The organism is Actinoplanes nipponensis (genome assembly GCF_016862275.1).
In the GTDB taxonomy this organism is placed as follows: domain Bacteria; phylum Actinomycetota; class Actinomycetes; order Mycobacteriales; family Micromonosporaceae; genus Actinoplanes; species Actinoplanes nipponensis.
Window position 1 is genome coordinate 1 of record NZ_BOMQ01000060.1, and the last position, 57,671, is coordinate 57,671.

The 57,671-nt window shown below is 67.8% G+C and carries 53 protein-coding genes (1 of these 53 running past the window's edge); 32 read left to right on the top strand and 21 right to left on the bottom strand.

Features of this window, described 5'->3' with window-relative positions; all coding sequences use genetic code 11:
* Positions 1–58: 58 nt before the first annotated feature.
* From Ani05nite_RS25035 to Ani05nite_RS25090, 13 genes are all read right to left on the bottom strand, one after another.
* Positions 59–637, bottom strand: a complete 579-nt coding sequence (locus tag Ani05nite_RS25035; protein ID WP_203772085.1) for a hypothetical protein — start codon at positions 635–637, stop codon at positions 59–61.
* Positions 634–1,755: a hypothetical protein gene (locus tag Ani05nite_RS25040; RefSeq protein WP_203772087.1), complete on the bottom strand. Its 1,122-nt coding sequence runs from the start codon at positions 1,753–1,755 to the stop codon at positions 634–636. The genes Ani05nite_RS25035 and Ani05nite_RS25040 overlap by 4 nt, the downstream gene beginning before the upstream one ends.
* A 99-nt stretch (positions 1,756–1,854) precedes the next feature.
* The gene (locus Ani05nite_RS25045; RefSeq protein ID WP_203772089.1) at positions 1,855–3,609 is read right to left on the bottom strand and encodes a hypothetical protein; all 1,755 of its coding nucleotides are present in this window, start codon (positions 3,607–3,609) and stop codon (positions 1,855–1,857) included.
* Positions 3,610–3,614: 5 nt separating this feature from the next.
* A complete protein-coding gene (locus Ani05nite_RS25050; RefSeq protein WP_203772091.1) occupies positions 3,615–4,430 on the bottom strand; it encodes an SAM-dependent methyltransferase in 816 nt (271 codons plus the stop codon).
* Positions 4,431–4,481: 51 nt separating this feature from the next.
* Positions 4,482–5,279 (bottom strand): hypothetical protein, encoded by a 798-nt coding sequence (locus tag Ani05nite_RS25055; RefSeq protein WP_203772093.1) that lies wholly within the window; start codon positions 5,277–5,279, stop codon positions 4,482–4,484.
* Positions 5,276–6,058: a hypothetical protein gene (locus Ani05nite_RS25060; protein ID WP_203772095.1), complete on the bottom strand. Its 783-nt coding sequence runs from the start codon at positions 6,056–6,058 to the stop codon at positions 5,276–5,278. Before Ani05nite_RS25060 ends, Ani05nite_RS25055 begins: the two co-directional genes overlap by 4 nt.
* The gene (locus Ani05nite_RS25065; protein ID WP_203772097.1) at positions 6,055–6,366 is read right to left on the bottom strand and encodes a hypothetical protein; all 312 of its coding nucleotides are present in this window, start codon (positions 6,364–6,366) and stop codon (positions 6,055–6,057) included. The genes Ani05nite_RS25060 and Ani05nite_RS25065 overlap by 4 nt, the downstream gene beginning before the upstream one ends.
* On the bottom strand, positions 6,363–7,850 hold the full coding sequence (locus tag Ani05nite_RS25070) for an ATP-binding cassette domain-containing protein (RefSeq protein ID WP_203772099.1): 1,488 nt from the start codon (positions 7,848–7,850) through the stop codon (positions 6,363–6,365). Before Ani05nite_RS25070 ends, Ani05nite_RS25065 begins: the two co-directional genes overlap by 4 nt.
* The gene (locus Ani05nite_RS25075) at positions 7,847–9,721 is read right to left on the bottom strand and encodes an ABC transporter permease (protein ID WP_203772101.1); all 1,875 of its coding nucleotides are present in this window, start codon (positions 9,719–9,721) and stop codon (positions 7,847–7,849) included. Before Ani05nite_RS25075 ends, Ani05nite_RS25070 begins: the two co-directional genes overlap by 4 nt.
* A gap of 34 nt (positions 9,722–9,755) precedes the next feature.
* Entirely contained in the window at positions 9,756–10,571 is an 816-nt protein-coding gene (locus Ani05nite_RS25080) for a class I SAM-dependent methyltransferase (RefSeq protein ID WP_203772103.1), read from the bottom strand.
* Positions 10,572–10,585: 14 nt separating this feature from the next.
* The gene (locus Ani05nite_RS25085) at positions 10,586–11,803 is read right to left on the bottom strand and encodes an ABC transporter substrate-binding protein (protein WP_307836717.1); all 1,218 of its coding nucleotides are present in this window, start codon (positions 11,801–11,803) and stop codon (positions 10,586–10,588) included.
* Positions 11,804–11,921: 118 nt separating this feature from the next.
* On the bottom strand, positions 11,922–12,353 hold the full coding sequence (locus tag Ani05nite_RS41385) for a roadblock/LC7 domain-containing protein (protein WP_239130599.1): 432 nt from the start codon (positions 12,351–12,353) through the stop codon (positions 11,922–11,924).
* Positions 12,350–14,914 (bottom strand): sensor histidine kinase, encoded by a 2,565-nt coding sequence (locus Ani05nite_RS25090; protein ID WP_203772107.1) that lies wholly within the window; start codon positions 14,912–14,914, stop codon positions 12,350–12,352. Before Ani05nite_RS25090 ends, Ani05nite_RS41385 begins: the two co-directional genes overlap by 4 nt.
* A gap of 1,167 nt (positions 14,915–16,081) precedes the next feature.
* Between Ani05nite_RS25090 and Ani05nite_RS41390 the strand changes: the two genes are divergently transcribed.
* The 3 genes from Ani05nite_RS41390 to Ani05nite_RS25110 are packed head-to-tail and all read left to right on the top strand — an operon-like array spanning position 16,082 to position 18,611.
* Positions 16,082–17,191, top strand: a complete 1,110-nt coding sequence (locus Ani05nite_RS41390) for a radical SAM protein (RefSeq protein WP_239130600.1) — start codon at positions 16,082–16,084, stop codon at positions 17,189–17,191.
* On the top strand, positions 17,188–17,787 hold the full coding sequence (gene tmk, locus Ani05nite_RS25105; RefSeq protein ID WP_203772109.1) for a dTMP kinase: 600 nt from the start codon (positions 17,188–17,190) through the stop codon (positions 17,785–17,787). The genes Ani05nite_RS41390 and tmk overlap by 4 nt, the downstream gene beginning before the upstream one ends.
* 20 nt (positions 17,788–17,807) lie before the next feature.
* Positions 17,808–18,611, top strand: a complete 804-nt coding sequence (locus Ani05nite_RS25110) for an endonuclease/exonuclease/phosphatase family protein (protein ID WP_203772111.1) — start codon at positions 17,808–17,810, stop codon at positions 18,609–18,611.
* On the opposite strand, the gene Ani05nite_RS25115 is transcribed toward Ani05nite_RS25110, so the two are convergent.
* Complete coding sequence (locus Ani05nite_RS25115) at positions 18,608–19,177, bottom strand: class IV adenylate cyclase (RefSeq protein ID WP_203772113.1); 570 nt, start codon at positions 19,175–19,177, stop codon at positions 18,608–18,610. The two genes, Ani05nite_RS25110 and Ani05nite_RS25115, sit on opposite strands and share 4 nt — an antisense overlap.
* 211 nt (positions 19,178–19,388) lie before the next feature.
* Between Ani05nite_RS25115 and Ani05nite_RS25120 the strand changes: the two genes are divergently transcribed.
* Together Ani05nite_RS25120 and Ani05nite_RS25125 are read left to right on the top strand one after the other, a co-directional pair.
* Entirely contained in the window at positions 19,389–20,729 is a 1,341-nt protein-coding gene (locus tag Ani05nite_RS25120; RefSeq protein ID WP_203772115.1) for a helix-turn-helix domain-containing protein, read from the top strand.
* Positions 20,730–20,828: 99 nt separating this feature from the next.
* Positions 20,829–21,608 (top strand): phosphotransferase enzyme family protein, encoded by a 780-nt coding sequence (locus Ani05nite_RS25125; protein WP_239130612.1) that lies wholly within the window; start codon positions 20,829–20,831, stop codon positions 21,606–21,608.
* A gap of 14 nt (positions 21,609–21,622) precedes the next feature.
* Here the strand turns inward: Ani05nite_RS25125 and Ani05nite_RS25130 are convergent, their stop codons facing one another.
* Positions 21,623–22,348 carry an HAD family hydrolase gene (locus tag Ani05nite_RS25130; protein WP_203772119.1) on the bottom strand — a complete coding sequence of 242 codons (726 nt, stop codon included), beginning with the start codon at positions 22,346–22,348 and terminating at the stop codon, positions 21,623–21,625.
* A 352-nt stretch (positions 22,349–22,700) separates the two neighbouring features.
* On the opposite strand from Ani05nite_RS25130, the gene Ani05nite_RS25135 reads away from it, so the two are divergent.
* Positions 22,701–24,236, top strand: coding sequence for a helix-turn-helix domain-containing protein (locus Ani05nite_RS25135; RefSeq protein WP_203772121.1), 1,536 nt, complete (start codon positions 22,701–22,703; stop codon positions 24,234–24,236).
* A 38-nt stretch (positions 24,237–24,274) separates the two neighbouring features.
* Here the strand turns inward: Ani05nite_RS25135 and Ani05nite_RS25140 are convergent, their stop codons facing one another.
* Both Ani05nite_RS25140 and Ani05nite_RS25145 read right to left on the bottom strand, forming a co-directional pair.
* The gene (locus tag Ani05nite_RS25140; protein ID WP_239130601.1) at positions 24,275–25,306 is read right to left on the bottom strand and encodes an NAD-dependent epimerase/dehydratase family protein; all 1,032 of its coding nucleotides are present in this window, start codon (positions 25,304–25,306) and stop codon (positions 24,275–24,277) included.
* 168 nt (positions 25,307–25,474) lie between these two features.
* Positions 25,475–25,966: a GNAT family N-acetyltransferase gene (locus Ani05nite_RS25145; protein ID WP_203772125.1), complete on the bottom strand. Its 492-nt coding sequence runs from the start codon at positions 25,964–25,966 to the stop codon at positions 25,475–25,477.
* A 129-nt stretch (positions 25,967–26,095) separates the two neighbouring features.
* On the opposite strand from Ani05nite_RS25145, the gene Ani05nite_RS25150 reads away from it, so the two are divergent.
* Complete coding sequence (locus Ani05nite_RS25150; RefSeq protein ID WP_275410629.1) at positions 26,096–27,196, top strand: asparaginase; 1,101 nt, start codon at positions 26,096–26,098, stop codon at positions 27,194–27,196.
* An 85-nt stretch (positions 27,197–27,281) separates the two neighbouring features.
* Entirely contained in the window at positions 27,282–28,103 is an 822-nt protein-coding gene (locus Ani05nite_RS25155) for an alpha/beta hydrolase (RefSeq protein ID WP_203772127.1), read from the top strand.
* On the opposite strand, the gene Ani05nite_RS25160 is transcribed toward Ani05nite_RS25155, so the two are convergent.
* The gene (locus Ani05nite_RS25160; RefSeq protein WP_203772129.1) at positions 28,030–29,424 is read right to left on the bottom strand and encodes a helix-turn-helix domain-containing protein; all 1,395 of its coding nucleotides are present in this window, start codon (positions 29,422–29,424) and stop codon (positions 28,030–28,032) included. The two genes, Ani05nite_RS25155 and Ani05nite_RS25160, sit on opposite strands and share 74 nt — an antisense overlap.
* A gap of 375 nt (positions 29,425–29,799) precedes the next feature.
* On the opposite strand from Ani05nite_RS25160, the gene Ani05nite_RS25165 reads away from it, so the two are divergent.
* From Ani05nite_RS25165 to Ani05nite_RS25260, 20 genes are all read left to right on the top strand, one after another.
* Positions 29,800–31,269 carry a helix-turn-helix domain-containing protein gene (locus tag Ani05nite_RS25165; RefSeq protein ID WP_203772131.1) on the top strand — a complete coding sequence of 490 codons (1,470 nt, stop codon included), beginning with the start codon at positions 29,800–29,802 and terminating at the stop codon, positions 31,267–31,269.
* A 53-nt stretch (positions 31,270–31,322) separates the two neighbouring features.
* Entirely contained in the window at positions 31,323–31,952 is a 630-nt protein-coding gene (locus Ani05nite_RS25170; protein ID WP_203772133.1) for a 2'-5' RNA ligase family protein, read from the top strand.
* 631 nt (positions 31,953–32,583) lie between these two features.
* Positions 32,584–33,822: a methyltransferase, FxLD system gene (gene fxlM / locus Ani05nite_RS25175; RefSeq protein ID WP_203772135.1), complete on the top strand. Its 1,239-nt coding sequence runs from the start codon at positions 32,584–32,586 to the stop codon at positions 33,820–33,822.
* Positions 33,823–33,835: 13 nt separating this feature from the next.
* Complete coding sequence (locus Ani05nite_RS25180; protein ID WP_377882801.1) at positions 33,836–33,991, top strand: FxLD family lanthipeptide; 156 nt, start codon at positions 33,836–33,838, stop codon at positions 33,989–33,991.
* 87 nt (positions 33,992–34,078) lie between these two features.
* A complete protein-coding gene (locus Ani05nite_RS25185; protein WP_203772300.1) occupies positions 34,079–36,814 on the top strand; it encodes a lantibiotic dehydratase in 2,736 nt (911 codons plus the stop codon).
* The gene (locus Ani05nite_RS25190) at positions 36,811–37,884 is read left to right on the top strand and encodes a lanthionine synthetase C family protein (RefSeq protein WP_203772137.1); all 1,074 of its coding nucleotides are present in this window, start codon (positions 36,811–36,813) and stop codon (positions 37,882–37,884) included. The genes Ani05nite_RS25185 and Ani05nite_RS25190 overlap by 4 nt, the downstream gene beginning before the upstream one ends.
* 14 nt (positions 37,885–37,898) lie before the next feature.
* Positions 37,899–38,690: a thiopeptide-type bacteriocin biosynthesis protein gene (locus tag Ani05nite_RS25195; protein WP_203772139.1), complete on the top strand. Its 792-nt coding sequence runs from the start codon at positions 37,899–37,901 to the stop codon at positions 38,688–38,690.
* Positions 38,691–38,909: 219 nt separating this feature from the next.
* Complete coding sequence (locus Ani05nite_RS25200; protein WP_203772141.1) at positions 38,910–40,862, top strand: ABC transporter ATP-binding protein; 1,953 nt, start codon at positions 38,910–38,912, stop codon at positions 40,860–40,862.
* Positions 40,859–41,083: a hypothetical protein gene (locus Ani05nite_RS25205; RefSeq protein WP_203772143.1), complete on the top strand. Its 225-nt coding sequence runs from the start codon at positions 40,859–40,861 to the stop codon at positions 41,081–41,083. The genes Ani05nite_RS25200 and Ani05nite_RS25205 overlap by 4 nt, the downstream gene beginning before the upstream one ends.
* The gene (locus Ani05nite_RS25210; RefSeq protein ID WP_203772145.1) at positions 41,080–42,426 is read left to right on the top strand and encodes an MFS transporter; all 1,347 of its coding nucleotides are present in this window, start codon (positions 41,080–41,082) and stop codon (positions 42,424–42,426) included. Before Ani05nite_RS25205 ends, Ani05nite_RS25210 begins: the two co-directional genes overlap by 4 nt.
* Positions 42,423–43,493 (top strand): protein-L-isoaspartate O-methyltransferase family protein, encoded by a 1,071-nt coding sequence (locus Ani05nite_RS25215; RefSeq protein ID WP_203772147.1) that lies wholly within the window; start codon positions 42,423–42,425, stop codon positions 43,491–43,493. The genes Ani05nite_RS25210 and Ani05nite_RS25215 overlap by 4 nt, the downstream gene beginning before the upstream one ends.
* A gap of 51 nt (positions 43,494–43,544) precedes the next feature.
* Positions 43,545–44,795: a methyltransferase, FxLD system gene (gene fxlM, locus Ani05nite_RS25220; RefSeq protein WP_203772149.1), complete on the top strand. Its 1,251-nt coding sequence runs from the start codon at positions 43,545–43,547 to the stop codon at positions 44,793–44,795.
* A gap of 48 nt (positions 44,796–44,843) precedes the next feature.
* The gene (locus Ani05nite_RS25225; RefSeq protein ID WP_307836718.1) at positions 44,844–45,308 is read left to right on the top strand and encodes an NUDIX domain-containing protein; all 465 of its coding nucleotides are present in this window, start codon (positions 44,844–44,846) and stop codon (positions 45,306–45,308) included.
* A gap of 34 nt (positions 45,309–45,342) precedes the next feature.
* Positions 45,343–45,915, top strand: coding sequence for a nucleotidyltransferase family protein (locus tag Ani05nite_RS25230; protein ID WP_239130603.1), 573 nt, complete (start codon positions 45,343–45,345; stop codon positions 45,913–45,915).
* Positions 45,916–45,961: 46 nt separating this feature from the next.
* A complete protein-coding gene (locus Ani05nite_RS25235) occupies positions 45,962–46,900 on the top strand; it encodes a phosphotransferase family protein (protein WP_203772153.1) in 939 nt (312 codons plus the stop codon).
* A 75-nt stretch (positions 46,901–46,975) separates the two neighbouring features.
* Positions 46,976–47,497, top strand: coding sequence for a P-loop NTPase family protein (locus Ani05nite_RS25240; RefSeq protein WP_203772155.1), 522 nt, complete (start codon positions 46,976–46,978; stop codon positions 47,495–47,497).
* A complete protein-coding gene (locus Ani05nite_RS25245) occupies positions 47,494–48,156 on the top strand; it encodes a 3'-5' exonuclease (protein WP_203772157.1) in 663 nt (220 codons plus the stop codon). Before Ani05nite_RS25240 ends, Ani05nite_RS25245 begins: the two co-directional genes overlap by 4 nt.
* A gap of 187 nt (positions 48,157–48,343) precedes the next feature.
* Positions 48,344–48,940: a YdcF family protein gene (locus tag Ani05nite_RS25250; RefSeq protein ID WP_239130615.1), complete on the top strand. Its 597-nt coding sequence runs from the start codon at positions 48,344–48,346 to the stop codon at positions 48,938–48,940.
* Between the two features lie 195 nt (positions 48,941–49,135).
* Positions 49,136–49,669, top strand: a complete 534-nt coding sequence (locus Ani05nite_RS25255; RefSeq protein ID WP_203772161.1) for a GNAT family N-acetyltransferase — start codon at positions 49,136–49,138, stop codon at positions 49,667–49,669.
* 329 nt (positions 49,670–49,998) lie between these two features.
* The gene (locus Ani05nite_RS25260) at positions 49,999–50,331 is read left to right on the top strand and encodes a hypothetical protein (RefSeq protein WP_344936393.1); all 333 of its coding nucleotides are present in this window, start codon (positions 49,999–50,001) and stop codon (positions 50,329–50,331) included.
* A gap of 125 nt (positions 50,332–50,456) precedes the next feature.
* Here Ani05nite_RS25260 and Ani05nite_RS25265 read toward each other — a convergent pair whose 3' ends face one another.
* Together Ani05nite_RS25265 and Ani05nite_RS25270 are read right to left on the bottom strand one after the other, a co-directional pair.
* Positions 50,457–51,434 carry a phosphotransferase enzyme family protein gene (locus Ani05nite_RS25265; protein ID WP_203772163.1) on the bottom strand — a complete coding sequence of 326 codons (978 nt, stop codon included), beginning with the start codon at positions 51,432–51,434 and terminating at the stop codon, positions 50,457–50,459.
* The gene (locus Ani05nite_RS25270) at positions 51,434–52,795 is read right to left on the bottom strand and encodes an NsdA family TPR-like regulatory protein (protein ID WP_203772165.1); all 1,362 of its coding nucleotides are present in this window, start codon (positions 52,793–52,795) and stop codon (positions 51,434–51,436) included. Before Ani05nite_RS25270 ends, Ani05nite_RS25265 begins: the two co-directional genes overlap by 1 nt.
* 295 nt (positions 52,796–53,090) lie before the next feature.
* Here Ani05nite_RS25270 and Ani05nite_RS25275 point away from each other — a divergent pair, with 295 nt between their 5' ends.
* From Ani05nite_RS25275 to Ani05nite_RS25290, 4 genes are all read left to right on the top strand, one after another.
* A complete protein-coding gene (locus Ani05nite_RS25275; RefSeq protein ID WP_203772167.1) occupies positions 53,091–53,264 on the top strand; it encodes a hypothetical protein in 174 nt (57 codons plus the stop codon).
* Between the two features lie 101 nt (positions 53,265–53,365).
* On the top strand, positions 53,366–54,460 hold the full coding sequence (locus tag Ani05nite_RS25280; RefSeq protein WP_203772169.1) for an adenine nucleotide alpha hydrolase family protein: 1,095 nt from the start codon (positions 53,366–53,368) through the stop codon (positions 54,458–54,460).
* A complete protein-coding gene (locus Ani05nite_RS25285; protein ID WP_203772171.1) occupies positions 54,436–55,134 on the top strand; it encodes a 2OG-Fe(II) oxygenase in 699 nt (232 codons plus the stop codon). Before Ani05nite_RS25280 ends, Ani05nite_RS25285 begins: the two co-directional genes overlap by 25 nt.
* A 71-nt stretch (positions 55,135–55,205) precedes the next feature.
* Positions 55,206–57,020 (top strand): M28 family peptidase, encoded by a 1,815-nt coding sequence (locus Ani05nite_RS25290; RefSeq protein WP_203772173.1) that lies wholly within the window; start codon positions 55,206–55,208, stop codon positions 57,018–57,020.
* Here the strand turns inward: Ani05nite_RS25290 and Ani05nite_RS25295 are convergent.
* A protein-coding gene (locus Ani05nite_RS25295) for a CDP-alcohol phosphatidyltransferase family protein (protein ID WP_203772175.1) crosses the window boundary here: on the bottom strand, positions 56,944–57,671 show its 3' portion. Its footprint extends 1 nt past the window's final position; the window shows 728 of its 729 coding nt (coding positions 2–729); its start codon straddles the right edge of the window (only 2 of its three bases are visible, at positions 57,670–57,671); the stop codon is at positions 56,944–56,946. The two genes, Ani05nite_RS25290 and Ani05nite_RS25295, sit on opposite strands and share 77 nt — an antisense overlap.

The window sequence follows — 57,671 nt, forward strand, 5'->3', positions numbered from 1 at the left end:
CTAGGCGGCGGTGTTGACGGTGGCGGATCGCGTTCTGCGAGCTCGGTCGCCGACTAGGTCACAGGTCGGTCCGCAGTTGTTTGGGCGGCAGCCACGGAGCGTGTGGGCTGCCGGGCTGCGGCGGTTTGATCTCGTTGCGGATGGCTTCGATCCAGGAGCGCAAGTTGGCCGGCGGGTGCGTCATGCTGCGCACGAGCTGCACTGCCGCCTGGTCGGGGGTGTAGCCGGGCCCCGGTCCCATGTCGAGTAGGTAGTTGGTGTTGCCGAGCACCAGGGCCACGGCGAGGCGCAGCGCGAGCGGCCAGTCGCCGCGAGGATCATCGTCGTTGATGTCGGTCGCCCAACGGCAGCGGGCGACGACCTCACGGCCGAACTCGTCGAGTGGTAACGCCGGTGCCGTGCTCAGAACACCAGCTTGGTCAGGAGCGGGTTGCTCGACCGCCGGGGTGTCGGGGGTGGCGGCGGGGTGGTTGTTGAGGTGCTCGGTCAGGACGCGGACGAACCATGTGGCCGGCACCAGCCTGTCGTGGCCGTACGGGTAGGACTCCGTGAAGTCCGGGTGCAGGGCACACCGTGAGGTCACGGCGTGCTCACCGACGTGAAAGGAAATCTGGTCGGTGCCGAGCCGGGCACTCATCGACGAACTCCCGGATGTGAGGTGCCCTCGGCCAAGATTGAGAAGACGGTGTGTGCCGCTGCCCGGTTCGAGGTGGCCGTACTCGAGCTGCCTGCGGGCCGTAGGGCCTCGGTGTGCTCGGAGCAACGCGGCTGCGGAGTCGACCGGTCTTTGGTGTGGCGGCGGTTCAGGTACTGGGCGTAGGTGCGGAAGCCGGGGCGTTGCCAGGGTGCGACGGCCGGGTGGGCTACGCCGGCGTCCGGATCGGTGGAACTTGCGGCGAGCAGGTCCCCGGTGGCCGGGTCGAAGATCAGCGTGCGGCTGTACGAGGCGTATGGCGGCGGTGCCGGAGTCGTCACAGTGGTGGTGACTGTGATCCCCATGCGCCCGCTGGGGTCGAAGGCTCCTTCACGAACGACGGTATGGGGCTGGCCGGCGAGCATGCGCAGCACGCCGCGGCGGGTCGGCAACGGCACGACTCGGGCGGCGAACAGCTCCGAGATTTGGCCGAAAAGGTCGATGCCGGTGTTCGGGGGCGGGCCGAGTAGTTGTCGGCGTACGGCGTCGGGGTTGCTGGACAGGGGACCGTCCCAGGGTGCCGCCTCGGGCTGGGTCCACATTTCGTCGCGTTCGGGCGTGCAGCCGTGGGTTTCGTCGAGTGCATAGGACCGGCCGCTGCCCTGGTTGTCGGTCCAGGCGCCGAGGTGGCGTACCGATGTAGGCAGTCGGCTTGCTGGCGATGCACCGCCGGTGGTCGGCTCGGTCTCCCACCTGCGGACCTCGACGTAGTCGAAGCGGCCACGGCTTGCCTCGTAGGGCGCTGCGATGACGTGATCGGCGATCTGCAAGAGGCGTGCGGGCGACACGCTGCTGGACGCGGTACCGGTAGTGCCGTCGGCTGCCGGCACAGAAGGGGCGGTTGCAGCGTTGCTGGCCTGCCAGTGCAGGTTGGGCATGGTGTCGATGGCGCGCCTGGGCAGCTGAGTACCGGCCGCGGTGATGGTGCCGACGGCGATCAGCGCGCCGGTGACGATCCACCACCGGCTGCGTGAGCCACGGTCGTCGGCCGCTGCCGGGCCAGCATCTGCCGCAGGGGTGGCGGGGCGGGCATGCGCTGTGTGTGGATCAAGGTGCGTCATGGTTCCTCGGCTGGTGTGAAGCCCTACGGCGACCGTGCGGGTCGGTGGTGACAGGACGGTGGAACGGGAATGCTGGTGAAGTCACGCCGGCGTCCCTGGTCATGCCGGCGTCCCTGGGGACCTGCCGGGTGGTGGGTCGAGGGGGTCGGCGCCGCGGTAGTGCCGGAGGGTGGGGGCTTCGGGCCAGCCCTCGATGTACTGCCGGTGGGTGATGTCGCCGAGCAGTGGCGGGCGGAAATCATCGCCGGGCTCGATGGTGAAGTCCCACTCGCCGGAGTCGATGTATTGGTCCCATGGCCCGGCGTCGTTGAAGATGGCCAGGTCATGTCCGGTGTGCTCGGTGAGCATCCGGAAGACGGCGGTCGTGGCGATGGCCTGGTCGACGGCTGGCCGTGCGCCGATGGTGAGGGCGGCACCCGGTTGGCCGGTGCTGCGGCCCAGGGCTAGTTCGAGGCGGCAGGACAGGCAGATCAGGCTCACCTCACCGTTGACCGGTTCCTCCGGCAGAGCGGGGGTGGCACCGGTGAAGACCGTGGGCGTGGGTGGGCCGGGCCAGCCGGTGTTGTAGTCGCCGAGGGCGGTGTCCGGTCTCGGGTCGGTGCCGGGGGAGGCGATGATGTCAGTGGGGGTGGCCGCGTACTTGCGCCAGGCGGGTGACACGTCGGTCAGGACGCGCAGTTCATGGTTGGGGTGTTCGCTGAGCAGCCGCCACGTCGCCCGGCTGACGTCGGGGTGCTGCCAGGCGGGATTGCCGGCGGCAATGATCGGTACCGTCAGCGTGTCCGGGTGGGCGGAGTGCACGATGGAGCTGCCTAGGCGCAGCGCGAGCCGGCAGGTGTCACAGATCAGCCACACGTTGCTGGTGGTCGGCTTGGCGAGTAGCCGCCGGCGGGTGAGTAGGGCTTGGGTGTGGGCGCTGAGTCCGTACCAGACGCCGTCGAGGCTCACCTCGCAGCTCATCGCGGAGATGTTGGCGTCCGGGGGAGGCGGCGCTGTGTCGGCCGGTGCCGGACTGCGGTGGCGGGTGGGTGGTTCGCCGTACAGGAGGGCCGAGAAACGGTGCCGGTCCGGCGCCCGGCGCCCGGTCTGGGTGCACACGCTGCGGTGCGGCTCGTAGAGCTGGTCGGTCAGGGCCAGGGCGAGAGTGGCGAATAGGGCACGCCCGGCAGAGCCCGGGAGTTCCAACTGTGCGGTGTGTGCGTCGAGCATGAACCCGGCGAGGTCGTCGCGGGCGCAGGCGCCGGCCATCGCCACGGCGACAATCACCGTCGTGAGCAGAGCGGGACGCGGTCCGTCGTCACGCTCGGCGGGCACGGGGGTGTGCCGTAGCCCCTGATGGGCCAGTGGGCACAGCCCTTGGTTGTGCAGCGCGAGGTAGGCGTGGAGGTGATCAAGCATGCTCGAGGCGTCGGCGGGACTATCGCCCAGGTCGGTGATGCGCGACGCGATTGCCGATGCCGCTCTGTGGGCGCTGCCGAACAGCGGCAGGAGGCCGGTGCGCACCGCGGCGTCGGCGAGCACAGCGCGCTGCCGTTGGTGGTGCCCGCTCGGGTGCAGCCGGCCGCTGGCCTCGGCGGCGTACTGCGCCCACCTGGACAGCATCGGCCCGCGATGACAGGTGTAGGCGATCCACCGCAGGGTGATGTTGATGAGCCGCTCGTCGTCGGGCGTGGTCGCGGGATCGCGGCCTGCCAGCTCCCGCGGGATCGATGTCGGGCCGTCGTCGTCGTGCGTGCCGGCGGCCGGCGACTGCGCTTCTGCGGCCCGTTCGGTGCCCTGCGCGGTATCCGGGTCCGGTCCGGCAGCTGACGCCTCGGTACGCGGGCCGCTGGCGGGTTTCGAGGGTTCCTGCATGGCGCTCATCTGAGGTGCCGCGCGGTCGCGGAGCCGGGAACGCGGGCGACCGCCCCGTACACCGATGCTTGCTGTGGTGTCGGCAGGACTTCGCCGCTGCCAGGCCGCCACGACGTGATGGGGGTGATTCCTGGGTCGATGAGCTCGAGACCATCCAAGAACCCGGTGAACTGGTCGCGGTCGCGCAGGACGAAGTCGTATGCGGACAACTTCTGGCGGGTCGCTTCATCGAGGAAGTCTCCGGTGGCGTGAGAGGCAACCAGGTAGCTGCCCGGTGCCAGCTGCGCCAGCAACTCTGCGACGATGCTACGGGCCTGCTGGTAGTCAGCGACGAAGTGCAGCACCGCGACGAGCATCAACGCGACGGGCTGCTGCAGGTCCAGGGTTTTGCGCAGCCTCGGCTCGTCGAGGATGACGCGCGGGTCGTGCAGGTCCGCTTCGATGTATTCCGTGCGTCCCTCGGCACTGCTGGTCAACAGGGCCCGCGCGTGAGCCAGGACCAGCGGGTCGTTGTCGACGTAGACGATGCGGCTGTCCAGCGCGATCTGCTGGGCGACTTCGTGGGTGTTGTCGGCGGTGGGCAGGCCGGTGCCGATGTCAAGGAACTGCCGGATACCTGCCTCGGCTGTCAGGAAGCGCACGGCACGCTGAAGGAAGCGACGGTTTTGCACCGCGGCGGTGCGGATGTCGGGGTACTCGCGTTCGATCGCGTCGGCGGAGGCGCGGTCGGCAGCGAAGTTGTCCTTGCCGCCCAGCCAGTAGTTGTAGCGGCGTGCCGGATGTGCGGCGGAAGTGTCGATCCGCGTTGAATCCTGGGTCATGAGCGGCCTCGATGAAGTTGCAGGGCGGGAGCGGACTCTGAGATGCGCTGGTCATGACGACCCGGGTAAGGCCAGAAGCTGCTGCCACCAGTAGCTGCGGCGCTCAAGCCACGGCTGAGTAGCGGCGGTGGGCGAGGTGCGGGCGCTGAGCTCGGCCAGCGCTGGCGGGGGTTGCCCGCGCGCGCACGCGTTGTCGTGACCGGTGGCGACCCAGGTGAAGGTCCGAATGCCATAGACGGCGAACTCATAGCGTTCGTAGCTGCCCACGGTGGGCAAGAGCTGGCCATCGGCGAGGAGCAGAGTTTCGGCCTCGAGGTCACGGCGGCAAGCGCACAGCATGGCGGCTAACCAGAGCAGCAGAGTCGGACCTCCGCCGCTGTGGCGCTGCCTGCGCCACAGGTCTGCGGCGTGGGTGGCGGTACGGATGGCCTCACCGCAGTGGCCATGCCAGTGCAGGATCTGCGCCTGGTTCAGCAGCACCATCGGTAGCTCCGGCGCCGAACCCGCATCGTCGTGTGGCCCGTCTACGTCCGTCGGCCCGTTGGTCCGGCCGGGGCGGTGGCCGACAGTCTTGGACTCGGGACGCCGCTGCAAGGGCACGACCGGCCGTGGTGGGGGGAAGCGCAGGCGGGTGCGGACGGCGTAGCGCGTCCACTCTGGGTCGCCGGTGATGTCGCTGTAGAGGGCGGCTGCCTCCAGCAGGATCTGATCGCAGGGGGCGCTGTCAGGATCGAGGCTGCTCAGATGCTGGTTCAGCAGCGTCGCCGCGCCGGCGGGGTCTCCGTTGGTCAGCAGGAGACGGGCGAGGGGCACGGTCATCGGCAGCGTCTGCTGCTCCGAGGAGGTCATCGGCCGGCTCGGCTTCCCATGCGGGAGCGATAGGCGCATACGCGCCGGTGCTCAAGGACTCCAGTCAGCGGTGGGGTGTCGAGTAACGCGTTCGGCTGCAACGCCTGGTCAGGTGCAGTAGGCCGCGCGGGTGTGGTGTTCACGCCCGGATGGCAGGCGTCGAGCATCAGCCGGTACAGCCGCAGCACCGTGGCCGCCGCGGGTGACTGTTCGTCAACGGCCTCCCTGGCGGTCTGCCAGGCCAGGCTGATCTGATCGAGGGCCTCGACGCAGCGGCCCTGCCGATGAAGCCCGGCGGCGTACGCCAGCCGGGACTGCTGAGCCAGGCCCGGTAGTTGCGCCGTCTGGTACCGGGTGGCCAGTTGTTGCCATAGGTCAGCAGCCTGTTCATGATGGCCGGCGTCATCCAGGACAACGGCATAAGTGCGGATCGCCAGCAACGTGGCCGTTGCAGTCGGCGGACAGGTCTGCTGGGCGAGCTGGCATGCCCGTCGGGCGATCAGATTCCGCACGTGGTGCGGATAGTCGCGGTCCGCGGCAACCTCGGCGGCGACGCTGACCAGGTCCGCGGGGTCGATGCGGGCGTCGATCAGTTCCCGGACGAATCCGGCCCATTGCCCGACGGTCGGATCCTGGGCCTGTTCGGACGAGTCCCGGGCAGCCGGACGCGCCTGTTCGGCCGCGGTGGCCGACCAGCGGTTGTTACGCGCGGCATGGTCGCTCGTGACGTTCGCCGAGGTGTCCGGGCGCGACGAGTGGGCGCTGCGAGGACGACTCATGGCGCCACCACCCTCACCGTGGCCGGTACGGGCGCCGCGCAGCCGGTGGTAGAGCGAGCCTGAACGACGATGACGGCGACCGTGATAGCGATCATCGCGGCGGCCGTGACAGCTACGACGGTCCACGCCTTGCGCCGTAGCTGCTCGACGTGGTGCTGCCATTCCCGCCGCGTCTGATCAACGGTGGGACGAGCGGTGTCGGCGCTCGGCGCGGCGTAGCCGGTGGAGTTGAGCCACCGATCGGTGCGGGTGTCGTTGCGCCACGGCTCGAGACCACGGTGGGCCGGGCCCGGCTCGAGGGGGTTCATGCGGCGGTTCCTGCGGTGCTGACGCCGAGGAACTCGGCGATACGGGAATGGGTGACCGGCTCGTCGACGTCGGTGGTGGAGAAGGCGACCCGGCCGGCGTGCAGGACGCTGACGCGGTCGGCGACGGTCCGGGCGAAATGCTGGTTCTGCTCGGCCAGCAGCACGGCGACGCCGTCGTCAGCGATGCGGGTGATGACCTGGGCGAGCTGGTCGACGACCCGCGGTGCCAGGCCCTCGGTGGGTTCATCGAGCAACAGCAGCCGCGGCTGCAGCATCAGTGCCCGGGCCAGCGCGAGCATCTGCTGCTCTCCGCCGGACATCTGGGCCGGGTAGCGCTGGTGTTTGCCAGCCAGGGCAGGCAGCAGGTCCAGGACGTCGTCGTGGCTGAAGCGGCGGCCGAGGCCGGTGCGGCGCGCCCCGATGCCGGCGGCGATGTCCAGGTGTTCAGCCACGGTGAGGGTGGGCCACAACCGGCGTCCTTGCGGGACGAGCGTCACGGTGTCGCCAGCCTGCCGTCGCTGAGCTGGCACGGGTGAGATCGACGTGCCGGGCAAGGCCGGGTGCAGTCCGGCGAGCACGTTGAGCAGCGTGGTTTTTCCGGCACCGTTGCGGCCGAGCAGAACGTGCACCGTACCGGCGGCGACGTCGAAGCTGACGTCGGTGAGCACGGGGGCTCCGTGGTAGCCGGCGTGCAGCTTGTCGACTGTCAGCACGGCATCTCCGCCGGTGCGCGGCGTGCGGGGTGTGCTTGCTGCGGTGACGGCGAAGTAGGCGTCGGCGACGCGGGAGTCGGCGCGGATCTCGTCGGCGGGGCCGGTGACCACGTGTTCGCCGGCGGCCAGGACGGTGACGGTGGTGGCGACGTCGAATACAAGCGCCAGGTGATGGTCGACCAGGATGACGGTGATCTCTGGGGGAAGGTCTCGCAGGATCGTGGTGAGCTGCCGGATCTCGCCGGGGTCAAGACCGGCGGAGGGTTCGTCGAGCAGCAGCAGCCGGGGCTCAGTGGCAAGGGCCATCGCCAGTTCGAGGCGCCGCTGCTGCCCGTAGGACAACGAGCGTGCGGACGTGCTCGCGTGGGTGCCGAGGTGCACGCGGGAAAGGGCGTGTTCGACGCGGCGGCGCCGCTCGGCCGCGCGTGCTGCTGGGCGGCGAGGGGTATGGAGGCGCACGGCGAGGGCAATGTTGTCGGCCGCGGTGAGCTCGCCGATGACGGCAGGGTGCTGGAACGTACGGCCGATCCCGAGCCGGGCCCGCACGGCCGCGGCCGTCGTGGTGATCGGCCGGCCGGCGAAGGTGATAGCGCCGCTGCTGGGCCGTTGACTGCCGGCGATCAGGTTCAGCAGGGTGGACTTTCCGGCGCCGTTGGGTCCGATGATCGCGTGCCGGGCCCCGGCCGGTATGTCCAGGCTGGTCGGATGCAGAGCGGTCACGGCGCCGTAGCGGCGGCTGACCTGGTCGAGGTGCAGCAGCGCGGTGGTCATGCCGGGCTCCCTGCGGCGACTGCCGGCGACGGCGCGGTTCGACCAGCCATGTGGCGTCGGGCGGCACGGTAGGCCTGGGGCACGTAGACGGCAGCGAGGAACAGCAGTCCGAGCCAGAGCGGGCCGCCGCCGACGGTGTTGGCGGCCCAGTCGCGGCAGGCGATGACGGCGAACGCGCCGGCGATGGCGCCGGTGATGCTGGTGCCGCCGATGGCGGCGGCCAGGAACACGACGGTCGCGGTGTCGAACCCGACGTCGGCGGGCGACACGTAGGCGTTGAGGGCGGCGAGCAGGGCGCCGCCGATCCCGGCGACCGCCCCGGCGATGGTGTACCCGGCGGTGTGGGTCAGGGTGGAGCGGTGGCCCAGTGCTTGCATGCGGGGTTCGTGGCCGGCCAGCCCGCGCAGCAGCAGAGCGAGCCGGGATCGTGCTACCAGCAGCACCGCGCCGACGGTGAGGGCGGTGACGGCCAGGATGTACCAGTACAGGTACGCCGGTTGCGTCACCGGCTCGGCGCCCGGCCAGAGCCTGACCGCGGGCAGCTGGAGTCCTTCGTCGCCGCCGGTCAGCCCCCGCCATTGGGAGGCGAGCAGGGCGATGGTGCCGGCGAACATCAGGGTGACGAGCATGAACGCGGTGCCGCGGGCCTGCAGGAGTAACGGTGCCGTGAGCGCGGCCGCTGCGGCGGCGGTCAGGGCGGCGAAGGCCACCTGCAGCCCAGCGTTGGTGTGCCCGGCGAGGCTGAGCAGGGCGGCGGTGTAGGCGCCGACGCCGGCGTAGGCGACTTGCCCGAATGAGGGCAGCCCGGCGATGCCCACGAGCAGCTGGGTGCTGACGGCGAGGATCGCGTAGATCAGGGCGGTTGCGGCGAGAACGACCAGGTACCGGTCCGCCACCACGGGCCACGACACGGCGAGGATGAGCAGGCCGGCTGTGGCGGCGGCGCGCCCTGGTCGGGTCGACCAGGCTCGCGCGGGTGGCGGCAGCCGGTCCGCGACGGTGGCTGCCGGGGAGGCGAGCACGGCGCGACCGCGGCGGGCTTTGACGATGAGCAGGACCAGCACGGGCACGAACAGCGCGAACGAGGCGGTACCCGGGGCGAGCGCCACACCAACGGTCTGGACCTGGCCGACGAACAACGCGGCGGCCAAGGTGGAGCCGATGTTCCCGGCGCCGCCAAGCACGACAACGATCAGCGACAAGGTCAGCACGTGGATGTCGGTGCCAGGGGCCGGGCCGATGAGTGGGGCACCGAGGACACCGGCAACCACGGCAAGGGACCCGCCGACGGCGAGCGCGGCGATACGCACAACGCGGATCCGGATGCCGGTGACAGCGGCCATGGCCGGGTCGGCGACCACAGCGCGCAGCCGCGCGCCGGTCCGGGTGTGGCGTAGCAGCAGGTGCAGGCTGGCGGCGATCAGCGCGGCGACGGCGATGAACACCAGCCGGTAGACGGGATAGCCGTGCCCGAACAGCCCGACGCTACCGGCGAGAATTTCCGGAGGATTCGCCGGTAGCGGGCTGCCACCGAACGCCTGGTCGAAAGCGGAAACAGCGACGAACGCGACGCCGAGGGTGACCAGGGCCTGCCGTCGATGATCGTGCACCGGGCGCAGCAGCACATCCAGCAGCGCACCACCGCCGGCACCGACGACCAGGGCGGCACAGACAGCGGCAATGAGCCCCAGCAGGGTGCCGTCGGTGAGGGCGTAACCAAGGTAGGCGCCGAGCAGGTAGAGCGTGCCGTGGGCCAGGTTCATCACGCCCATGACGCCGAGGATCAGGGTCAGGCCGACGGCGACGGTGAACAGCAGCAGCCCGTAGGCCACGCCGTCGATGCTGGTCGCCGCGAGTTCTGCCGCTGTCACGGCACGCTCCTCTGCTTCTTCCGAAAGGGGTGGGTCAGTTCGCGGGGCGGACGCCGACGGCGGTGTGCATGGGCCAGTGCCAGGCCCACACCTGCGGGTCGGTCATCGCGGTGCGCAGCGTGTCGAGCTGCTCGAGCGTCATCCCGGCGGCGAGCAGTTCAGTCTGCTTCTGCCGGCTGTTGCAGTCGTGCAGCAGCATCCCGGCGCTGCCGCCGACCCACACCCGGTTGAACGTCTGCGCGGTAACACCGACCAGCCCGGCGTCGGTCATGGCGGCGGGGATGCGCCGGGCCCAACGTGAGTCCATGCCGCCGGTTTCGCCGAGGCCGATCAGGGCGCGCTGGAAGGCGAGGAACGCCGCGGCGACCTCGGCGGAGCCGCGGACGAACATCTCGTCGAGGTGCGTGGTCTCCCAGTCGGAGACGACCAGCACACCGCCGGGCTTGAGGGCGGCAGCGACTCGGGCCAGGACCTGGTCACGATCGGCGAGGTGCATCAGCAGCAGCCGGGCGTGGATCAGGTCGTAGGCCGCGGCGGTGAACTCGTGGGTGGTGACGTCGCCGGTGATCACGGTGGTCCGGTCATGGGTGGGGATGTGGCGGGGGTTGAGGTCGAGGATGTCGACGTGGCCGGCCGGGACGAGTTCGCCGGCCATCCAGGTGGAGATCGTGCCGGCTCCGGCGCCGAGGTCGAGGCACCGGCCGTCGTGCGGGACCTCGACGCTTTCCAGGACGCTGATGGTGTGGTCGTCGAGGACGTCGGCGAGGATCTGCACCTGGCGGGCGGCCTCGGTGGTGTCGTTGTCGAACATGTACGTGCTGGCCGGGGCGGTGGTGTCGCTGGAGGTCATGAAGGGGTGGCCTTTCAGCTGCCGAGGGTGGTCAGGGTTTGCTGGGTGACGTTGGCGCGGGTCCGGCCGTCGAAGGCGACCTTGCGCAGGTACCAGGCCTGCACCGGGCTGTGGCCGACGGTGCCGAGGCGGAAGCTGCCGCGGGGGCTGTCGAGCGCGCCGAGCTTGCTGACCGCAGTGTTGATCGATTCGCTGGTCGGATTGGTGCCGGCGGCAGCGATCGCTTGGTCGAGCAGCAGGGCGGCGTCCCAGGCGGTGACGGAGTAGATGCTCGGCGGCTGTTGGTACTTCTGCTGGTAGGCGGTGGAGAAGGTGCGGTTGGCGGGGTTGTCGAGGTCCGGCACGTAGTTCATGACCGTCTGTACGCCGTCGGCGGCGGCGCCTTCGGCGTTCAGGACGGCACCTTCGGTGAGGAACCCGGCCCCGTACAACGGCAAGGCGAGTCCGGACTGCTTGTACTGCTTGACGAAGTCGACAGCCATCGTGCCAGCGAAAAAGACGTAGACGGCCTTCGCCCCGGAGTCCTTGATCTTGTTCAGGTACGGCAGGAAGTTCACGCTGGCCGAACCCCACGGCGTCCAGGTCTCCTTGCCGTCGGGGTTGGCCAGGGTGCCGCCACTCTTCTTGAACGCCTCGACGAAACCGCCGAGCTGGTCCCAGCCGCCCTGGTAGTCCGGGGCCATCACGTAGACCGGGCCGTTGACGGCGGTGCGGACGTGTTCGGCGACCGCGGCGCCGGTCTCCCGGGACTGCCACGAGGTGTGCCACACGAAGCCCAGGTCGGCGGGCTTGAGGGAGCCGGGACGGCCGCCGGTGCCGATGAACGGCACCTTGCGCTGGTTGGCGATCGGGGCGATGGCCACGGTGGGATCGGCGCTGGCGGTGCCGACCAGGACGGTGGCGCGGTCGGCGTCGAGCAGCTTCTTCGCCGCGGTCAAGGCGGTGGCCTGGTTGACCCCCTCGTCGCCGGTTGCGGTGGCGATGGTGTGGCCGCCGAGTTTGCCGCCGTGGGAGTCGAGGTAGAGCTGCCAGCCGCGTTCCATGTCCACGCCGAGTGCCTGGTACGGGCCGGTCTTCGGCCAGATCAAGCCGATGCGAATGGTGCCGTCGGCCGACTGGTCGTTGTCGAGGCTGGAGCCGCTGCACCCACTGAGGGCGATCAGCGCAACGGTCAGCAGCCCGGCGAGGGCGTAGCGAGTACGGGAGCGTGGAGGGTGCAACCGGGGTTTCACGCAGACTCCTGGAGTCGGGGGGTGAGAGGTGGTGGGCAAGCCGGCCCGTGACGGCCGGCTGGTTCCGTCCGCCGTAGCGAGGTGCCACGACGAGGCGTTCTGAGGCGGCGGGATCGGCTCAGCTGAAGACCCGGGCACCCGGGTCGAGGATCTGGCCGGCGGACTCGCCCAGCCGTTCGAGCTCGAAGAACAGCTGGTCCATGTTGGTGGTATGGCTGGCCAGCACCAGCAGCAGCGCATGCTCGGTCGGCTTCTTGATGACGATGAAGCCCTCGTCGAGCTCCACCAGCACGTGGTGCGTTGCTCCGGCGTTGAGGTGGCCGGCAATGCCGCTGATCATGCCGACCATGCCCGAGGCAGCGGCCCCGAGCGGGTCACCGTTCTCCCGGCGCAGGTTGCTGGACGCAGCGCGGGTAATGCCGTCCGCGCTGGCCGCCACGACGAGCGCGACGCCCGGGACCAGCTGAAGCAGTTCGTCGAGCAGCGCGGTGAACTGGGCGACCGACGGAACGCTCGCGTGGTAGCTGGCGGGACTCACTGACATGGTCATGACGGGCCAATCTGTCCGGAGGGAGATTTAGCGGGCCGGCGCATGGCACTCGCGGCTGCGCTCAGCTGGGCACGAGAACGCTGGGGATCGCGCTGGCGAGGCACTGTCTGGGCGGGCGTGCGGGGAACCTCGTACTGGCGGGGCTGTCGTTTCGGCAGACCGCTGCGGGTCACGTGCTCTGCCATCGGGGCCGTGTCCGGCCCAGCGGCGTCGGCTGCATGGGCAGCCATCGCGCTGGCGCCCTGCTGCCATTCCGAACCCAGCGTGGGAGGTGGCTGGTCAGGCCGGTCCGCGTCGGTGAACCAACGGCTGGCCGAGGCGACCTGGTCGAAGATCACCGTGGGAACGGCTGGACCGTGGTGTTGCGGTGCGACAGACGACGGTGGACGCCCGGCGTACGGCAGCAGCTCCTGCGTCGCGGCCATGACGGCCACCGCCGGTGCCGCGTTCGCAGATGCGGAAAAAGCCTTGGTAGCTGCGGTGACGGCGTGCCCGTACGGCTCGTGCGGGGCTGGGCCGAAGGCTTGAGCCGGCGATTGCTGGATGGCGGGTGGGCCCGGCCGGGCCGGTGACGCGGCGGGCTCGGGTTCTGCGACGTGAAACACCTTGGCCGGCAGATTGAGGTCGACGCGGGTCCCTTGGTCCTTCGTCGAGCGCAGGTTGACCGTGATACCCAGGCGTTCAGCGATGCGTCCGACGACGGGCAGGCCCATGTGCCGCACGGTCTGCGCGTCCAGGCGGAAGTGCCGCAGCCTCTGCCGCTGTTCCTCGAGCTCGTCGAGGTTGATGCCGTAGCCCTCATCGGTGACTTGGATGTGCAGGGTGTCGCCGACCACTTGGGCCTGTACGTACACCAGCGTGTGGGGCGGGGAGAAGCGGGTGCCGTTGGCGAACAGCTCAGTCAGCAGGTGAAGCAGGTCCGCGACGGCGAATGCCTCGATCATGATGTGCCCACCCACCGTGTTCTCCACCCGGGTGTACTGGTCGATGCGGCCGTAGGCGCCGCGGACCACGTCGTACAGTGCGGTCGGTTCGTGGACATCCTCACCGGCGCGCCCACCGGCGATGACCAGTAGGTTGCCGATGGTGCGCCGCGCCAAGGTTGTGCGGTGATCCAACCCGTACAGCTGTTGCAGCCGGACGCTGTCTTCCTCGGGGCGTTCCAGCTCGTCGAGCTGGCTGGTCAGCATCTCGATGTGGGAGAGCAGGCGCCGTGCGACGTTCTGCACGACGTCATCGACCGTGGCCCGGGCCGTGGCCTCCTGCCCGGCCAGCTCAACGGCTGTGCGGGCGACTTGCTCGAACGCGGTGGCGACGTCGCCGACCTCGCCGCCGCCAATGGCAGCCAGTTGACGTGTCGCGGCATCAGAATCGGCGGAGGTGCGAAGGGACTCGCCGGGGCGGAGTTCCCACGTGGCCGGGCCGGTCGTGATCTGGCGGACCATCTCCGGTAGTCGTTCGGTGGCCATCCGCGTGGCGCCGATTTGCAGTAGCCGCAACGGGCCGGTGATCGACGCGCTGACCCGCCACACCACGGCGCCCAGCACGGCCAAGACGACTACGACGCCGATGCCCAGCCACAGAAGATTGCGGCGCTGCTGGTCGCGCTGGTCGGTCACCGAGTTGAGTAGTGCTGCGTCGAACTGGTGCTCTGCGGCGTGCAGCTGCTGCATGCGCGCGTTGGTGGCAGCGACCCAGTTGCTGGCGCTGCTGTCCAAGTTCAGCGGAGTGTTCGCCTGAGCGCGTGCGGCGACGCCGTGCAGCCGTTCACCCGCCAGGGCGGTCTTGCTGCTGGTCTGTCCGGCGAGCACAGCTTGCCAGTCGGCAGGTGCGATTTGCCGGAACGTCTCTAGCGCTTCGTTGAATGTGGCGTTCGCGCTGACGATCTGTTGTTGCTCGGCGGCCGTCAAGGGCGTGTCCCGGATCGCCGGCAAGACCGCGACCTGCATCAGTCCCAGCGCCTCGATGGCCTGCGACGCGGTGGCCGAGGCCCGCAGCCCGTTGGCGGTCTCCGCGTCCACGCCGAGCTGGCTCAAGGCGGTTCGATATCCGCCGAGGTCTGCGGTCAACGCCCGATACCGGAAGATCGTCAAACTGCCAGCGGCGTCCTGACCGCTGCGGACCTGCTCACGCAGCAGCGGCAACGCCGTCAGCTGTGTGTCCAGCCGTTGCAACGGCGCCGCGAGCCCGGCAGGAGCGTCAAGATCGTTCTGGGCAGCTACGAACTGTGCAGCGACCGCATCGGTGGCCTCCGCCTGCCGCCGGTACGCCTCGATCACCCCGGGCCGGCCGGCTTGCACGAAGACCGCCGCAGCCGCTGCGCGTTCCTGTTGCAGCTGTGCAGTCAGCTCACCAGCGACGACGCCAATGTTGACCAAGCGGCGCGCCTGTTCGGCCTTTGACGCCGCGAGCGCCCCGGTGACACCGATCAGCGACGCTAGCGTCAGGATCGCCACAAGCGGCACCGTCAGCAGTAGCGCCAATTTGGACCGGATGGGGCGGTCGGCCAGTCGTAGCCAGCCGCCACTACCCGGCGACGGCGGTGCGGTGGCCGAAGTCATGCGCCGACCGCCACGAGCCGTGAGAATTTGGCCTGTTCGGCGCTGGTTCTCCTGGTCGGGGCGGCGAGACCGTAGATGGACGGGGGCGGGACGGCGCACGAGCGGGCGTCGAGCAACGCGGTCATCCTCTGGTGGAACGGCGCCATGCTGGCAGCCGCCAGCATGGCGCCGACTCGGGACGGAGTGCAGGGATAGCCAGCTGCGCAGGCGGAGTTGGCGCAACGATCCCCGGAGGGTTCGGCAAGGTGCTGCACGATCAGCAGTTGGGCAGTCGCCCACAAGGCATGGTCGTGGACGAGCGCGGGGAAGGGATGGGTGCTCGCCATTTCAGGAGAGGACATGGGTGAGGGGTCTCTCGTTGCGAGGAAGAGAACACGGTGGATGGCGGGGGTGGTGTGCCGGCCGGCCACGGGGGAAGCTTCGGCCAGCACACCACCGCAGCGCTGCACGTCACGGCGAGGACGCCGAAGGGCTGAGTTCCTCGGGTACATCGGCATCCTCCTTCTCGGTATCGGTCGTGATGGCGCCGAATTACCGTTCTTGACGTGCAGCAAGTCCTTGCAATGGTGCGGTGTACTCGAAGGCGGGCGGCATGTTGCAGCACGCCCGCCCCCAAGTGTCTGCCGGGAGCCGAATTTCCTATGACGACTATCTGTTCCTGGACGGCTGTGCGACGTGGGCTAAGCTGCGCAGGTGCGGACTTGCGTGGTCCTGTCGTGAAGGCGTTCAGCTCTCATTCGACCTTGGCTCCCTGGGTGGCATCCGCGGTGGCGGGAATCACTGCCTAGATCAGCTAAGTCCTCAATGGAGGTGTCGGACAGTGTCGGAGAGAAGGAAAACAAACTCCGACAACGGACTCACCGATTCGTGTTCTCCGCTGCCCGGCCCGAGGTGCTGCCGTGCTCAGTCGCTCGTCAGGTCGAGAGTGATCGTTGATCAGTGCTTTCACGTGGATTGACCCGGGCTCGGATCACGCTGACGGCGGTTCTGCGCTGCGGTTGCGGGCGATGATTACCGGCTGAGTTGTCGGCCGGATGTCGGAGATTGTCGGAACTACGCGGGGGTGGTTTCCGACAATGCGCGGCGCGTGGTGGACTTTCTTCGGGCATCTCTGATGGTGTCTGACGAGGCGGCTAGAGGCCGGCCCCACATCGGCGGGAGTCGTCTATGAAGCGTTTGATTGTCGACACGCAGGCATCGTCGTGCTATTTCCGGACCTCGGTCGGCGGTGACGGACGCAAAGCGTTGGTGCAGGTCACCGAACGGTGCAATCTGCATTGCGCTCATTGTTTTGTTTCGTCCACACCGGTCGGCGCAGATATGTCCCTCAGTGCATTTACCGAGGTGGTGTTGCCTCGTCTGGTGCGCGCCCGGGTCGAGCGGATCACGCTGACCGGCGGTGAGCCCTTCGTTCACCCGGATCTGCTGGCGATGTGCCGGGCCGTGGTGGATCAGGGGTTGCCGCTCGGGTTGTGCACGAACGCGACGCAGACCAGCGACGAGCAGATCGCCGCGCTGGCCGCGCTGGGTGGCGTGCACGTCAATGTCTCGTTCGACGGGTTCCGGCCGGACAGCCACGGCAAGTTCCGAGGTAGCAGGAACTCGTTCGAGACGACGGTGGCCACGACGCGCAAGTTCGCCGCGGCTGGCCTGTTACAGGGGTTGCTGTCGACGCCGAACGCCCTGACGCGCCCGGAGGAGTTCGCTGACCTGTGCGCGTTCGCGGCGGAGATCGGCGCGCAGTACGTGCTGATGAATCCGCTGTCGTCGTTCGGACGTGGGGTGAAGAGCCAGGGCCGGCTGGCCGCCGACACAGATGCGATGCGGGCCATCGCGGCGGTGACGAACCGGTTCGCCGATCAGCTCGACGTCGTGAAGATCCGGTTCCCGAACGACGACCTGCCGTTGGGCGGCTGCGACGCGGGCCGGTTGATCTACGTGTTCACCGACGGGCAGGTCGCCGTGTGCCCGTACCTGGTCTTCGCCGCGCGTACTCCGGCGTCGATGTATCAGGACAGGGAGTTCCTGGTCGGCAACATTCTCGGGTCGGATGACACCGTCACAGGTGCGCTGGATGGCTACGACTTCCATCGCCGCTTTGAGGTCGGGGACAACCCGACCTGTGGTAGCTGCGCGTTGAACAGCTCGTGCGGGAAGGGGTGCCCTGCGGCCGTGGTCTCCCGCGGTGGGCTGATCGGTGATCTCGACTCCGAGCAGTGCCCGGTCGCCGAGCCGGGCGCGCGGATGCTCCTGCCGCTGGTCGGCGTGTCTCGATGACCGCGCAGTTCATTGCGATCGAGGGACCTAACGCTGTCGGCAAGACCACCATTGCCGAGCTGCTGGCCGATCGGCTTGCCGCGATCGGCGACATCGGTGTGCATCTGACCGGTGAGCCGACCCGGACGCCGCTCGGTCAGGTCGTGCGCCGTCAGGAAGGGATGTTGCACGGCCGGGCGCTGGCGCTCGCGCTGGCCGCGGACCGGTACGCGCACGTGGAAACCGAGATCATTCCGCAGCTCGACGACGGCCGGCACGTCGTGACCGCCCGGTATCTTCCGTCCTCGCTGGTGCTGCAACGCATCGACGGCCTCGACCTCGACGAGATCTGGCTGTACAACCGCTACGTACTGCCGGCCACTGTCATCTACCTCGAGGACGATCCCGCCACGATCAGGGGACGTCTCGGCCAGCGAGCCACCTTGTCGCGGCTGGAAGCCTCCGGATCCCCCGAACGGGAACTCACCCTGTACCGGGAGGCGAAAGCGTTCCTCGACGTGCAGGAGTGGAAGCAGCACATCATCAACTGCGCGGGCCGAACCCCCGACCAGGTCGTCGGGGACATCCTCGGGGCGCTGATCAGCGCCGTCCTGTAGCCCTGGTAAGACTGCTGACTGTGTTGTCGCTGCTGACGTTGAATCTGCAAGCCGCCGCTCTCATCCGCGCGGAGCGCATCTACGGCTGGCTGGCCCAGCGCGACGACCACGCGATCGTCCTGACCGAAACCAGCAACGGCCCCGGCACCGCCCACCTGCTCGATCGGTTCCGGGACGCCGGTATGGTCGTCGACCATCGCCGGTCGATCGACGGCGACCGCGGCAGCGCCCTGGTTAGCCGCATCCCGGCCCGCATCCGCCCCGACCTGACCGAAGGCATCTCACTGCCCGGACGGGCCGTCGCGGTCACCTTGGACACCGAGCCGGCGGTGACGCTGCTCGGGATCTACGTGCCCTCCAGCGCCCGCTCTCCCGCGAAGGTCGCCAAGAAGAAGGCCTTCTTGGCCAGCACGCTGGACGCCATCGCCGTGATCGGGGACGACGAGCGCCGCCGGCTCGTGGTGACCGGTGACTACAACGTCATCGGCCGGCACCACTCGCCCCGCTATCCGGTCTTTCAGCCGTTCGAGTACGCGTTCCTCGATCAGCTGGCCGACCTGGGCCTGGCCGACGTGCACGAACATCTGCACCCGGGCGTCCAGGTGCACAGCTGGTACGGCCGCGGCGGCAACGGCTACCGCTTCGACTACTTCCACACCGGCGCCGACCTCACCACCGCGGCGACCACCTGTGCCCACCTGCCGGAGGTACGTACGGGAGGCCTGAGCGACCACGACGCCGTCGGGCTCACCCTGACCGCCACGACGCCCGAACCGCTCGCCGCCGCTGACCTGACCGCGCCGTCGGCCGGCACCTTGTTCTAGACCTCGGCGGCCGACAAGTTCCGGATCAGCGAGTCATAGGTGTCGCTCACCCGCTCAACGTCGACGCCGAGGGAACGTACCAACCCGTCGAGTTCGGCTTGAACCCGCTCACCGGATTGCGCTGTGCGGACCACCCGCTCGACTTCGACAAATGCGCCGAGCTGGTCCACGACGTCCACGCAGACCGAAACGCCGTTCCAGCTACCTGACCGTCGTTCCTTACGGATGCGTACGGTCGGCGCCCAGCCCATCGTCACGAGCGCGGCGTGCATCGCGTCCCGGTCAGAGATCACGCTCTCGTGCTCCAGGCAGGCCATCTCGTTGTCGATCGGCTTCTTCACCGTGAACAGGTGCTGGCCCTGCTCCGTCCGAAGCCGAGCGAACGTAACCCCGATCTTCGACATGCCATACGACCAGCCGACCGGCGCATACGCCTGGTCATCCTGGACGGACGGCCCCGACAATACGACCCCCTGGCCGCCGAGTGCGGCGATCAGCTGGTCGAGGTCCCCGACCCGGTACTTGGCTTCGACCTCTTGATCATTGCTGCTCAGCTCGCTTGCCATGGCCGCGAAGCGTACGAGAACAGAACCCCGAACGTGCGCGGTTGGCAAGCGTGGCGATGTCGGAACTTTGTCGGAGAATTGTCGGAGACAGGCCGCAGAGTAGCCGACACGTCACGTCGATGGACTACGCTGCCTGAACCGCTTGGCCAACTAGGCTGGTGGTGTGCCGAGATGCTTCTGAGCTGGTGTGACGTGCGAAGCGGGGTTTAAGGTGGCCGATCCGCAAGCTGTACGAACGGCTCGACGTGACCTGGGCCAACAACTCGCGGCATTGCGGAAGGCGAAACAGCTTAGCCAGCAGGATCTCGCGGACCAAACGATATACAGCCGTAGCAGCATCGCTAACATCGAGACCGGACTCCAGCCGGTCAATCGGACTTTCTGGGAAGCGGTCGATGCTTTACTTGGTGCAGAGGACGAACTGGTCCAAGGCTACGACGCTATTGAAGACCTTCGGCGAGCACACCCACGTCCTATAAGAAGGACGAGGCAGGATCCGCCGGAAGATTTAGTGGCCCCCGCAGCTGCGAATGACCCGAGTCTGCCATTCGCGATGAGTCGTAGCAAGGGCACTTCATCCTCGCCAATCGAGCAGCTCGCGGGCCTATCTTTCGAGACCCCGGTCCCGAAGTCGATCGATTGGGTCGACGTGGATCACGTCCGTTTTGTTACGCGATCCTTCGCCATATCGGAAAATACTTTCGGAGGCGGATTCTCGGGACAAGCCGCTGCGGCCCAACTTCGTCATTCATCCCTTCTGTTGCACAGCCGCGCAAGCAGTGAGGTGCGACTAAAGATATTCGAGGCAGTTGGCAACCTGGGCGGAGTCGTTGGATTTTCTGCGTTCGATGTTGGCGACTATAACTCGGCAAGGAAATGTTTCGATTTTGAGCTCTGGTGTGCCGAGAACGCCAAATCCTGGACACTGAAGGCCAGTGCGTTGAGCGATATGGCACGTCTTGCAATCTACTTGGGGGAAACCGATGACGCACTATCGCTGATTGAATTGGCGCAAGTTCGATCAGACCGACTGACGGCAAGCCTTCGCGCCATGCTGGGCGCAATGAGAGCTCGACTCCTCGCCTTGCACGGTCGACACGGGGAAGCGCTTGCGGAGATTGATCGCTCGGATGAGCAATTTGCCGCTATAGACCGGGACAATGAGCCACCGTGGATGTCTTATTACGATGAGGCAGAACATCAAGGCAGCACTGGTCGCGCCCTGATCCCCATCGCTATGAAGACCGGTAGCCCTGCGTTGGTGGCAGCCAGAATGCGGCGTGCAATTTGTCTTCATGATAAGGACCACCCTAGGTCGAGGGCTTTCTCGCGCACGCGATTGGCCTCGCTAACTATGAAGATTGGGAATCCCCGAGAAGCCGCAGAACTTGGCTGGCAATCGGTCGAAGATGCTTCAACGGTGCGTTCGTCGAGACTGCGCATAGAGCTAGAGCGGCTTGCTGCAATTTCTGCTCCGCATAGAAAGATTCCCGAAGTGGGTGATTTGATTCAGGAGATATCTGTCCCGAACCAAACGAGTTTGGAGCGCTAAATGGATTCTTCACTTAGTCGCAGGCTTTTGGAACGAGCAGCGGCATCTAACGGTCTTGAAGTCGAAGGATCGTCGCTTATTCGTAACGGGTCACACGTGATGTGGAAGATTCCAAGCGGGATTGTCGGGCGGGTGGGCGAACGCGGGACCGATGACGTAGCGAGCAAGGAGGTGGAGGTATCTCGTTGGCTGAGAGTAAGTGGAGTTCGAGCCACGAGAGCGCTGGACGGTGTCGCTCAGCCAACCGTCATAGATGGGTATCCCGTGACGTGGTGGGAGCTACTTCCTGAGAGCCGGCCAGCCACTCCTGCCGAGCTCGGTGCGACCCTGAGGCGGCTCCACGACCTTCCCGATCCGCGCCGTCTTAGCCTTCCACGTTTCTCGCCATTTGAGGCAGCAAGAAAGCACCTGAAGAGCGTTGAAATTCCTAAATCGGAAGACATGATATGGGTCTTGAATCGAATGTTGGAGGTTGAGCAGCGTTGCGAAGATATCTTGCCCGGCTTGCCAACCTCGGTAATCCATGGAGATGCGTGGCAAGGCAACTTTGCCGTCATCGATAGCCAAGATCCTGTCATACTTGACCTTGAAGCCTTCTGTGTCGGTCCTGAACTATGGGACCTTATCGCCATCGCAGTGGACTTTACCGACTTCGCGAGAATACCGAAAAGCGAATACGAGGGCTTCGCCGCCGCATACCACTTCGATGTAATCACGTCACCCGCGTACCTATTGCTGGCGGAAGTGCAGGAGCTGAGATGGACCGCTTATGTAATTGGAAAGTCAAAGCCGGGATCGGCCGCGGAGTCGGAAGCCGCCCACCGCGTCGCGTGCTTGAAAGGTGAGGTTAGTCGACCCTGGAAGTGGGCACCTTTTTAGATATGTGCGACGACCTAGGTCATGGACGTCCTTGAAATAAGGGCATCGATTGTCGATATCAGCTTAACGGGGTCAAGGCTCTCAAGAATTGCATCAGGACCGTATGGTTTGAGTTCGTCGGCTTGCGTGCGATGAGTTACTGCTACGACATGAAACCCAGCGTGCCTGGCGCACGAAATATCGTTTGGCGCGTCACCCACAACTACCACTCGACTGGGATCAAGTTCTCTGCCGTATAGCCGGGAATACCTCCGACCTATCGCGGTCGGTAGCTGGAATCTGTCTCGGTCGTCTGAACCGAATCCACCGATGCGTAGGTCCAAATGTTGATCGAGGTTGAAGCTTCGTAGCTTAATGTCGGCCGCTGAACGCAAGTTGCCTGTAAGGACGGTTTGCGTATACCCGCGTTCATGGACCTGCAAAATGCTCTCCAGTGCTCCGGGGTAGGGTGCCTGGTCGCGTTTTAATTCCGATATCCCGTCGTTCATGATCGAGACTAAGATGTTCTCGAATCGAGCAATTCCGTCTTCTGCTTCGAGAATGCTAATTCCCGAAGCAACTGCGGTGTCGATGACAATCGACTCATCGGTGTAGCCGTGGACCGTCTTGCTCGGAAAATTGACTGCATTCTCGGCGATGGCGTAGGTTCGCGCAATCGCTCTTCGTAGCCAACGCAGATCAGCGGGGATCAAGGTGCCATCGACATCCCACACAACAAGGCCGAAATCTCCGGAGTTCACGACCTTAATCGTGCCACACTGGAGAGGCGGTCGGGCTACTCGGTCGCTCAAAATTTTGTCATGCCCGGGACGCCTTCGCGATCCCTCAATGTTGATAATCCTGTCAGGGACGACACTTTGGAAGTCTGCCTAGACGGATGAGTCGATCTTGAACGCACGCTCTTTGAGGGTTCGACGAGAGCTTCCTTCGACGACAAAGTTGTCGGGACTTTGTCGGAGGATTGTCGGAAGGGGGCGCTGAGTGGCCGACAAGTCACGTCGGTGGATTACGCTGCGTTCACTGTCGGGCATCTGGAAGGCGCAGCACGCCGTAATGATCCGGCTGGCGTCACGGGCGAAGCGGGAGGTTTAGGTGGCCGATCCGCGAACTGTTCGGGAGGCATGGGTCGAGCTCGGCCATCAGCTTGCCTCGAGGCGGAAGGCGGCCAAGCTGAGTCAGGTGGAACTCGCGAGCCGTACGACGTACAGCCGCAGCAGTATCGCCAACGTCGAGACCGGGCTCCAGCACATCAACCGAACCTTCTGGGAAGCGATCGACGCGTTGCTAGGCGCCGACGGTGACCTGCTTCGCGGTTACGACGCCGCCAAATCTCTGCGACGCCAACATCAACGCCCCGCCACGGAAGATACGAGGTCCGGGGGAGAGAACGAAGGCGGCCCGGTACCTGTGCCGCTTGGCTTCCTGCCAAACCCTTTGGTCATGTCGGTGACGACGCCTCTGCAACGGCCTGCTCCTACCGGTGCGTGGCCGAACTCGACAATCGCGAACGCCGACCCGTTCAGCGCTACGCCGCTCGCCGGGCGTGGCAGTGAAATCGGTGCAGCGGCATTGACCGGAGCTTCGGCCTACGCTGGAACGGTGGAGCGGATTATCTACACCGCTCTCGATACCCGAACCTTCGCACGGAACGCAGGGGCGAGCGCAGTGCCAGACGCCGACATCGCAGAGTTGCTGACGGAGATCGCTGACCTCGCGCGGGCGTACGGGAGCCAGCCGCCCGGGGCCGTCGGGGTGCGGGCACTGCATCTACACGACCGGGCACGTGGTTTGTTGACCAGCACCCGTCGGCCGACGCAGCAGACGGACTTGTACCTGGCCCTGGCCCAGTGCTCGGCGTTGCTGACCAGCGCCACCAGCGACCTCGGGTTGTGGACGACCGCGGAGCAGTACGCTGCGGCGGCCTACGACTACGGCGACGGTATCGGGCACGCCGGGGTACGGGCGTACACGCTGGGATTGAAAGCGATGATCGCCTATTGGACGGGGCGGCCGGCCGAGGCCGTCGACTTCGGTCTGCGTGCGGTCGAGGCGGCGCCGGCGGGATTGGCGACCGTACGCGCGCAGAGCCTGCTGGCCCGTGCTTGGGGCCATCGAGGTGCACCCGATCAGGTCGATCTGGCCTTGCGGGCAGCGCAGGGCGCGTGGGAGGACCAGGGCAGCGACGAACTGCACGACCCGGCTGGCGGCGAGTTCAGCTGGACGCGGGCACAGCACGAGCGCAGCGCAAGTACGGCGTGGCTGCAGGTCGGCCGCCACGAGGAGGCGTCCGTGGCCGCCATCCAGGCCCTGCGGCTGATTCGCTCCCGCGCCGCGAACCAGGGAGGGTCGTTGGAGGTCGAGGCCCGAGCGGACCTGGCCGCCTGTCTCATCCTGCGTGGCCAGCCCGACGCCGCCCAGGAGGCGCTGGCCCCCGCGGTCGAGGTGTTGTCGCCGCTGTGGAGCACGCCGGCCGATTGGCGGCGGACCGGGATGTTGAGCCGCATGGAACGCATTGCGGTCCTGCTCACGGATCCGCGCTGGCGGGGTGTCAGCCAAGCTCAGGACCTGCTGGCATTGACGCGCGCGTTCCTGGCGACCAGGCCGACCGTTCCCGCCGTCCTCGCGTGAGAAGTCACGCCGCCCGGCTTGTCGTACCGACGCGGAGATCAGCGCAGCTGGCGCCAGCGGTCCAGCAGAGCGGCTTCTCGCTCGGCGGATAGGCCGTGCTCGGCCGCTCGGGCCGCCTCGCCTTGCTCCTCCTTGACGGCCTCGCCCCCGCCGGTCATCCACGACCAGGTGTCCGCCACGGTCTCGCGCAGAGGACGGCAGGTCAGCCCGGCCGCCTGGGCTCGGCTGCTGTCCACGTTCCAGACGCCGGCGCGGGTACGCCACAACGGCAATTCCGTCCACTCACCGACTCCTTGCTGTGCAAGCCAGGTCGGATCGACCCACACCGGTTCAGCGCCGGCCGCGGTGACCTCGGCGCACGCGTCGACGAGGTCGGCGAACGAGGCGTGCCCAATCGGGGCGGTGACGTTGATGTCGCCGGCGATCCGCTGCCGCGCGCACCGCAGTGCGAACGCGGCGAGATCGCGGGCATCGATCGGCTGAATCGGTCGGTCCGCTGGCGCGGGGGCGAGCATCTGCCCGCCTGCGGCCGCCCGCAGCAGCCACCACGGCAGCCGGCCGACGTACTCGTGCGGTCCGAGGATCACGCCCGGTCGCAGCACCGTCGTACGCTCGTCGCCGATCGCTTGTCGAACGGCCTGCTCGCATCCGGCCTTCAGGGTGCCGTACTGGATGAGCTCGCCGTGCTCTGCGGCGTAGTCGGCGTCCGCGTCGACTGGGCACTCGTAGCGAGCTGAATTCTCCGACAGTGGCAGGTCAGGCCATCCGGTGTAGGCGTTCACGGTCGACATGACCACGTAGTGCCCGACAACCGGCGCGAGCGCCAACGCTCCTCGGTAGGTATCGCGTGGTGTGAAGGCGATGCAGTCGATCACGGCGTCCCAGGGGCCGTGCGACGCGAGCCGCCGGAAGTCCTCCACGCTGGTGCGATCGCCGTGGACCGCGTCGACCTCGGGCAGGTCGGGGTGGGTGCCGCGGTTGAATGTGCTCACCTGCCAACCGTCCGCGAGCGCCACCTCCGCGATCGAACGTCCCAAGAACCATGACCCGCCGAGAATGAGCAGCCGCATGCCGGCCATCATCTCGCACGTGAGCGTTCGACGCTGCCGCCCTGCACGTCGTTGAACCGCTGCCATGGGCGCGCGTCGACATGCGGGATTCGCGTCGTCGGGAGCGCCGGAGGGCGCGAAGGCGGGCGGGCGCATGCGGACGGATCGCCGCGGGCGACCGCTTCACCCTTAGTCGATCTTGCGTTGCGACAGCCGGACAAGATCGGCGCTCGTCGCCCGGTACATGACCTTGCCCGACGCCTGAGGCGCATCCAACTTTGCATAAAATGCCTGGGCAGCAGTGTTGTCGGCGTCGGTTGTCCACTCCAACCGGCTGCTGCCGGCCTCGAGGGCGATTGCGCTCAACTCGGCCATCAGTGCGGTGCCGACCCCGTGCCCGCGGTGCGGCTCGCGGACATACAGCTCCTTCACGAACAGCGACGTGGACACGCCGACGGCTGGCCACAGGAAGGTGTAACTCGCGAAACCGACCACCTCGGCGTCGTCGACAGCCAGCAGGACCCGGGCCGGCGGCGACGGGCTGCGAAGCACCAGCGCAATCTGAGCCTGCCACACATGGCGAGGCACCATCTCGACCGTCCCGTAGAACGCCTCCACCTCGTACAACAGGTCGGCGACGACGGACAGATCTTCAGGCCCCGCAGGGCGGAAGGCGATCATCGCGAGGGCTCCATGAAGTCGAAAGGTTCCGCTTAGGCGCGGCGGCGCGAGCTTGCTCTGGCCGCGCGCGGTCACCGCGGCGGCTAGGCTTCCCGATCGATCGTTGCAGCGAAACAGGAAGGTCGCACTGTGGCCGACGAGACCAGCACCCCGGCGCCACGCGTCCTCGTCATCGCGCTGGGCGGAACCATCGCCATGACCGCGGCCGACTCCGGAGGAGTCACCCCGTCGCTGACTGCCCGGCAACTGGTCGACGCGGTCCCCGGGCTCGGCGAGACCGGCATCGACATCGACGTGCTGACCTTCCGCAGCAAGCCCGGCGCCTCCTTGACCATCGACGACCTCACCGCGCTGACCACCCGGCTCGGCGACTATTGGGACGCCGGCATCACCGGGGTCGTGATCACCCAAGGCACCGACACGATCGAGGAAAGCGCTTACGCCCTCGACCTGCTCCACGCTGGTCCACAGCCGCTTGTGGTGACCGGCGCGATGCGCAACCCGACCCTGGCCGGTGCCGACGGCCCCGCCAACCTCCTCGCCGCGATCCAGGTCGCCGCCAGCAGCGCCGCCCGCGGCCTGGGCTGTGTCGTGGTCCTCGCCGACGAGATCCACGCCGCGCGCCGCGTGCGCAAAACCCATTCGACCAGCATCGCGACGTTCGCCTCGCCGAACGGCGGCCCGCTCGGCTACCTCGTCGAAGGCCACGTCACGATCGCCAACCACATCTCCGGCCGCCTTGTCGTTCCCGCCGGCCACCAGTCGGCGCCGCTCGTACGGCTCTACACCGCGACGCTCGGCGATGATGGCGCCCCGCTGGCCGCCCTTGCCGCCGGCGCCGACGGGCTCGTCGTGGCCGGCTTCGGCGTCGGCCACGTCCCGGAAAGCTGGGTGCCGGCCCTAACGGAGGCTGCGAGCCGGATCCCGGTCGTACTCACCTCCCGTACCGGCAGCGGCCCCGTCCTCGCCGGGACCTACGGCTTCCCCGGCTCGGAGCGCGACCTCATCAGCCGCGGTCTGATCCCCGCCGGTTTCCTCGACCCGTACAAGGCCCGGATCCTGCTGCACCTGGCGCTCGCCGCTGGAGCGGACCGGGATCAGGTTTCGGCAGCGTTCGCGGCCACCGCCGAGCTGCCAGGCAGTCGAGGATGGCCGTGGGCCGCCGAGACGCCGCCGTCAGTTCACGCCCTGGCCCGTGCTACTGATCCAGTACGGATCTCCAAGGCGTAGATCTCGGACACGATTAACACCCCACCCGCGCCGTAGGTAGATCTCCACAAGAGAACCTGGAAGTTCGAGCAGACAGGAGTGCGTCATGCCGTCCGAGGCTACTGTGCGATTCCGGTCCCTTGATGGACTCGAGCTGGTCGGCGACCTGATCGTTCCCGACAAACCTGCGACGATCGGTGTGGTGCAGGTCCACGGCGGCGGCGTCACCCGGCACGAGGCAGGGTTCTTCGACCGCATGGCCGCCGGCCTGTCGGCAGCTGGCGCCGCGGCGTTGCGTTTCGACCTGCGCGGACACGGCGAATCAGGCGGCAACCAAGAAGACCTCACGATCGCCAGCGTGCTCAACGACATCGGCAGCGCGTTCGCGTTCCTGCGCGAAGCCACGAACGTCGAGACCACCTCGCTGGTCGGGCAAAGCTTCGGCGGCGGGATCTGCGCCTACTACGCGGCGAAGCGGCCGCAGGACGTCGACCGCCTGGTCATGCTGTGCCCGCGCATCGACTACAAGAAGCGCACGATCGACGATCGCCCGTACTGGGTGAACGATCAGTTGCAGCCGGAACAAGCGGCTGAGCTGGCTAAACAGGGATTCCTGCAGTACTCGCCGACGTTGCGGCACGGACCCGGGTTCCTGAACGAGGTGTTCTGGGTGCAGCCGCACACTGTGCTCGGCGAGATCCAGGCGCCGACGTTGATCGTGCACGGCACCGCCGACACCCTTGTGCCGATCGACACCAGCCTGGCGGCCATGACGAAACTCAACGCCGCCTCGTCCTTACTCACGATCGAGGGCGCTCAGCACGGCTTCGCCGTCGACGGCGACCCGAAATATCTCAATCCGCAAAGCCAGCAGTGGCAGACCCAGGTGATTCAAGCGGTCGCCGAATGGACGACTCGTACGCGGTAAGCGCGTCGTCGAGCGCGGCAACCGCATCGCGTTTCTGCCAAGGCGTCAACGCAGCCCGCGTCGCCACGACCGCGCGATGAGTACGCCGCGATCCCGTCCGAACGGACGCGGTGAGGGCTTCGTACGCCTGCTCGGCGGCGAGGTCGGGCGCCTGAGCTTGAGCGAGCGCGAAAGCCTGCCGGGCCTGGAAATATCCGGCGTCGCGCAGCGACAACCCGCCTGCGCTGAGGCCGGCCTCATACAACGGGGCTGCGCGTTCCGGCTCCGCGGCTTCGATCCAGCACGACGCCTCGCGCAGGGTCAGATCCTCGCCCGCCGAGGCGTCGCGCGCCTGCTCGACCGTGGAATCCAGATCGACGGTCTGCCCGAGCATCAGATCGCCGCGAGCGACCTGGAGCAACGCCTCGCCGTAGAACCGTGCTGACAACTGCCAAGGACCTTCGATCGCCGCGCGGGCGAAGAGACGAACGCGAAGGGCGGATCGAGCCTCGTACGCCATCTGCGACTTGCGCAACAGGACGAAGCCCTGCCAGGACATGTCGCCACACAACTGGGCGTAATCCATCGCCCGGTCATACCAGTAACCGGCTTGCACCGGGTCGGCGAGATCTCTGAAGAGCCAGCCGACGAACTCGGCAGCTTCCGCCCCCAGCACCAGGACATCACTTCGCACCTTCTCGGGCACGTCCGGTGCGACCGCTTCCACTACGTCGATGACGCCCTTGGCCGTTGCCAGCGCCGACGCCGCGCCGTAACGGCCGTCAAGAGCCTTGGCCATCTCGAGCTGGACCCGGAACGCGTCGACGAATCGCGCGTCGGCGTATCGGGCGGGGTCGGCCATGGCCTGGCGGACACGATCGGCCCCGTCCGACGCCGTCGCCGACGCGGTGGCGAGGGGGTGAGCCGACGCGGCGATGCCGGATAGCACCGCTGAAGAGGTCGCCACGTCGGAACAGCTCGGCACGGTTCGTTGCCGACGTCTCGCGGTCGCCGGAGGCAATGCCGCCGGTCGTGCGCCCGTGGTTCGGCTCGACGCGATCGCGTCGAGCTCATGCAGCCGCTGTGCGGCGCGCTCGGCGTTGATCCGCTCGTATTTTCTGACCAGAACGCCACCGGTCTTAAGCACGATGTCGCAGGCGTGCCAGAAGTCCCGGCTCACGCGTTGCCGGCCAGTTTCGACATTCGCGATGGTGCTGCGCCCGTAGTGGATCTCCTCGCGTGCGGCGAACCGCCGCTGCGTATAGCCGGCAGCGCTGCGACGCCCCGCCAGCTCCTCACCGAGGAGCTGCCAGGGGTCGGCGCCGTCGTGCTGGTCCGGCATGCTGGCCTCCGCGTCGATGTCGTTCGACCTGCGCACGTACCCCGAGTCCGAACGGTCCGGTAGGTCGTAGTGTGGCGTGGTGGACGGTGTTCGCGCCACAACTCCCTGGCAGCCCAGCACGGTTGACCCGGCCGGGGACGGTGCTGGCGAGTTCGTGGCGAATACGGACCTGGATCGACCTAACCAAGCCCTCCGGTATGAACGTGGACGCTCGGGCCAGACCCCAGGAAACCTACCGGGGACATTGTCGGAGATGGGCGCTGCGCAGCCGACAACTCACGCCGGTGGACTACGCTGTTTCCACCGTCGGGTAGCCGGAAGGGCGACGCGCCGCGGCGGTCCCGAGCCGGCGTTACGCGCGAAGCGGGGGTTGAGGTGGCTGATCCGCAAGCTGTTCGAGCTGCGTGGCGCGACTTAGGCCGGTTGCTGGCCCAAAAACGGAAAGCGGCGCACCTGAGTCAGCAGGAGCTCGCCGGACAAACGGAGTACAGCCGTAGCAGCATTGCCAATATTGAGACCGGCCTCCAACACGTCAACAGAGCGTTTTGGGAAGTAGTAGACGCTCTACTAGGCGCAAACGCGGAGCTTCTAAAGGCGTATGACAACGCCGAAGCATTTCAACGAGCGCACCAACGCCCGAGCTTGGAAACTCCAGCATCCGGCGTTGACCTGCTCCATCCGGCCATCGCGCAGTCATCGCCCGCCCCGCGATTACTCCAGGACCGGCCTGACGTGGCGGCTGACGATGCTTCAGGTGCGACTATCGGCGCCCACCGGAGCAACGCTAAAGGTCTACCGAAGCTGCCCGGCCAGCGGGCAACGTTAACGGTCCCGCACGGCGGGGTTGACGCGGACGTCGCGGGAGGCATCTCCGGGACAGGTGAAGATATCGTCGATGTCCTTGACCGGATTCAGAACCTGTATCGCGCCGTCGATCCCGTAGTCATATCCGGCCTCGAAAGTAGCATGTCCACCATGCTCGTGGAGTATGAGACGTGGGAGCGAGGGCGCTTCATTAGATCGCTGGTCAAAAAACGCGTCTTTGTGGATAGTCTGATCTCTCAGAGCATGCAGCCAAGGCAGCGCCAGAGGCTATTTCGGGTGGCCGGCAAAGTTTCGGGTCTGCTTGGCTACGTCGAGGTGGGGCGTGAAGATTATGCGCTTGCTCGCGCGTACTGTGCAGAATCATTTCGTCTCGCGGAACTTGCCGAAGACTCAGATCTTCAAGCCTGGGCCCGAGGCATGCAGAGCTTCTGCGAATACTATGCTCGTAACTACGAAGAGGCTCTGGCTATCGCCTTGGATGGCCTTTCATACGCGGGAACCGGGCCGCAGAGTGTTCGTCTTACGATCAACGGAGTCGCCCGCGCAGCGGGAAAACTTGGCGACAAGGTCGGAGTGCAGCGAGCGGTTGAACGCGCATATAGACTGATGTCTCAGAATGAGGTGCCGACGGGACTTCCGTCGAGCGTGTCTCTCCAGTGCTACAGCTCGGCACAAACCGCTAGCAATGCGGTAACAGCATACGTATCGCTTGGAGACCCCGCCCGCGTGCAAGAGTTCGCGACCCTCGCCTTGCCTGATATCAAAGTATCGGCGTCGCCGTGGAGTCAAGCGCTCCTAAAAATTGATTTGTCTACTTCGATGCTCATGGCTCGTGACGCGGATCTGGAACGCGCTTGCCGTGTGACGATGGACGCGCTCAAGATTTCTTCGGGATACCCCATCGTTTCCATTCGGCGGCGTGTTCTCGAATTCATGGGAGCCGCCGAGCGGCGCTGGGGCAGAGTTTCCGGCCTCGACGAGGTCAGAGAAAGACTGGAAGCCTGGAGCAGGGATTGCTGAACGGAGATAGCCAACCGTCACCTGAGCTGGAGAACTTCCGCAAGGTGCGGCGTGTGGCCAACCACTGGGCTCGACCCGGAGGTGGCCCCGCGAATCGATCTTTCTATTGGTATCTTACTTTTCCGCGTGGGCGTCAACTGCGTGAACTCGCACGGCGATGCCAAAAAGAAATCTCCTTCTCGTATTACGACTTAACCCCGCTTGACGATCTTCATCTGACGGTGAACCGTGTCGCCTACCAGAACACTGTCGGTGCCTCCGATCTGGACGCGGTTATTGCCAAGGCGAGAGAAGTCTGCCAGTCGGTGACGGCCTTCACGGTTTCTGTTGGCCGGCTTTCAGGGACCCCGGGCGCGCTTGGCTTCAACGTTTCGCCCTATGAGCCCCTGCGTAACCTTCACGATCGCCTGACGGCAGCAACACTTCAGGTATTACCGGATGCCCCGGTCAAGCATCGCGAGTTCCATGCCCACGTGGCTGTCGCTTACGGCAATGCCGATGTCCCGTCAGCCGAGGCAGTTGCTGTCGTGGAGCAGTTGCACCGTCTCCCGGAAGCTGACGTACTGGTCGACGGCGTGTCGCTGGTGCTGCTTGAGCGAGACCATCGTTCCTACCGGTGGCAGACCGTAGAGACTGTGGCGTTCGCCAAGGCACACGATGCCGACAGCGCCACCTCGTGCTAGATCCGTCCGCAGCCCACCCCGGCAGCCACAAACCTGAAGCTCCGTACCAGACGCGCCCAGGCATTGTCGGAACTTTGTCGGAGTGCCGCTGAGGCGCGCTGACATTGAACGCGAGACGTCCGACGCCCGGCGAGCCTGTGAGGGACGCCGAGGATGCTCGGTGCGGAAAGCCTGCTCAACGACCCTGCCCCCGGCGCAAGCGAAGACGGCTAACTGGCCCCACCGAAACCGAATCCAGCTCATGAAGGTCGAAGGATTGTCGGAGTGCGGCGGCGACTCTTTCCGACATCGGCCACCGCCTGATTGACTCCTTGCATAGCCAGGGAGCGTCCTTTTAAGGGTTCGTTGCAGGTCAGCGTCCTGATAGATCGCACCATGTGCAAGTTGCACGTCCGATCACCTGGCGCTCGCGTCCAACTGGCCCGAACATCTTGACGGAATAGCGGTCTCATTCCGTGAGGAATGGCAAGTCTGCGCCTGAACCCCGGGCACTGGACGCCGCGGTCGTCTGTCTACACCGATAACTCGCCGCCGGCGTACGGCGAGTCGCGGCTCGACGCACGGAGTCGGGCCGCGAAGAGTTACGGCGGCTGCCCGGTCGGGCGGCCTTGATCGAGAAGGAGAGCACCGCATGAGTGTCGAGACCCTGAGCAGCGACGACTTCCGGGCGGCGATGGTCGAGCAACTGATCACTGACCAGCGCGACAAAGGGCTGTCGATGCGGCCGGAGGTGGAGGCGGCCCTGCGGACTGTCCCTCGTCACCTGTTCACCCCCGATAGTTCGCTGGAGGACGCCTACTCGCCGAACCTGGCGGTGATCACCAAACAGGTCGGTGACGAGACCATCAGCTCGGTATCCGCGGCGTGGTTGATCGCGGAGATGCTCGGCCAGGCGGCGGACGCGCACGAGGGTGGACTGTCCGGCCTGGACGTGCTGGAGATCGGCTCCGGCGGCTACAACGCGGCGCTGCTGCGCGAGCTGGTCGGCGACTCGGGGTCGGTCACGACGGTGGACATCGACAAGGATGTGACCGACCGGGCGTCGGAGTGCCTGGCCGCGGCCGGCTACGGCGACGTGACCGTGGTGTGCGCCGACGCGGAGCAGCCGGTCGGTCCCCGAGGTGTGTATGACCTGATCATTGCGACGGTCGGGGCTTGGGACATCGCGCCGGCGTGGACGGACCAGCTGGCGTCCGACGGCGTCCTTGTGGTGCCGCTGCGTACATTCGGGATGACACGGTCGTGGGCGCTGCGCCGCGAGGGGCACGCGTTGGTCAGCCACAGCCAGCGACTGTGCGGGTTCGTCTCGATCCAAGGCACCGGCACCCACCAGATGCGGTACGTCGACATCGCCGAGGGCGTGCACCTGCGACTGGACGAGGATCAAAAGATCAACCCGCAGAGCGTGGGGGATCTGCTGGCGCAGCCGCCGGTCCAGGCGTGGGCCGGGGCAAGCTTGGCCCCGGCCACAGTGCTGGCCGACCTCGACATGTGGCTGGCCACCCGGATCACCGCGGCCGGGCAGCAGTTCGTCATCCTGACCGCTCAGCAGGACGCCATCGACGCCGGCCGGGTCGACCCGGCGTGGCGGTACGGCACACCTGCCGCCCTGCACGACGGCACGTTCTGCTACCGCTCGGCCCTGCAATGGACCGACGACAAGTTCGACCTCGGCGCCCGCGCGTACGGCCCGGATGCCACCACCGTGGCACAGCAGTGGGTCGAGCACATGGTCGCGTGGCTGGACGCGAGCACCCCCGCACCGGTGCTGCACGTTCTGCCCGCTGGAACTCCCGACGGCGACTTGCCGGCCGGGACGGTGCTGGACAAGCGGCACAGCCGCCTGGTCCTCGCCTTCACCCCCCGCTAGGAAGGACACTCACGTGGACGAACGGATCTTCGAGGACGTCGAGGACTTCACCCTGGACGTCACGCTGGTCGACGCCGGTCCCGCGGCGAGCGGCTTCTCGACCAACACCGACGACAACTGCGGCTCGGGCAACACGGGCTCGAACGCCTGCACAACCAAGAACAACTGACCCGGGTCTCACCCGGCTCGCTCATCTCCCGATGACGGGGCCCGGCGCGCACAGCGTCGGGCCCCCACCGAATCTCGGTGGTGCATGATGCTTCCCGTTGCCGGCGCGGCGCTGATCCGGATCGCCGCGTACCCTCCCGGTCTATCGTTGCCGTCCTGGCCCGATCTGAGCGCCGATCACCCCGCGCAGTGGCGCGCTTGGCTCACCGAGGTATGGGCGTTACCCGGATTCGCGGATGCCGTCACCGGCGCTGCGCCGGAGCTGGCCGAACGAATCGCCGTCGCCGCGTCCGGAGCGGCGCTACCACTGCGCCGGTGGCGGCGCCTGGTCGACACGGTGATGCGGTACCTGCTGCGATGGACGACCCGCGCGACCCCGTTCGGAATGTTCGCCGGCGTTGCTCCGGTGAGCTTCGCCGAGCGTACGACGGTGCACCTCGGGCAGGCCCATCGCGCGGTCGCTCACCCCGACGGGCAATTCGTCGCCGAGCACGCCACTCAGGCTGAGCACGACCTGGCGATGCTGCACGCCACGTCAGTGGTAGCGAACACGCTCGGCTACCGGCGTGGCGAGAAGTGGGTGCTGCCATGCGCAGGCACCGACGGCGACCGGCGATGGGACGTGGAGGTCCGCCTCGCCAGCCCGGTCCAAACCGCTCTCGACGCAGCACGCTCACCCATCTCATTCACTGATCTGGCCGCGAAAGTTGGCGCGTCTATGCCGGCGGCTGAACGGCTGTTAGCGCGCCTTATCGACCTCGGCGTCTTGCTGACCGCCCTGCGCCCGGCCACGACCGTCACCGATCCCGGCGCCCACCTGGCACGCCACCACCTGCCATTCGACCCGGGCCGTCGGGCGGCAGTCGATCTTCGTGCCGATGTCGAGGTCGCGCTGCCGCCCGCGGTATTGCGCGAGGCCAGCCGGGCAGCGCAGGCGCTAACGGCGATCGCCCCGGCACTACCCGGATGGCAGGAGTATCACGCAGCGTTCATCGACCGGTGGGGCCCCGGGGTGGCCGTGCCGCTGCGCGAGGTTCTGGGCACACTCGGCTTCCCGGCCGGCTACCGCGGATCGACACGCCGATCCCCGGCCACGTTCACCCCTCGCGACCGGCTGCTCGCACGCCTCGCGCAGCAGGCGGCACTGGACGACGGCGCCGAGGTAGTCCTCGACGACGACCTGATCGACCAGCTGCACGGCGACGACGACCGATCACCGATCCCGCACACCGAGCTGCGCTTCACTCTGGCTGCCGACACTCCGGCGGATGTGGACCGCGGCGCATTCACCCTGACGGTGCTCAGCGGCTCCCGCCACGCCGGCACCGCTGCCGGCCGCTTCCTGCACCTGCTGGACCCCGACGAACTCGTCGCCTTCCGCACCGTCTACCGCCACTTACCGACCGCTCAGCCGGGCGCCGACGTGGTCCAGCTGTCCGGGCCACCCTTGGACGCCAGGCTCGCCCCGCTGACCCGCGCCCCCGAACTCCTGCCGATTTTGCCGCTCGGCGAATTCCACCCCGCACCTGTCCGCACGGTGGACGACCTGGCGATCACCGGCGACGGCCGCCAGCTCTGGCTGGTCTCGCGCACCACCGGCCAGCCGGTCGAACCACTGCTGTTCAACAGCGTGCTGCTGACGACGTTGCAGCAGCCACTGATGCGGTTCCTCACCGAGATCTGGACGGCCTGGACCGCCCCCTGCGCACCGTTCGACTGGGGCCACGCTCACGACCTGCCGTATCTGCCTCGCGTCCGGCGCGGACGATCCATCCTGCACCCCGCACGCTGGCGGATCGACCGTACGGCACTGCCCACCTGGACGGCGGCATGGCTGCAGTGGTACGACTCCTGGCAACGACACCGCCACCAGTACCACCTCCCGCGCGAGGTGCTGGTCGGCGCCGACGACGTCCGGGTGCGCCTCGACCTGGACAACCCCGCGCACCTGCACCTGCTTCGCCACGAGCTCGACCGTCAACCCCACGCCGACCTCACCGAGGCACCCGGCCCGGCCGGCTGGATCGACGGACGTCCTGCCGAGCTCGTGCTCACCCTCACCCGCCATACCTCCGCTACCCGGATACCGCGGCAGCCCCGGCCCGTGACCACCCTGATTCACCGGCCCGGACCCTCCCGCTGGGTGCAAGCCCACCTCTACGGCCCCACCGACGAGATCCTCGCCGACCTCGCCCGCCGGCCCGCTGACTACCTCCCGGCGGGCTGGTGGTTCCTGCGGTACCCGACCCCCGCCGCCCACCTGCGGCTCCGCATTCCCGTCACCGACAGCGACCACTTCACCGAGCTGGCCCACCGCCTCGCCGACTGGATGCAGCAGTTGCACGACACCGGTGCCGCGTACGACTACAGCCTGCACCCCTATCGGCCTGAAGCCCGCCACGGAGCCCATGCGACGCTGGCCGCCGCCGAAGCGTTCTTCGCCACCGACTCCCGCGCCGCTCTGCACCGGCTGATCGCCTCCCGCGACCGGCAGGCCAGCACCGCGGCCGGCATGATCGCCATCGCGACAGCCTTCACCAGCGACGGCCCGCAGTGGCTCACCACGCACGTCCCGCACCGTACCGGTCCCCGCCTGAACCGCGAACAACTCGCGATCGCCGGTACCCCGGTCCATGACGAGCACCTCGCCGGAACGCTTACCGCCTACCGGGCCGCGATCGACAACGACACCCTTGACGTCGACACCGTCCTGGGCGACCTGCTGCACCTGCACCACACCCGCATGATCGGCGTCGCCGCCGCCTCCGAACAGCACTGCCTGCGACTTGCCCGCGCCATCGCCCTCGCCGGGCGTTCTCGATGAATATCGGCCAATCGCTGGCCAACGGCGCTACCGGGCGCGCCCTGCTGCATCTCGAGGCCGGCAACTACCCTGCGGCGTTGCACGCCCTGCGGGAAGCCACCGCCGACGGCGTCAGCATCGCCGAGGGCGCCAGCCTGTTCCACGGCGCCCCCGCGATCGCGTTCGTCCTGGCCACCACCGATCACCCGCAGCTCGCCAACGCCCGCGCGATCACTGCCCAGGCCACCGCCACGATCGCCCGTCACCGCCTCAAGGCCGCCCACCGCCGTATCGACCGCGGCGAGCAGCCGCACTACGCCGAGTACGACCTGATCCGCGGCCTGACCGGCTTCGGCGTGGTCCTGCGCCGCCTCGGCAACCACGACACGCTGCGCCTGATCCTGCACTACCTCGTCCGGCTCACCGAACCCCTGCACGAACTGCCGGGCTGGTGGTGCCACCACGGGCCCCACAACGACCAACCACCGCTTGATGGCGGGCACGCCAACCTTGGCATGGCCCACGGCATTCCCGGCCCGCTGGCACTGCTCTCGCTCACGCTGCGCGAGGGCATCACCGTCGCCGGCCAGACCGCCGCGATCGGCCGGATCTGCAGCTGGCTCGACACCTGGCAACAACATCTGAATGGCACCACCTGGTGGCCGCAGACCCTCACCCGCACCGAACTCCACCACGGCAAGCCCGCCCAGCAGGGCCCCCTGCGGCCATCCTGGTGCTACGGCACCCCTGGCATTGCCCGCGCCCAGCAACTCGCCGCCCTCGCCCTTGACGACCCTGAGCGCGGACGCCGCAGCGAAACTGCTTTCGCCTCCTGCGTCACCGACCCGGCACAGACAGAACAACTGGTCGACCGCAGTCTCTGCCACGGCACCGCCGGTCTGGCCGCCACCGCACGCCGTATCACCGCCGACGCCCGCGCCCCCATCCCACTGCCAGTGGTCGAACAGCTCCACCAAAATGCACCCCGTGCCACCGACGAACCCCACGGACTGCTGGAGGGCACCACCGGAGTCGAACTCGTCGGCCTCTCCACCACTACCGCGTGGGACACCTGCCTCCTGCTCGCCTGACGAAAGGCTGAAACGTGGACCAGCATCCGTGGCACCAGATCAACATCGACTACCCCGGCAACACCCGGCTTCGTCGCGAACAGGCCGCCCTCGCCCATCTGCACCGCGTCATCCCCGCCGCCCAGGACGCCGGCCTGATCGCCTCGTGGTGGTTCATCCGCAAAGGCGCGTGGCGAATCCGATACCTAACCACCGACAAGCCCGAAAGCCCTCAACTGGCCCACCATCTGCTCAGCCACGACATGACCTGCAGCAGCGACATCTACGAACCCGAAACCCACGCCTTCGGCGGCCCCGACGCCATGGCCGCCGCCCACACCCTGTTCCACCACGACAGCCGCCACCTCCTCACGTACCTGCACCAGCAGCCCGCGAATCGGCGAGAACGCTCACTGATCCTGTGCACCGCCCTGATGCGCGCCGCAGCCCTCGACCTCAACGAACAAGGCGACGTCTGGGCCAAGGTTCTCGCCTACCGCACCGCCGACCTCGACGAACCCCCGGCACCCGACGCCAAAACGTGGAAGCAATTCACCGACGACGCCCGCCATCTTCTGGAGGGAACCGTACGCAACACCGACCAGTGGCACACCGCATTCCGTGACGCCGGCAACGCCCTGCTCCTGCTGCGCGACGCGGGCAAACTCACCCGAGGCCTACGCGCGGTCATCGCGCTGCACGTCATCTTCCACTGGAACCGACTCGGCCTGCCCGCCAGCACCCAAGCGAGACTGGCACGCGCCGCCACGGAGGCCATCTTCGACAATGCGCCAGCACCGTCCACTCGCTGGCCAGCACCTTGCTGACACCCCGAAGTCGGCTGCTCCATGCCGCGACGCTGATCGCCGGTTTTCGCGGGCACGGCAGAGTCCATCAAGCGGGTGACAGCAGCCGCCCAGCCAGGCGATGGCCGTCGCGCGGCGCATCGCGTACGTCCCTCACGGGGACTAGGTGTATGCCATGACGCAGCCTCGCCAGATGGCACCTGCTCCATCGTCCTTCCACACGCGAACAGAGAACCCTCGGTGAGCGCACAGACCAGAAGGTCCAGCACGAGCATCCCGGTGCAGCCTGGAACAGGCGACGAGAAGCCGGTACTGCCAGAGCTGCGCAATGCCTGGTGGGAACACGGGGTACGCCGACGAACCGAGACCGGGGTGTTCGGGGTGTTCGCTGAGCTGCCTGGTCTGATCCGTCAGGCGATCCGGATCGCATGGCGTGCAGACCGCGCACGGACGCTGGTGGTGGCCGGCGCCACGATCGTCGCGGGGGCGATGGCGACGTTCGGGCTGTTGTCGACCCAGCGGGTGCTGGTCGAGTTGTTCGGCGGCGGGCCGACCCCGGACCGGGTGCGCGCGGCCCTGCCAGCGCTGATCGTGCTCGCGGTGGTAACCGCGGTCCGCGGGGCACTGGGTATCGCAGTCGGGTACGCGCAGAACGGTCTGGCACCACGGGTGAACCAGGCAGCCGAGCGGCGGTTGTTCGAGACGACCACCGCGGTGCAGGTAAGTGCGTTCGACGCGGACGCATTCGCCGACGACATGGAACGCGCCACCCGCGGCAGCGACGCCGCGATGGGGCTGGTGCAAAACACCGCGAACATGTTCGCCGGCCTGGTCAGCTTAATCGCGGTAGCAGTCGCCGTGGTGGTGATCAACCCGCTGCTGCTGGCCGCACTGCTGGTCGCCACCCTGCCCAACGGCTACGCCGCCCTACGCGCCGGACATTTGCGCTACGCGACGTTCCTGGCCGGATCGGTGCGCCGGCGCCGACTGTGGGTGCTGCAGCACCAGATGGCCGAACGCGACTCGGCGCCGGAGCTGCGCTCGTACGGGCTACGCGACTTCCTGCTCGGCCAATACGACATGGTGATGGGAGCCCAAACCAAAGAGGATCTCACCTTGGCGCGGCGGACCACCACAACTACCAGCGTCGGCGCGGTGATCAGCGGCATCGGCCTGGCCGGTGTGTGGGTCCTGCTCGGCGCCCTGCTCGCCGGCGGACGGATCCCGCTGTCGGCGGCGGTGACCTGCGTGGTGGCCATCCAGGCCGCCCAGCGTGCGCTGGCCCTGGTGACTTTCCAGCTGGACCAGCTGTACACCGGCGGGCAGTTCTTCAAGGAGTACGTCGGCTTCCTCGACCGCGCCCGCACCTACCTGCCCCGCGAACAGTTCACTGTCGCTCCCGCCGCACCGGTGTTCGAGCAGGTCAGCGTACGGGGAGTCAGCCTGCGCTACCCGGACAAGGACACCGTGGCCGTTGACGACGTCACCCTCACCATCACCGCGGGGCAGACCGTGGCGTTCGTGGGGGAGAACGGCTCCGGCAAGTCCACTCTGGCCGCCATGATCGCTTCCCTGCGCGAGCCCACCGACGGGGTGATCGAGTGGAACGGCCGGCCCATCGAGCACTGGGACCGCGACAGCGTGCGCGCGCAGATCGGTGTCGTGCTGCAAGCCCACCACCGATGGCCGTACACCGCGGCCACCAACATCGCGATGGGCGACCTGTCGGTGCCGGCCAAGCAGGACCGCATCGAGCACGCCGCGACCCGCGCCGCCGCCCACGACACGATCGTGGCCCTGTCGCACGGCTACGAGACGCTGCTGGACCGCACCTTCAAAGACGGCGAAGAGCTATCGGGTGGGCAGTGGCAGCGCATCACCGCCGCCCGCGGCCTCTACCGAGACGCGGACCTCCTAATCATGGACGAGCCATCCTCGGCGTTGGATCCCCGCGCCGAAGACGCCCTGTTCCAGGCCATCGCTGACCGGCAGGGCAAGCAGACCACCATCTTGATCACACACCGGCTGGCCAACGTCATCCACGCCGACATGATCTACGTCCTTCACGACGGCGCCTTGGTCGAAGCCGGCACGCACCCGCAGCTGGTCGCCGCCGGCGGCCGGTACGCCGAACTGTTCGCCTTGCAGGCAGCCGGCTATCAGCCGAACACCACACCCGGAGAGCCGGCGTGAACGGTGGCCAAGTCAGCTTCTCCCACGACGGGGTGCATCTGTCCGCCTACGACGACGCCGTGCTGCCCCACCTGGTAGACGCGCATACCCACACCGACGGCACCTTCGTCGTCCCGCGACCCCGTGAGCCGCACCGCGACCAGAAAACTCCGGCATCGACCAGCGCCGAGCGCTATGACCGGCGAGAATTGGCCGATACCGGGCCGGGTCGTCCGTCATGACCTGCGTCCCTCCGCGCGCCATTGCTGTCCCGCCGCAGCCACCAGCGGCCGGACGTGAACGGGCTGCCAAGGTCGATGAACGCCGGTTTTGGGCGGCTTACGCGATCAGCGCGCTGGGCAGTGGCGTCGGCGCGGGCGCTCTGCCGTTGGTGGCCATCCTGATGCTGGACGCCTCGGACTGGCAGGTGTCGCTGTTGGCGGTCTTGGCCGGCGTCGCCGGGGTGGCCCTGGTGGTGCCGTTGGGGCCATGGATTGAGTTCCACCGGAAACGGCCGGTCATGATCAGCGCCGACCTGATCCGGTTCGCCGCGCTGGCGAGTATCCCCATCACCGCGTGGGTTGGGGTGTTGAGCTACGGGCAGTTGTGCGCGGCCGCAGTGGTGCAGACTGCCGCGACGATCGCGGCGAACGCAGCCAGCCAGCCTTACCTCAAGACTCTGGTCCCCGCCAGCTCGCGGGCCTGGGTGAATAGCCGCCTGGAGACCACCACCTGGACCACCGGCGCCCTGGGACCCCCGGTCGGTGGGCTACTCGTGTCCGCCACCAGCCCGATCACCTCGATCGGCATCGACGCCATCAGTTACCTGCTCGCCGCATGCGGCTGGCGGCGCATCCGCCAGAGCGAACCGCCACCATCCCCGCGCGCCGGGCAACGGCGGTGGCTGGCCGACACCGTCGCCGGCTGGCAGTACATCTTCGCCCACCCGAGCCTGCGACAGCTGTTCGCCAACGCGATGCTGTTCGGCGGATGCATCATCGCCTCCACCCCGCTGATCGCCGTTTACCTACTCCGCGAGCTGCACTTCAGCGCGATGCAGTACGGCATCGCGCTCGGCGTGCCCTGCGCAGCCGGAGTGGCCGGGTCGCTGCTCGCCCCCACGATCATCCGCCGCGCCGGCCTGGGCCGGACCCTGCTGTACGCGGGGGCCGCGCGCTGCGTGTGGATGGCACCGATCCTTCTCGCCGAACCCACCACCACCGGCCTGCTGCTGATCATCGCCTCCGACAGCGCGCTACTGCTGTGCGCCGGAATCTTCAATCCAGCCTTCGCCACCTACCGCATGAACGTCACCGCCGACACCCACTTGTCTCGCGTCGTCGGCGCCTGGGCGATGTCCAGCAAACTGGTGCAACCGACCTGCATCGCCGCCGCCGGGCTGCTCGCCGCCGTCGCGGGGATCCGAACGGCGATCGGGGTGCTCGCAGTAGTGCTGCTGGCCTGCGCGGTCTTGCTGCCCTGGACGGCGCTGCGACCGGCCGATGGGCGTCGGCGAGCTCATGGCGACCCTGGTGAAGCGCCTGCGCGCCGACCAGAGACACCACGACCCCAAGGAGACGAGTGACCAGCAGCAGTGACCCGTTCAACAGCGTCCCCGCCCTCTTCTACACCCACAACGAGCAGCGCGGTGAGACGCTGCACCGCTCCGAACCGGCGTCGATCCACCGGGACCTGCGGGCCCTCGGCGTCGAGGTTGGCGCGCGGATCCTGGAGATCGGCACCGGATCCGGATACTCGGGTGCGCTGCTGGCCGAACTCGTCGGGCCTCAGGGCCAGGTGGTCAGCGTCGATGTTGACGAGCACCTCGTCGGCTGGGCGAACCGGCTGCACCCCCAGCGCGGCCTGACCAACATCCGCTGCCACCGCGCTGACGGCATGGCCGGATACCCGGCGGAAGCGCCGTACGACAGGATCGTGGCCTGGTGTGCACCCCCGCGGCTACCCCAAGCCTGGGTGGACCAGGTCATCGATGGTGGGCGGATCGTCGCCTGCCTGCCGATCGCACCGCTGCCATCGACCACCTTGGTCGCCACCGTCACCGTCGAAGCGGGCCGGCCCCGCGTCGAGGCCGTCACCGGCGGCGGCTACGCCCAGAGCACCCCTACCGCCGTCGACGACGCTCTGACCGTTCCCGGCCGCTGGGTCGACTGGTGCGACCAGCAACCCGAGCCGTCCTGGATCGCGATCGGGTGGCGCGCCGACGACGACGGCCAGCACACCGGCGCCCGCTCCGCCCTCCACCACCTGCTCAACCCCCGACACACCGAACCCTACGACCGGCAACCGCTGGACTGGCGCTCCTGGCACACCTACGCGGCTACCCTCGCCGACCCTCACGTCAGCCTTGTCGCGCTCCGGAATCAGATCCGCGGCCTCGGCCACACCACCGCGACATCCGCAGCCGTAATCCTCACCGACGCCACCGTCATCGCCGACAGCCCGCACTCACCGTCACTGCACATCCTGCGGGACTGGCTCGCACGCTGGGAACAAGCCGCCCGGCCGGCCGCTGACGTCTTCACCACGGCCCTCCTGCCCCATTACGGCAGCGACCTGCCCGGCTGGGGCCTAAAAGCGTCCTACCAACCCCGAGAACAAACTCAACCGGCCGGTGCAGCGCCGTCACGGTAGCCGGCCGCCGAACTCGTTACTTCACCGATCATCTTCGAGATAAGGACGTTCATGGAGTCATCTGTCGCCGCCACCGCACCAGAACAGATGCGCGCTGACCTGGCAGAGCAGCTGTCAGCACGAAAGTGGATCAAGACGTCGGTGATTGATGCGGCGTTCCGCGCGGTGCCGCGGCATCTGTTCGCCCCAGCCGGCACCACCCTGCAGGCCGCATACGCCGACGATGTGGTCATCACGAAGAAGAACGCTGAAGGCCGGACGTGCAGTTCCATCTCGGCGCCGTGGCTGCAGGCGTACATGCTCGAGCAAGCCGTACTGCGGCCCGGCTCCCGCGTGCTGGAGATCGGCTCAGGCGGCTACAACGCCGCACTGATCGCTGAGGTGGTCGGGTCGGCCGGGACGGTGGTGAGCCTCGACATCGACGCCGATGTCGTCGCCAACGCCCGAGCCGCGCTCGATCGTGCCGGCTATCCGCAGGTCCAGGTCGTGCACGGCGATGGCGAGCTCGGCCACGCGGCCGGCGGCCCGTACGACGCGGTGATCGTCACCGTCAACGCCAGCGACATCCCCCCGGCCTGGACAGAGCAGCTCGCCCCGGGCGGGCGGCTGGTCGCACCCGTGCGGATGCGGGCCAACACCCGCTGTCTGACCCTGCAACGCCATGGTGATCACCTGATCGCGACCGCTGCCCTGCAATGCGGGTTCGTGCCGATGCAAGGCCAAGGACGCGACCCCGGACGCAGCACACCGCTGCGCGGCGATGACATCGTGCTGGCCGTCGATGATCCGAGCACCACCGTCGACGCCGAAGCACTCGTGGCAGCCCTGCGAACGCCGCGTGCGGAGGTGTGGCCGCCGGTCACCGCCCAGGTCGACGAAGCCGGGGTCTTCGAGTCCATTCACTTGTGGTTGGCTAGCCAGTCCCGCCCCTACGGGGCCCTGACCGTCGACCGGGAACGTGTCACAGACCTGCTTGACCCGGACAACCGGTTCGTCTGTCCCACCCTGCTCACCGCCGACAGCTTCGCGCATCTCACGCTGCGTCAACCCGAGCGTGGCGTCTATCAGTTCGGTGCCCACGGTTTCGGGCCCGGCGGCGCCGCGCTGGCGGACGACCTCGCCGAGCTGATCATGGCCTGGGACGAGACCCATCGGCACGGGCCCGGGCCCCGCATCACTGTGCACCCGGCCGGCGCTCCGATACCGGCGACCCGCAGCGTGCGGCTGCTCGTGCCGCGCCGGCACACCACGGTCGCCATTACCTGGCCCGACGAGCGCCACGATCGTGAGGACCAGGTATGACCGGTGCACCGTACGCCAACGGATGGACCCGCGAACCTGGAGAACACGTTGACCGATTTCACGGCCACTCTGCCGCGCAAGCGCATGGGCGCAGGCCTGGTGATGACCGACCACATCGACCGGGTCCTCCTCGTCGAGCCGACCTACAAGGACTACTGGGAGATCCCGGGCGGTGCGGTTGAGGCCGACGAGTCACCGCGCAACACCACGATCAGGGAGATCAGTGAGGAACTCGGGCTGGCCGTCTCGCCCGGGCGGCTGCTGGTGGTGGACTGGGTGCCGCCCCGCGAGGACCGCACCGAAGGACTGATGCTGCTGTTCGACGGCGGCATGCTCACTCCGGACGACAGCAGAAAGATCCGCCTCCCGCCCGAGGAATTGCGCAGCTGGGCCTGGTGCGACCCGCAGCAGGCCGGCCAGCGGCTCTCGGACCTGCTGGCCCGCCGGCTGACTGCCGCGATCCAGGCCCGCGCCGAGGGCAGCACCGCCTACCTGGAGAACGGATACCGCTGACCGGCACGCAGCCGTTGACTGTCCGGAGGAAATGATGGAGACCGCGTTGACCGGCATGATCCGATCCAGCTCCTGGCTGATGCGGGTGCTCGGCACCGTGCGAGACGCCGCTTTGCCTGACGCCTGGGTGGGCGCCGGTGTGCTGCGTGACCTGGTGTGGGACCAGCGGTACGGATCGGGCTTTCGACCCGATCGCGTCCGCGATGTCGACGTGGCCTTCTTCGACCCCCATGAGCTGAGCCGTGCCGGCGACGACCGGGCCACTGAACGTCTCACCCAGCGGCTGCCCGAGATGCCGTGGGAAGCGAAGAACCAGGCCGCCGTGCACACCTGGTATCCGGACCGGTTCGGCGGCGACCCCGTCGAGCCTCTGACCAGCATCAGCGATGCTGTCGGGACCTGGCCCGAGACCGCGACCGCCGTCGCCGTGCGACTCAATGGCCACGATGTGATCGAGGTCTGTGCCCCGCTCGGCCTCGAGGACCTGCTCGGCGGGATCTGGCGACGTAACCCCCGCCGTGTCAGCGTCGCGCAGTCACACGCCCGGCTCGCCCGCCACGACCCGGCCACACGATGGCCGAAAGTGAAAGTCGTGCCGCCAGCATGACGAACCTTCTCGACCGAAGGGCTGAATGCAGGAAGGTGAAGGCGCGGTGACCGCATCCTTCACCGCGCGGCTGCCGTGGCTGGCCGTCCCCGCGACGTTGCACCGGGCAGTACAACACTGCGCTGGCGCCCCCATCATCGAGGCTTGTGACGTCCAGGGTGGTATGTCACCGGGCCCGGCCGCCGTGCTGACGCTCGGCAACGGAGCCTGCGTCTTCGTCAAGGCGGTCAGCAAGGCGGTCAACGCCAGCTCGTACCGGTTGTACCAGCAGGAAGTGACCGTTCTGAAACAACTGCCGGCACAGGTGCCCGCCGCTCAGCTACTCAGCGTGGTCGAAGATGGTGAGTGGATCGCCCTCGTCATGGACATGGTCCGCGGACCAACAGCCGGGCCACCCTGGACCACGGCCTCCGTCACAGCGGCTGCCGAAGCGTGCGCCACCATGGCGAACGTCATCGCCCCACCCGGGTTGCCGACGGTCCGGGAACGCCTACCCGACCTCGACGGCTGGGCGCACCTGGCTACCGACCCGGAGTGCCTAAGCCCATGGGAGCGCCGCCGCATCACACGGCTGGCTGCCGCAGTGACTGGATGGCGGCACTGGACCAGCGGCCGGCACCTGAGCCATCACGATGTCCGCGGCGACAACATCATCATTAACGCTGTCGACGGTCGAGCGGTCCTGATCGACTGGGGATACGGCTGCAGCGGAGCGCCCTGGCTGGACCGTGCACTGCTCGCCGCCGACGTCATGGCAGCAGGACATCGGGACGGCCCCGACGAGGTGCGTCGCCAAGCCGTGGACCTGCTCACCGGTCTACCCGCCGATGCCGCACGGTTCGTGATCGCACAAGCAGGGATGTGGCGCCGCAACTCCACCCTGCCGGCCCACCCTGGCATGCCCACCCACCGCCGGTGGCAGCGCGAACGGGCGACCGCGTTACAGCCGTTGATCGACGACCTCCTACCGCTGATCACCACCTGACCCGTACGGCCAATGGCCGGAGTTACTCCCACCACGAGACACACCGATCAACCTCAACAGAAAGAAGGTGAGCAGGTGCAGCGGATCGCTGTCCTTGGCGCTGGGGGCGCCGGTAAGACCGTCCTGGCCCGTCGACTCGGCCACCTGCTCGATCTGCCGGTCACCCACCTGGACCAGCTGCGCTACGACCCCGCTTGGAACGTCGTCCCCGAGGAAACCTTCACCGCCGCCCAGCGCCGCCTGGTCGCAGGCGACAGGTGGATCGTCGACGGCAACAGCTTGGCCTCTCTGGACATCAGAGCGGCCCGCGCGGACACGATCATCGTGCTCGACCCGCACCCGCTGGTCTGCCTGGCCGGCGTTCTGCGGCGGCGCCTGAAATACCGCGGCGGCCAGCACGCCGACGGTGTCTACGACTGCATCACCCTCGATGTTCTGCGCTACGTCCTGTCGTACCGGCGGCGCCACCTACCCCGAGTGCTGGCTTGTATCCAGGAGCACGGCAGTCACGCTGAACTGATTCACCTGACCAGCCGCCGCGACGCTAATCAACTGATCAATCGAATCCGCACCGACCCCGGCCGCGGTCAGCCGTGACGCGCCTCGACCGGTACCAGCGAGACCCGGCGTTCGCAACGACCGGTTTCGTGGTGCTCGACTTCGAGGGGACAACCCCTGCCGGGCATCCTCCGGAACCCATCGAGGTCGGCGCCGTCGTGCTGCGCCCCCACGCAGACCGGCTGGAATGCGCCGGCCGATACGAGGCGCTGATGCAACCGCCCGTACACGCACCGCTCACCGCGGCCGACACCCGCCAGACCGGCATCACCGCCGCCATGCTCGCCGCCCGGCCCACCGCCAACGCCGTACTGGCCGGCCTGGACGCCCTGCTGACCAAACCGCCCTACGTGACCGTCGCACACCACGCACCGACCGAGGCCAGCATCCTGCGGCGGTACGCGTACGCCTGCCCCACCCTCGCCGCCGCGCCAATGCTCGACACTCTGAAGCTGGCGAAAGCCTGCCTTCCCCGACTGCCGTCCTACAACCTCGACGCGGTGCTGGCGCACTACCGGATCACCATCCCCGCCAACCGGCACCGTGCACTCACCGACGCCGAACTGACAGCCCGACTCCTGATTCACCTGCTGGCCGACGGCGCAATCCGCCACGGCTGGTCCCAGCTCAGCCAGCTGCGCAGCCTCGCCGGCAGCCCACCACCGGCGGCGAACACCACCCAGGCCGAACTGTTCTAACCGCTCGCCCAGCCCGAACCCCGTGCGGGCCTTCCCATAAACAGGAGACCGACGTGACCGACCATCAGCCTTCACCATCTGCACCAGTGCGACGCGACCTCGTCGACGGCCAGATACGGGCCGGCTCCCAAGGTGGTGAAGTCCTCGCTCGCGTGAGGACGACATGCACTCCGGTGGCGTGCCCGCCATGGACTTGATCAATGAGGAGATCGCGCGAGGCGTCGACGCTCATGCACCCGGCCTCGGACCGGCCGATCTCGTCTTCGTGTTCGGATCTACCTTGCCTGACGCCGTACTGCCTGCCGCCCAGGTACTCGAGACCCAGCTCGCACGGACAGTCGTGCTCACCGGAGGACCGAATCGGCGCAGGCCTGAGCACGTCGAGAGCGAAGAACATGCCCGTCTGCTGCTGGCGCGGGGGATCACCTCAGACCAGATGATCATCGAGCGGGAATCTCGGACCTCCGTGGAGAACGTCGCACTCGCCCGCCCACTAATCGAAGAGCGCCTCGGCCCGGTCCGCACCGTTATCGCCGTGGTGAAGTGGTGGCAACAACGGCAACTGCACGTGCTTGCCGCCGGAATGCCCTCCGTCGAACGGATCTACGCCATCACGTGGAATCCTCCCGCCCGCACCGATGGCCGCTGCTACGACCGAACCACCTGGGCACTCAGCTCGGACCGTGACCGGATTGAACGCGAACACGCCTACCTGAAGGATCTTCTGCACCGCGGCGAGCTTCCCCCGCTGGTCGCGGACGGGCACGGCTGGACCCCCGGCTGACAGGTAGGGATTGTCATCGCGGGAGCACTCCCGCAGGGTGAGATGCATAAGGAGCAGCGGCAGAGCCGGCGATTCTCGCGTCCGCCTCGGTTACGCCGAGTACGCACGCCGCTGTCACTGCAACGGGGCCGCGCCTGTCGGCGCAATGCTAAGCGAAGATCATGTAGCAACGTGCGCACGTTAGGAGTCGCAGGGGTGAGCGAAAGGCCTGAGCCAGGACCCGGCTGGCTTCTCCCGGCCGTACTCGGCGAGCGGGTGTTGGTGAGAGCGCCGGCAGTCGGCGACGAGTCGGCCCTGGTGGAAATGTCCATCGACCCGGAAGTGCGCCGATACATCGGCGGCCCGGTAGACCAGCCGACCGCCGAAGGTAGAGCTGCCAGGAAGGCGGTTGATCCGAGGTGGGGCGAGTTCGTCATCGTCGACCGCGTCAGCGATACCGTGGTCGGCAGTGGATCGCTGGCCCGCAAGCGCGGCCCGTGGGAGGTCTCCTACCAGCTGCGCCGTGCTTGGTGGGGCCGCGGCATGGCTGGCGAAGCGTTGTCGCTGATCCGCGACTGGTTCTTCACCCATATGCGCGAGGACCTGCTGATCGCCACCACGCAGCGTGTCAACGTGGCATCGCGGCGGCTGTTGGAACGCGCCGGCGCGACCCACGCCAGCACTTTCGAGCAGTACGGCCTGGCCCAAGAACGCTACGAGTTCCATCGCGCCACGCAACCACCCACCTGACGTGTGTTCAGCAGCGTTGCGAGAACGTTCACATCCACCACGATCAGCGCGGTGAGACCGAACGCCGCTCCGAGCCAGCATGTGGTTGAGGTGGCGCCTGCGCTGGTGACGCGTGTGGTCGCCCGTGGCTGGGACGTGCTGGTGTCCGCCGCCGTGAGGGCCTGGCACGCCGACCACCTGCCTGGCTCACCCGACGTGGCGGCACCGCGACCCTGCTACGGCAGCTTGCGACTATCCCGGCACCGCCGATCGAGCTAGGCCGCGCCGAGCAGCGCCTCGCCACCTACGTCGCCCGACCCGAAGACGCTTGTGCTGTTCGCCGGCGAGCGTTGCTGCACACCGACTGGAATCCCGCCAACGTCCTGATCGGCGAGCGGACGTGGCTGGTCGACTGGGGCTGGGCCACCCGCGGCGCGCCCTGGCTGGACGCCGCCTACTGGATCACCTGGTTGGTCGCTGCCGGACACCAGCCCGACGCTGCGGAAACCTTGCCGCTGGAGTTCCCGGCGTTCGCCGCCGCGCCGGCCGCTGCGGTGACCGTGTTCGCCCGGGCCAACGCGCGCATGTGGGCGCAGCTTGCGGGCACGAGCCCTGACGAGTGGACGTCGTACCTGCGGCAGGCCAGCGAGACGTGGGCCCGTCACCGACGCAATGAGGAATGACGTCGTCCATGCCCGACATGCGGAGGCTGGCTGTCGGGGTCAAGCCAGCAAGGTCGTGTGCATCCACGGTGCCACGCTCTGCCGCGCCTTCATCGAGTGCTCCCCGTCGAGTGGACCGCCGCTAGTTAGTGGTAGCGGGTCCAGATGACATGCGGGTCGTCTGCGAACAATGAACGGAGCCGTAGGGCGAGTTCTCTGGCGACGGCGGGACGGCCGGTGAACGAGTCGATGACGCTGGTTACCAGTTGCAGTTCCCGCAGTCGGACCAGCAACGGCCAGCCGCTCCAGCTGAGGATGTCGAAGCCGTAGTCGTCGGCGAATGCGTCATAGGCGGCACGGGGCCGGCCGAAGCGGGTGGTGCCGTGGGCGGTGGGGACGAGGTCCCATTCGCGGGGGCCTTCACTGAGCCCGTCCAAGTCGCAGAGCAGTGCGCTCGGATCGGCTGCAGGGCGGTGGGGGACGCGTCGTAGCAGCAGATTGCCGGTATGGGCGTCACCATGCACGAGGCCGGCGGGCAAGTGCCAGCGGATCGCGGGCAGCTGCCGGTGGATGTCGTCGCACCAGTCGCGGAGCACTTCCAGTAGGCGGCCGGCGGGTACGCCCAGCTCGGCGTCGGACCACTGGTCCAGCTCGGCTGCGGCGGTGGGCTGCAGGCTCGCCGCGTTGGCGATGCGGCGGCGGATTTTGGTGATGGTGTCCCAGGTGGGTAGCGCTGTGTCGAAGCGGTCGACGGCGTGCAGGGCGCGTAGCGGTACGGCGAGGTCAACCGGCCAGGGGTCTTCGTGGGCAATGGGAACGTAGTGCCAGATGGTGGCGACCCAGTCGCCGGCGTGGACTGGTGTCGGCGCGAGATCGGCGGCTAGGCGAATGGTGGGGATGTCGCGGCGGGCGAGTTCCGTGGCGAGGACGGTGGTGCGCTGGGCGAGGGTGCGGGCGTGGTCGCCGCGGGCCAGGCGCACCACGTAGTCGTCGACGCGGAAGACAGCGTTCATCGTGTACTTGATCAGGGTCGCGCTGTCGGTCGGGATTCCGGCGTGCTGGCAGACGTCCTCGAGCCGGTCACGTAGTTCCGTTTCGACCGCGGTGGACAGGCCGGTTGTCATCAGACGGTGGTGGTCTGCAGCCGGTGGCCGAACGCGGCGAGCGCGGGTTCGGCGGCGTGTGGTTGCGTCAGCTGCCACAGCGCGTCGAGGCGGTCACGTACGCGTGCCGACGCCATTCCATCCTCCGCGAGGTCGACGGCCGCGACGGCGTTGCGGCCGGCTGCGGCGTGGTCGCCGGTAAGACTACTCGCGGTGGCCAGGGAGATGTGGTCGAAGATCCGCGATCGTTGATCTTGTGGTTGGCGCAAGGCGACGGCGTGGTGAGCGTGGTCGAGGGCGGCGTCGGCGTGACGGTGTTGGCCGGGGTGGCGGGCGAGTTCGGCGTAGACGACCGCGGAGATGCCGTGGGTGTCGGCGGGTGCGAGCGCGAATTGGGTCCAGGTGGGGGCGGTGTCCGGGTCGGCTTGGCGCAGTTCATCGCGGGCCCGGGTGAGGCTGTCGATGACGTGCCGGTCGTGGCCGAGCAGCGCGTGTGCCCAGGCGGTGTTGGCGTGCAGGATCGCCACGCTGGCGTGGCAGCCGGACTGCTGGGCGACGAGTTGTCCGAGGCCGAACAGGTGCATGGCTTCTTCGGTGCGGTGCTGGTGGAGGCTGACCCGGCCGAGCCGGTAGTAGCCGTTGGCCAGTAGCGGTAGCGCGTTGGCGCGGCGGGCGAGCACGAGGCTTTGGGTCAGGTGACGGCGGGCGGTGTCGTGGTCGTCGAGGTCGTGGGCGAGCCAGCCGACGAGGTTGTGCAGGTCGGCCAGGGCGTGGTGCAGGCGGATGGCGAGATTGTCGGTCAAGCCGTCCGCGTGCAGGAGTTGCCCGGCCCAGGCGACGTAGGCGCGGGCGGAGTTCAGGCAGGCGCCACCGCCGGCTACGGCGTCGCGGCGGCGGTGCACGGTCGTGATGGTCTCGACGGTGTCGACGTCGGCGGCACTGACGTTTGCTGGTGGGGTCAAGCAGGCCAGGTCGGGTAGCCAGCGCTCGACGTCGGTGGGGATGGCTCCGACGGCGATGGCGGCGACCGCGGCCAGCAGTTCCCGGTGATCGATGACGTCGCCGGCGGCCTGCTCACTGGGCGGCCGCGATGGTGGGGCTGGGGCGGCGCGGCTGAGTCCCATCCAGTGGCGGGGGATGGCGAGGCCTTCGGCGATGCGTTCCAGGACGCGGTAGTCGGTAACGACGCGTTGCCGGTGGGCGATCTCGCAGACCCGGCTGGCCGTCAGCCCCGTCGCGGCGCCGATACGGGAGTAGGCGGTACCGCGGTCGTGCAGGTAGCAGAACGCGGCGGCGATGTCATGGCGGTCGAGCAGGTCACGCAGCCGTGATCCGCCGTAGGTGGCGGTGTGCCACTGCGGGTCAATGACCGCGTCTGGCATCGGGTCACCTCGATCCCTCGTCGCAGCACACGGTAGCGCCTCACTAGCAGATTGTCTGCATGGGTGTTCGTGAGCTGGACTTTCTTTCATGCTCACCGTGAGAACGCCACGGTGAGTAATCACCGTGGCCTAGAGCCCATCCGGGGTGGACAGCGACGGTGGTTGTTGTACCCGGAACGAGGCCGCAACGGTCCCCCTTTCCGTGACGGCCGAGCCGGGTGCTTGGCGCATGCGGGAGGACGTTCCTGCACCGCCTGGTAGCCCCTGCACATCAATGGGAGGAGGTGAAAGACCCATGACGTCCACGACCGTCACCACTCGGACCTGGGCCACCGTCGTTTCGACGGCCGGCCCGGACACCGACGTGCTGCGCATGTCGCCGGATCACGGTACCGCTCAGCTTCCGCTGATCACCCGTACCGGCTTCGAGCAGCGGCACATCGTGACCAGCCAGATCGGCAGCCTGTAGGCCGCCGGTGGGACCGCCCGGCCGTCGCCGGCCGGGCGGTCCCACCCCCACCCGCCTGCACCGCCCCGGGCGGCGGCGCATCATCTCTGAAAGGACGCTCGATGGGCACCATCAGAGCCCGCACCACTGCATTCGACTTCGACCTCAAGACCCGCGACGGGGAATCGATCCTCGAAGCGCTGCGCCGCAGCGCGCTACCGGCGCAAGGGTTCCTGCTGCACGACGAGGACGGCGGTTTCCTGTCCCTGGCCACCGTCCTCAGCACCGGGCAACGGGTGAACGCGTTCTCCCTGCGCAACCCCGACTTCGGTGTCCTCAACCCGTCGGTGCAGGTCGCCGGCCGCGATGACGCGGTCGCGGAGATCTTCGCCGCCGACGGCACCGACCAGAAGCCGACGCTGGTGCAGTTCACCCGCGCCGAAGGCATCGACTACGTCTACGCCGCGGTCAGCAAAGTCCTCCACGACTACCGGCACGCCCACCCCGAGGGCGGCGACATCCAGATCGCGCTGTCCGGCGGTGGCGACGGCCGCATCGTCGGCGAGTGCGTCGGCCGGTACAAGACCGAACACCCCGATGCGGCGTTCCACGCCGTGATCACCGCCAACGGCTTCGAGGACGAGACCGAACACCTCGACAGCGCGATCGGCATCGCGAAGCGGTTCGCGCTGCCGTACACCGTGTTCAACGAAGACGACTCCGCGAAGAAGCTCGGCTTCGCCAACGGGTTCGCCTCCGCCCTGGAGCGCTACCGCGACGAGTTCCCCGATGACGAGGCGGAGATTCTGGCCACCTACTGGGTCCAGGAACTCAACTTCGCGGTCGCCCGCGACGCCGGCCGGACCGGCATTATCTTCGGGTTCAACCTCGAGGACGTCATCGCCGAACGGCTCTACCAGGCGCTCACCGGCCGGCACCTGGACCCGTACCCCGTCCGGCAGGCCGAGGGCATCAACCTCATCGCGCCGCTGTATCGGATCCCCAAGAAGCTCATCGACGCGCTGGACGTCACCAACTCGATGCGCAACTACGAGCGGCGGCAGGCATCGGTGTCCTACCTGCGCTCGGCCATGTACTTCCTGGCCTACCACGTCGTCGAGCGGTTCCCCGCCCTCGCCGCCGCCTACGCCGACCCGACCATCGTCGCCTCTGCCTCCGAGGAGCCCCCGCCATGGCTGATCGCCTCCCCGAACTGACCGCACCCTCCGAGAACATCGGCGGTGAGCAGCGGCGCCCGTTCCTCAACTTCGCCGGCATCCGTACCGCGACCCTGGTCACCGACCCGTGGACGCACGCGGTCATCCGCGACACCTTCGTCGACGACACCGCCCGCGACGCGCTCAGCAGCACCTACCCGACCGCCGGGTTCCAGCGGCTGAGCCAGGACGACGACAAGAAGCAGTTCACGATGGAGGTCCGCAACGACCTCGACGTCCGCGAGGGCGACCTGTGCCCCTGGCAGCAATTCCTCGCCGAGCTGTGGTCACCGGACTACCTGAAAGCGATGACCGAACTGACCGGCCTCGACCTGGACGGCGCGGAGATCCACGCCGCGTTCTACCGCTACCCGCCCGAGTGCTGGTTCGGCCCGCACACCGACGACGAACGCAAACTGTTCTCGCACATCATCTACATGGCCCCCGAATGGCCCGAGAACGCCGGCGGGCGGCTGCTCATCAACCGCAGCAAGGACATGACCGACATCTGTGACACGGTCATCCCTCAAGCCGGCACCAGCGTCGTGGTCGTCCGCAGCGACACGTCCTGGCACTCGATCGAGCCGGTCGACCCGCAACGCGGCCTCACCCGCAAGAGCATCATCCTGCACGCCTACAAGCCGGGCAGCAACGTCGACTTCTACCAACGATGACCAGGCGGCGGTGGGGCACTGCCCAGCGCAGCGCTCCACCGGCCGGTCCTGCGCTATGAGGAGCAGACCCGATGCCCACGGTCGCCAGCCTGGTCCAGGCTTACCAGCAACACATCAACCCCGCTGCCCTGCTCGCCGCCGTTACCTGGATCAGCTCCGTCGACCGGCTACAAGGCAGCACAGGCCTCGATCAGCTTGCCGGCGACGTAGCGGCCCGCGTGGACAAGCTCAACCTGACTGTCGACCTGCGCCGCTACCCACCCGGCCACCGCTGGTGGTCGTTCACCGCTCCGACCGCCCGGTCGCCCATCACGGCATCGCTGGACCTGATCAGCCCGGACGAACACGTCACCGGCCACCCGGCCCACTCGTGCGCGTTGGCCCGAGGCTCCGCGTCCACACCCCCGCGCACCGTCCGCCTCGCCCTGCTCGGCGATGACCCGGACGGCGCCCTGGTGGTATGCCCACCACAACCGCGGTTCGCCCTAAGTAAAATGATCGATGAACTCGCGAACGCTGGAGCGGTCGCCGTCGCCATCGAATCACCCGTTGGGGAGTTCGACGATCACGTCGTGGCTCGGCTCGAGTTACCAGACGACTGTCCGCTCGTCGGGTTCAGCCTCTCCGCCGCCCAAGCAGAACAACTACGAGCCGCGCCCGGCCGGCTGGTGCGCATCGCTGCCCGACACGACCCGCCGGCAACGATGCCCGTCGTGCACGCCCGCCACTGCGGCCAGCCGGGGGCCGCCAGAGCGCTACTCATCGCTCACCTGTGCCACCCAGCTCCGAGCGCCAACGACAACGCGTCCGGCGTCGCCGGCCTGCTGGCCATCGCGAACGCCGTCGACCGACTATGGCCGACCGGCACCGGCCCGAACATCGACCTGTTGTGGGCGCCCGAAATGGTCGGCACCGCCGCCTACCTGCACGACATCGCCCTCGCCAGGCCTGATCAGAGACCCGACCTGGTCCTCAGCCTCGACATGATCGGCGGCACCGGACATCTGATCCTCGAGGACACCGCCGACCACTGCCCGGCACCACTGGCCGCCGCCCTGACGGTCGCGTGCCGACACATCCGCCCCGACCAACGGTCCTACTCACATGCCGTCTCCTTACCCACCTGGCCCCGCACGGCGACACCTTTCGTCGGGGCTAGCGACCACCTGCTGTTCGCCGACCGGACCATCGCCATCCCCTCCGGGCACGTATCTTGCTGGCCCGACCCCGCCCACCACACCTCATACGACACCGTCGACCGGATCGACCCCGCCGCCCTCGCCGGCATCACCGTGGCCGCCGCGGCGGCGGCCACCGCTTTGTGCCTCGGCGGCGAGGCCATCGCAGAAATATCTGCCGCCCACGCCGAACTCACAACCACACGCATAGCCCGCACCTCGCATCTGCCCGGCACGGCCGCCTACCGGCAGGTGGTCAGCGAGGCCGCCGTCGCGACCATGGCAGGCTGGCACAACCCGACCCGGCCAACGGTGCGACAACCGGCCGTATCGCCGGAAACGATCGCAGAGGCACCCGTCGTACGGCGCTGGAAAGGCCCCTGGAACCTGCAGAACTTGACCGCGGCACTACCCGCGCGCCACCACGGCGACCTCGCCGCCCTGCTCGATCCGCCCGGGCCCGGCTACGCCCGGCTCGTCGCTCTCGCCCACGCCATCGATGACGTCGCCGGCATCACGACACTGCTCACCAGAGCCCGACAAGCCACCGACCTTGACATCTCCGCCGCCACCGCGGCGGCGGTCATCGAACTCATGGCCGCGGCAGGATGGGTACAGCGGAGCCCGACTGCTAAGTCGTCGGCGGGCCAGACCGCCACGCCGCCCGGGCAGTCAGCCCGATACTGGCCGCCAAGAACCCACAGTTGACCAACGTGAAACCAGCCATCACCCACACCATCGCCGACGGCGCAATCGCTATCGTCGCCGCGATCACCGTGACGATGAACCCGTAGTCGCGGACCAACTTGACGATCAGCACCGGCAACGAGCGAGACGTCACGAGGCTGACGTTCGCCCCTTCCTTCGCCATCACCGACGTCACCATGTTCACCATCCAACTCGCGGCGAACACCCCAGGCAGCCACACCGGATATTCCCGCCCAGCCGACGCGCTCACCGCAATCACGGCAGCAACGAGGGCGACCTGCACGGCAATATCGCACAGCACATCCAACCGACCACCCGCGGGCGACGACTTACCCGACACCCGGGCCAACTGACCGTCCGCACAGTCCAGGCAGTACGCCAGCTGCCAGATCAGCCACACCGCCACGCCAACCCCGACATGCACCAGATCCCGGTGGAGCCACGGCGTGACCGCAACCACCGCGACCGACGCGCCGACACCGAGCACCAGATTCGCCAACGTCAACGCCGACGGACGCAGCCGTGCGCGGAACGACGCAGACGCGAGCCGGGCAGCTACCGGATAGTTGAAGCGATGGGTGAACAGTCCGGCGTCGGCACGAGCGACCGCCCGGAACGCTGTAGCACCCGGACTGACATCAGCGGCAGACA

Bases quoted from the DNA above. Each gene is read 5' to 3' on its own strand.
- Ani05nite_RS25035 (WP_203772085.1), bottom strand. From the start codon at position 637: ATGAGTGCCCGGCTCGGCACCGACCAGATTTCCTTTCACGTCGGTGAG.
- Ani05nite_RS25040 (WP_203772087.1), bottom strand. From the start codon at position 1,755: ATGACGCACCTTGATCCACACACAGCGCATGCCCGCCCCGCCACCCCT.
- Ani05nite_RS25045 (WP_203772089.1), bottom strand. From the start codon at position 3,609: ATGCAGGAACCCTCGAAACCCGCCAGCGGCCCGCGTACCGAGGCGTCA.
- Ani05nite_RS25050 (WP_203772091.1), bottom strand. From the start codon at position 4,430: ATGACCCAGGATTCAACGCGGATCGACACTTCCGCCGCACATCCGGCA.
- Ani05nite_RS25055 (WP_203772093.1), bottom strand. From the start codon at position 5,279: ATGACCTCCTCGGAGCAGCAGACGCTGCCGATGACCGTGCCCCTCGCC.
- Ani05nite_RS25060 (WP_203772095.1), bottom strand. From the start codon at position 6,058: ATGAGTCGTCCTCGCAGCGCCCACTCGTCGCGCCCGGACACCTCGGCG.
- Ani05nite_RS25065 (WP_203772097.1), bottom strand. From the start codon at position 6,366: ATGAACCCCCTCGAGCCGGGCCCGGCCCACCGTGGTCTCGAGCCGTGG.
- Ani05nite_RS25070 (WP_203772099.1), bottom strand. From the start codon at position 7,850: ATGACCACCGCGCTGCTGCACCTCGACCAGGTCAGCCGCCGCTACGGC.
- Ani05nite_RS25080 (WP_203772103.1), bottom strand. From the start codon at position 10,571: ATGACCTCCAGCGACACCACCGCCCCGGCCAGCACGTACATGTTCGAC.
- Ani05nite_RS41385 (WP_239130599.1), bottom strand. From the start codon at position 12,353: ATGACCATGTCAGTGAGTCCCGCCAGCTACCACGCGAGCGTTCCGTCG.
- Ani05nite_RS25090 (WP_203772107.1), bottom strand. From the start codon at position 14,914: ATGACTTCGGCCACCGCACCGCCGTCGCCGGGTAGTGGCGGCTGGCTA.
- Ani05nite_RS41390 (WP_239130600.1), top strand. From the start codon at position 16,082: ATGAAGCGTTTGATTGTCGACACGCAGGCATCGTCGTGCTATTTCCGG.
- tmk (WP_203772109.1), top strand. From the start codon at position 17,188: ATGACCGCGCAGTTCATTGCGATCGAGGGACCTAACGCTGTCGGCAAG.
- Ani05nite_RS25115 (WP_203772113.1), bottom strand. From the start codon at position 19,177: ATGGCAAGCGAGCTGAGCAGCAATGATCAAGAGGTCGAAGCCAAGTAC.
- Ani05nite_RS25125 (WP_239130612.1), top strand. From the start codon at position 20,829: ATGTGGAAGATTCCAAGCGGGATTGTCGGGCGGGTGGGCGAACGCGGG.
- Ani05nite_RS25140 (WP_239130601.1), bottom strand. From the start codon at position 25,306: ATGCGGCTGCTCATTCTCGGCGGGTCATGGTTCTTGGGACGTTCGATC.
- Ani05nite_RS25145 (WP_203772125.1), bottom strand. From the start codon at position 25,966: ATGATCGCCTTCCGCCCTGCGGGGCCTGAAGATCTGTCCGTCGTCGCC.
- Ani05nite_RS25155 (WP_203772127.1), top strand. From the start codon at position 27,282: ATGCCGTCCGAGGCTACTGTGCGATTCCGGTCCCTTGATGGACTCGAG.
- Ani05nite_RS25160 (WP_203772129.1), bottom strand. From the start codon at position 29,424: ATGCCGGACCAGCACGACGGCGCCGACCCCTGGCAGCTCCTCGGTGAG.
- fxlM (WP_203772135.1), top strand. From the start codon at position 32,584: ATGAGTGTCGAGACCCTGAGCAGCGACGACTTCCGGGCGGCGATGGTC.
- Ani05nite_RS25185 (WP_203772300.1), top strand. From the start codon at position 34,079: ATGCTTCCCGTTGCCGGCGCGGCGCTGATCCGGATCGCCGCGTACCCT.
- Ani05nite_RS25190 (WP_203772137.1), top strand. From the start codon at position 36,811: ATGAATATCGGCCAATCGCTGGCCAACGGCGCTACCGGGCGCGCCCTG.
- Ani05nite_RS25210 (WP_203772145.1), top strand. From the start codon at position 41,080: ATGACCTGCGTCCCTCCGCGCGCCATTGCTGTCCCGCCGCAGCCACCA.
- fxlM (WP_203772149.1), top strand. From the start codon at position 43,545: ATGGAGTCATCTGTCGCCGCCACCGCACCAGAACAGATGCGCGCTGAC.
- Ani05nite_RS25230 (WP_239130603.1), top strand. From the start codon at position 45,343: ATGGAGACCGCGTTGACCGGCATGATCCGATCCAGCTCCTGGCTGATG.
- Ani05nite_RS25250 (WP_239130615.1), top strand. From the start codon at position 48,344: ATGGACTTGATCAATGAGGAGATCGCGCGAGGCGTCGACGCTCATGCA.
- Ani05nite_RS25265 (WP_203772163.1), bottom strand. From the start codon at position 51,434: ATGACAACCGGCCTGTCCACCGCGGTCGAAACGGAACTACGTGACCGG.
- Ani05nite_RS25270 (WP_203772165.1), bottom strand. From the start codon at position 52,795: ATGCCAGACGCGGTCATTGACCCGCAGTGGCACACCGCCACCTACGGC.
- Ani05nite_RS25275 (WP_203772167.1), top strand. From the start codon at position 53,091: ATGACGTCCACGACCGTCACCACTCGGACCTGGGCCACCGTCGTTTCG.
- Ani05nite_RS25280 (WP_203772169.1), top strand. From the start codon at position 53,366: ATGGGCACCATCAGAGCCCGCACCACTGCATTCGACTTCGACCTCAAG.
- Ani05nite_RS25285 (WP_203772171.1), top strand. From the start codon at position 54,436: ATGGCTGATCGCCTCCCCGAACTGACCGCACCCTCCGAGAACATCGGC.
- Ani05nite_RS25290 (WP_203772173.1), top strand. From the start codon at position 55,206: ATGCCCACGGTCGCCAGCCTGGTCCAGGCTTACCAGCAACACATCAAC.